The sequence below is a fragment of the Ensifer sp. R1-3 genome (assembly GCF_056739175.1).
Genome location: NZ_CP096515.1, coordinates 3,590,695 through 3,632,500 on the forward strand (window position 1 = coordinate 3,590,695; position 41,806 = coordinate 3,632,500).

A 41,806-nucleotide genomic window follows, 5' to 3' on the forward strand; every position below is an offset into this window, starting at 1 on the left:
CTTCTCGACGAAAAGGGCTGCCTTCTGGGGTCGATGAACGGACCGGCCGTATGGGACAGCGATGATGCGAAGAACCTGATCGAGGCGGCGTTGGCTCCGCCTGCGGGGAGTTGAGGGATCGCCGCAGGAGCCTTCCGCCTTGCCTGAAAGGTCAGCGCGTCGGTACGGGCACCTCGCCCCGGTAGTCGTAGAAGCCGCGGCCGGACTTGCGGCCGAGCCAACCGGCTTCGACATATTTTACGAGCAGCGGACAGGGGCGATACTTTGAATCCGCCAGGCCGTCATGCAGCACCTGCATGATCGACAGGCAGGTGTCGAGACCGATGAAGTCGGCGAGCTGCAACGGGCCCATCGGATGATTGGCGCCGAGCTTCATGGCCGTGTCGATGGCATCGACGGTGCCGACGCCTTCATAGAGCGTGTAGATCGCCTCGTTGATCATCGGCAGCAGGATGCGGTTGACGATGAAGGCCGGAAAATCTTCGGCGACGGTGACGGTCTTGTCGAGATGCGCGACGAATTCCTTTGCCGCCTTGAAGGTCTCTTCCTCCGTGGCGATACCGCGTACGAGCTCCACCAGCTTCATCACCGGGACCGGGTTCATGAAGTGGATGCCCATGAACCGTTCGGGACGATCGGTCGCGGAGGCGAGCCGGGTGATGGACAGGGACGATGTGTTGGTCGCCAGGATAGCGTCCGGCCTCATGACCGGGCAGACCTGACCGTAGATCTTGCGCTTGACGGTTTCGTCTTCGGTGACCGCCTCGATGACGAGATCGGCCTGCGCGAGGTCGTTGATGTCGCCTGAGCCCTTGATCAGGGAAAGCGCCCGCTTGCGGTCCTCGTCGCTCATCTTGCCGGAGGAGACCTGCCGGGCGAGATTGCCGTTGATGGTGGCAAGTCCCGCCTCGATGCGGTCCGCAGCGATATCGTAGAGCTGAACCTTATATCCGGCGGCTGCCGAAACATGGGCAATGCCGCAGCCCATCTGTCCTGCGCCGATAATTCCCACCGTCTTGATCATTGAAGCGAACACCCATGTTCAACAGGTTGCGGCAATGACGCTGCCGCAGATGCAAAAATACCGGACCGGCAGGGCCGGCCCGGTATGATTGTTAATGCCATGCCGGCACTTTTTCCAGCTTTTTCGTGCCGGTAGCCGGTGCGTCAAAGCGCCTTTTCGAGTTCCGGCAAGACTTCGAAGAGATCGGCGACGAGGCCGTAGTCGGCGACCTGGAAGATCGGCGCTTCCTCGTCCTTGTTGATGGCGACGATCACCTTGCTGTCCTTCATGCCGGCGAGGTGCTGGATCGCACCGGAAATGCCGCAGGCGATGTAGAGATCCGGGGCGACCACCTTGCCGGTCTGGCCGACCTGCCAGTCGTTCGGCGCATAGCCGGCATCGACGGCGGCGCGGGAGGCACCGACGGCGGCGCCGAGCTTGTCGGCAACCGGCAGGATGACTTCCTTGAACTTCTCCGAGGAGCCGAGCGCCCGACCGCCGGAGATGATGATCTTCGCCGAGGTCAGTTCCGGCCGGTCGGACGACGACAGGGCATCGGAAACATGGGCGGAAAGGCCCGGATTCGCCGCGGCGGCCACCGTCTCGACCGGTGCCGAGCCGCCTTCTTGAGCGGCGGCAAAGGAGGCGGTGCGCACGGTGATCACCTTCTTCGGCTCGCTCGTCTGCACCGTCTGGATGGCGTTGCCGGCATAGATCGGCCGCCGGTACGTGTCAGCCGAGACGACCTCGATGATCTCCGAAACCTGGGCGACATCGAGAAGGGCTGCGACCCGCGGCATGACGTTCTTGCCGACCGAGGTGGCGGCGGCAACGACGGTGTCGTAATTGCCGGCGAGCGAAACGATCAGGGCCGCCAGCGGCTCGGCGAGATTGTTGGCGAGCGAGGCGTCCTCGGCGACCAGCACCTTGGCGACGCCCGAGAGCTTGGAGGCTTGTTCGGCGATGCCTTTGACGTTCTGACCGGCAACCAGCACATGCACGTCGCCGCCGATCTTCGCTGCCGCCGTCAGTGCCTTCGCCGTCTGGTCGGAAAGGTGGCTGTTGTCGTGGTCAGCCAGAAGCAGAATGGCCATGGTAGAATTCTCCCTTTCGATTGAGCTCAACGATCCGTTCCGGATCGGAGCTCATGAGTCTGAAGTGGTTCATGCGTTTGTCCGGAAACCGGTATCCACTTTCCGGACGCATGAACTTAAAGCACGCCGGCTTCGGTCTTGAGCTTCTCGACGAGCTCGGCGACCGTCTTCACCTTGACGCCGGCCTTGCGGCCGGACGGCTCTTCCGTCTTCAAGACTTTCAGCCGCGGGCTGGTGTCGACGCCGAAGTCGGCCGGGGTCTTCTTGTCGAGCGGCTTCTTCTTCGCCTTCATGATGTTCGGCAGCGAGGCATAGCGCGGTTCGTTGAGCCTGAGATCGGTGGTGACCACCGCCGGCAGCTTCAGTTCGACCGTCTGCAGGCCGCCGTCGACCTCGCGGGTGACGTTGACCTTGCCGTCACCGATCTCGACCTTGGAGGCAAAGGTGCCCTGGGCCCAGCCGAGCAATGCCGACAGCATCTGGCCGGTCTGGTTGGAATCGTCGTCGATCGCCTGCTTGCCGACGATGATCAGCCCCGGCTGTTCGGCCTCGGCCACGCCCTTGACGATCTTGGCGACGGCGAGCGGCTCGACCTGGTCTTCCGTCTCGACCAGGATCGCCCGGTCGGCGCCCATGGCGAGCGCGGTCCTGAGCGTCTCTTCCGCCTTGGCCGGGCCGATCGACACGACCACCACTTCACTCGCCTTGCCGGCTTCCTTCAGCCGCAGCGCCTCTTCGACCGAGATCTCGTCGAACGGGTTCATCGACATCTTCACATTGGCAAGCTCGACGCCCGATCCATCCGCTTTGACCCGGATCTTGACGTTGTAGTCGACCACCCGTTTCACCGTCACAAGTATTTTCATGGATTCTTTCCCTCCAAGAACGTTCGCAGGAAAATGCGCCTTAACAAGGCGGCCTGATTGTCGGTTGGCGACATCGATACGCGTTTTTGCTCCATAGACAAGCCGTTCTTGACGCTAAATCGCGATGAACCAACGCCAATTCGATATGACCGCGCTTATTCGTACTTACGTTTACGTACAGGTAAAAAAATCCGCTGGCAAGCAGAGCCGCAAGGCCGGCTTCTCTCGGGTATCGCCGCCAACGAAGCGCGTGCAATCCATTGAAAACTTGACGTTAATTTCTCGACCTTGCCTCGAGTTCAAGTCGGTCGGCCCCAATGCGGAGCGGGCTTGGAAGCTCCGGCGGCCACAGGCGGTGTCTCTTCAGGCGTTCTCTCCCGGTGCTCGACGGCGCGTGGAGTGACGATTGTGCGATCGAACAGCGGCACACCGGGGCGTCGCAAAAGGACCACGAGCACAAGGCCCGCTACGATCCCGCCGACATGCGCGCTCCAGGAAACGCCGCCGCCGGGATCGGCCAGGAACATGAAAAACTGCTGGCCGATCCAGAAGGCGAGCGGAATGGCGGCGGGGAGCGGCAGGGGGATGCGGAAAAGCACGAGCACCCAGACCCGCACCTTCGGGTGCAGGAGGAAATAGGCGGCCACGACGCCGGATATGGCGCCGGAGGCGCCGATCAGCGGCGCCTCCGAGGCCGGCTCGAGGAGCCCATGGGCCAGCGCTCCGGCGGCCGCGCACAGAAGATAGAACACGAGAAAACGGAAATGCCCGAGCGCGTCCTCGACATTGTCGCCGAAGACCCAGAGGAAAAGCATGTTCATGGCGAGATGCATGAAATCGCCATGCAGAAAGGAGTAGGTGACGAAGGTGAATTCGTCCGGAACGATCACCAGCGAGGGATCGAGGTCGGCATAATCGAAGATGATCGCGGGGATATAGCCTAGCCCGAGGATCGCAGCATTGGCGAAATCCTCGGTTGCGACGGGCCCGATAGCGAGCCAGGCAACGAAATCGATGACGATCAGCGTGATCGTCACATACTGCATCCTTATGTGCTTCAGCTCGTTCCTGTCATGCAGCGGTATGAACATGTGATCCCCGAGACGACACGCGCCGAAACAAAAATACGTTATCTGTTGTTGCCGGGGACCCAAAGGACGTCGGCGCGCCCCTTGTCATTTGCCCAGCGGGCCGCGACGAACAGGAAATCCGAAAGGCGGTTGACATAGGCAATCGCCTCCGTGCTGACGGCCTCGCCTTCCATCGATGCGAGTGCGACCATTTGCCTTTCGGCGCGCCGCGCCACGGTACGGGCCACATGGAGGGCGGCCGAAGCGGCGCTGCCGGCCGGCAGGACGAAGGAGCGCAGCGGTTCGAGGTCGGCATTCAGCCGGTCGATCTCCCGTTCGAGGCGCTCGACCTGGGCAGCGACGATGCGAAGCGGCTCGTATTCGGGCTTCTCGCCCGTGTCCGGTGTGGCGAGATCGGCGCCGAGATCGAAGAGATCGTTCTGGACGCGCATGAGCATCGCGTCCAGATCCGGGATCGCATCCGTGTGCTGGCGGGCGAGGCCCACAAAGGCATTCGCCTCGTCTATCGCGCCGTAGGCCTCGACCCTGAGATCACTTTTCAGGCGCCGCGGGCCGGAGACGAGGCCGGTCGTGCCGTTGTCGCCGGTCCGGGTGTAGATCTTGTTCAATTTTACCATGATGCTGTCGCTTTACCTCAGCTCGGGCGGCCGCCGCCGGTCACCCAGAGCGTCAGCATGATCAGCACGATGGCGACGGCCTGGAACAGCACGCGGGCCTGCATGAGTTTGTTGGAGGTGTTGCCGCTGCCGCCCTTGGCCATGTTGAGCAGGCCGCGGATCAGCACGATCGCTACCAGGCCCATGACGAGCAGGGTCAGACCGGTAAGGAAGCTGTTCATGGCGTAAATCCTTGTGGGTTCGGTCAGCCGAGGCGACCGATGATGCGATAGAACAGTGCCGCCGGCAGGAGCTTTTTGAGAAGCGCTCCCTGCCTGGCCGGCCTTGTCACTATATAATGCGGCCTCGGACGGCGTGCCGTCAAAGCGTGTTTCAGTGCAGCGTAAACGGCGTCGGGGCCGAGCTTGCCGGGTGCCGGTTTGCTCTCGCCGCGCAGGCGCCGCATCTGCCGCTCGTATTCCGCACGATGGACGGAATTCTCAAGATCGATGAACCGCTCGATATAGGCGATCGCATTGGTCGTGAATTTCGAGGCGATCGGACCGGGCTCGATCAGGCTCACGCCGATGCCGCTGCCGGCGAGCTCCATCCTCAATGTGAGCGAGAGCGCCTCGAGCGCGAACTTCGAGGCATTGTAGGCACCGCGCCAGCGATAGGGCACGAGGCCGAGAATGGAGGAGCACTGGACGATGCGGCCATGCCCGCGGGCGCGCATCGCCGGGATGACGCGCCGCGTCAGGTCGTGCCAGCCGATGACGTTGGTTTCGAGCTGGAGCCGCAAGGCCTCCGTCGGCAGGTCCTCCACCGCGCCGGCCTGGCCGTAGGCGCCATTGTTGAAAAGCGCATCGATCCGTCCGCCGCTCAGCGCCATCACGGCTTCCACCAGCGCGGCAATCGTCTCCGGCCGGGTATAGTCCATGATGAAGGTCTCGATGCCTTCGGCCTCCAGCGGTGCCTGATCCTCCGGCCGGCGCACGGTCGCGAAGACCCGCCAGCCGTCCCGCTGCAGCGCCCGGGCGCAATAGGCCCCGATGCCTGAGGAGCAACCGGTGACGATGATGGTGGGGCGATCCGGCATCCACGCGATTCCTGTAGAAATCCAAGCCCCATTTCCCATATTCATCGTTGGGATACAATTGAATTGCAAAGGCGATGGCTGGGACCCGAACGTGACGTCAAGGCCGGTCGCAGGTGCCGCGCCGGCTGGTCCTCATCAGGAGCGGGATTGGTGAAAGAGTGGGAGACGGAATGCCGGCATTCGTTCGCATCATCTGGAAGGTCGTGTTCGATGCGCTCTGGCATTTCAGCGAGGACGATGGCTGGGCGATGGCCAGTCACGTAGCGCTTTCTTCCCTGATGGCCGTCTTTCCCTTTCTGATCTTCGGCACCGCGCTCGCCAGTTTCCTGGGCGCCGATCAGTTCGCGCAGACGGCAGTCCATCTGATCTTCGACACCTGGCCGGAATCGATCGCCAAGCCGGTCGCCGACGAAGTCGTGCGCGTATTGACCATCCCGCGCGGCAGCCTGCTTACGATCTCCGTTCTTGCTGCAGCCTATTTCGCCTCGAACGGTGTCGAAGCATTGAGGATCGCGCTCAATCGCGCCTACAGAGTTGCCGAAAGCCGCTACTGGTATGTGACGCGGCTCGCGAGCCTCGGCTTCGTGCTCGGCGCCGTGCTCATTCTGGCCGCCCTCAGCATTCTTCTGGTCGCGGTGCCTCTGGCGGTCCGCAATGCGGATCAGTGGTTCCCCTGGCTGGATGCGCTGATGGCGGCGGTGGACGATTGGGGCTTGCCGCTGACGCTGACCATGCTGACGGCAGGCTTGCTCGTCGCCCATCTGTGGCTGCCGGCCGGCCACCGCAACGTCGTAGACGTGCTGCCCGGCATCTTCCTCACGCTCGTGCTGTGGTCGGTGGGCGCCTACGCCTTCGCCTCCTATATCGCGAATTTTTCCAACTACGTGACGACCTATGCCGGGCTCGCTTCCATCATGATCGTCCTGGTCTTCCTCTACATGCTTGGCGCGATCTTCATCATCGGTGCGGAAATCAACGCCGCCATCCTGAAATACAAGGTGAAGCTCATGGTCAGGCGCAGTTTTCAGGGAGGCCGAGGAGAGTAAGGACGCGGATTCCTCTCCTCATCGCTCGCCAAGAACCATCGCCCTGACATCCGCAGGCCTGTGCCCGGCGGCTCGGAAGGCGGCAATGCCCGTGTCGCTGTCGCTCTTCGACAGTTTCCGGCCGTCCGGTCCGAGCACGAGCCGATGATGGTGATAGACCGGCTGCGGCAGATCGAGGAGCCTCTGCAGCAGGCGATGCACCGATGTCGCGTGGTAAAGGTCGCGGCCGCGCACGACGTGGGTGATGCCCTGCAGGGCATCGTCGACCACGACCGAGAGATGATAGCTCGACGGCGCATCCGAACGCGACAGGATGACATCGCCCCAGGCGGCCGGATCGGCGACGATCGACGCGGCTTCGCCCGATTGGCTCAACTCCGTTTCCCGCCACGTGAGTGGCCCGCCCGCGCACCGCACGGCCTCTCCCATGTCGAGACGCCAGGCATAGGGTCGGCCGCTCGCCAGGAGAGCCGCCTGCTCGTCCGGCGTGAAGCCGCGCTCGCGGCCGGGATAGAGCGGTGTTCCGTCCGGATCGCGCGGCCACGCTTGCCCCTTTGCCTCCGCCGCGGCCACCGCCGCCCGTATTTCACCGCGCGTCATCACGGCGGGATAGACGAGACCCATCGCTTTCAAGCGCTCGAGCGCAGCGGCATAGACGCCGAGATGTTCGGATTGGCGCCGCACCGGCTCTTCCCAATCGAGGCCGAGCCAGGCGAGGTCCTCGAAGATCGCGGCCTCGAATTCCGGCCGGCAGCGCGTCCGGTCGATATCCTCGATCCTCAACAGGAAACGGCCGCCCATGGCTGCCGCCATGTCGTGATTGAGGATCGCCGATAGGGCGTGGCCGAGATGCAGGAGACCGTTCGGACTCGGCGCGAAACGAAAAACCGGTTGTTCTGGTCGTGAAATCGGCATTCTTTTCCTTTGCCATGGAAGCGTTGTAAAGATCACCCGCTTTCTACAGGGCCGTGTGCGTGTCAGACGCAAGGGGACGCTGCAGCACTTTGGTTTTGCTGCAAGTGTCCTTCAATCGGCGGCGATTCAAGGACACTTTCAGTGGGAGGATGCATGCGGATTATCCGGACACACGAGGATATAGAGGCCGGTCTTGCCGGTCTGGTGATGCTCGATGCCCGGCTCGAACACGTCATCGACAAGGCGGGGCCGGTACCCTTGAGGCGCACCGACCCCGGTTATCGCGGCCTCGCCAACATAATCGTCTCCCAGATGGTTTCGAAGGCGAGCGCGGCGGCGATCTGGAACCGGATGGAGGCCTCGCTCGGCGAGATCACCGCAGACGCGGTGCTTGCGCTCGACGACGACGATTGCCGACGCTTCGGTTTGTCCCGGGCCAAGGCCGATACGCTGAGAAGGGTCGCCGCTGCCGCGACCGCGGGCGAGATCGATCTCGACGCCATCTGCAACGCGGAAGCGGTTAAGGCAATTCACGAACTGACGGCGATCAAGGGTATCGGCCGCTGGACCGCCGAAGTCTATCTGCTCTTCTGCGCCGGCCATCCGGATGTGTTCCCGGCCGGCGATGTCGCCCTGCAGAATGCCATCGGCCATGCGCTCGGGCTCGAACTGCGACCGACGGCAAGCGAGGTCGATTCGCTCGCGGGCGGCTGGTCGCCATGGCGCAGTGTCGCCGCGCGGCTATTTTGGGCCTATTATGCGCAGGAAATGCGCCGCGATGCGCTTCCCGTGACGCCCTGAAGAAAAAAGCGGATCCTTTACTCCCTTTTCTTTGTGGCTTCACAATCCTGTCGCAACGCGCCTAATATAGAAGAGGCAGATGCCGAATCGCTCAGGAGAATACGCTTGACGATTGCAGTCTCACCTCAGGCCCTGCCGGCGCTCGTGTTGAACGCCGACTATAGGCCGCTGAGTTATTATCCCTTGTCGCTCTGGTCCTGGCAGGACGCGATCAAGGCGGTCTTTCTCGACCGTGTGACAATCCTCGCCGAATACGAACACTCCGTCTCGTCGCCGAGTTTCTCGATGCGGCTGCCGAGCGTCGTCTGTCTCAAGAGCTATGTCCAGCCGTCACGCCACCCGGCCTTTACCCGGTTCAACGTTTTCCTGCGGGATAAATTCGAGTGCCAGTACTGCGGCTCACCGGACGACCTGACCTTCGACCACGTGGTCCCGCGTGCCCATGGCGGCCAGACCACCTGGGAAAACGTCGTCGCCGCCTGTTCTCCGTGCAATCTGCGCAAGGGCAGCAAGCTGCCGAAGCAGGCAGGCATGTTCCCGCATCAGAAGCCCTATCATCCGACGGTCCAGGATCTGCACAATAACGGCCGGCTTTTTCCGCCGAACCATCTGCACGACAGCTGGATGGACTATCTCTACTGGGATGTCGAGCTGCAGCCGTAAGGGCGTCGGTGCCGCTGCCGGCGCTGCGGGCTTACGCCTTCAAGGCACCACGCAAAGCGATCGCTGCAAGAACGAGGCTCGCGATAACGTTCCAGCCTGCGAAAGAAAGCCCGAGCACGCGCATTGCCGCGTCGCTGCAGGAAGGCGCGTGTTTGGCGTCGAGATCGCCGAGCAGGTCGCCGACGTCGGGAGAGATGCCCTGGGCCGTGGTGGCGCAGGTCGAGGGTCCTTCCCAGAAATGCCACTCCGCGCCGGCATGATAGACGCCGAGGCCGGCGCCGACCAGCATCAGGATGCCGACGGCGAGCAGCAGCGTGCGCGTGGTCCAGGCGGGCAGCTTCAGGACACTGGCGAGGATGGCGAGAACCCCGAGCGGTATGCCGTAATAATAGGGATCGCGCTGGAGCAGGCAGAGCGCGCAGGGTATGTAGCCACCGATGTGCTCGAAGCCGAGCGCCCCACCGACGGTCGCCACCATGCCGATGGTGACGAGCACGGCGCAAAGAAACTGCCGGCGCTGAGCAAACGAAGCCTCGATCATGCACACCTCTCGCCGCGCGCAGAGCGGCGAACATGTCGCCCGGGCGCCCGTTAAATCGAATTCCGGCTTCTTAGGCAGGATTGCTCCCTCTGTAAATCGCCTCGTGCGTTCAACCGCTTGCACGCTTTTGTGATCGGCCGGAGCGGGGCGGAGAAGAACGGAAGCGGGTTTGTGCGCTTGCGGTTCCCCGGGGCGACCGCTGCCGTTCGTGCCGCATCGGACCAAATTCATGCGATCGACGAAAATCGCAAACTTCGCGGTTGACCGGCGCGAAAACGATCGTGTAAATCCCAAGCGCTGATATCACGCAAGCCTCTAGCCCCATTGGCGGAATTGGTAGACGCGCTCGACTCAAAATCGAGTTCCGAAAGGAGTGCTGGTTCGACTCCGGCATGGGGCACCATCCTGCTACCGCGACCTTTGCGCGTCTGTACGGAGAACGGCACAGACTTCGTGGAAGTGCTCTAACGGCGCTTGCCCTTGAGCGACAACACCAGCGTCATGGGATGGTTGGGTGAGCACTGGAAGCCGTAATGTTCGTAAAAGGCTTTCGCCTCGCCCGAGATGGCATGCACGAGCAAGCCCCGTATTCCCATGATGTCGGCCGCCTGCGAGGACCGCAGGACGGCATCTTGCAATAGCGCCGCGCCCAACCCTTTGCCCTGCCAGTCGCGGTCGATAGCAAGGCGACCGAGCACCGCCATCGGGATGGGATCCGGCATGTTGCGCCGGACAGAGCTCGGCGCGTCGGCCAGATCGAGGGCACCGGATGCAAGGCAGTAATAGCCGACCACGCGCCATTCTTCAGCGATAACATAGGTGCGCGACGCGCCACTGGCCTGATTAGCGTGCGCACGGCGGCGCAGCCAGTCATCGAGCGTGTCGTTGCCGCTCTGGAAAAGATCGAAGTCGTGGGCTTCACCAAGAGGCGTCGGCGCCGACAGCATCAGGACTGCCAGGGTTTCGGCGCATTCATCAGGCGTTCGAAGCCGTCGCCACTTGGCGGCTGGTCAAGAATGTCTAGGTAGTGCCGATAGCTGTGCTCATCGACCCGCACCAGCGTCTGATCGAGCAGCGTGTCTTCGGCCGCGCGGTAGGCTGCGTCGATCATAAAATCGGAGCGGGTCTTGCCGCGAATGCTCGCGGCGCGATCGATCACCTTGCGTATATCCTCTCGGATTCGCAGGTTGACGGGCTTCGCGTGGGTGTCAGTCGACGATTTCGTGGCCATGAAGGACTCCTTCCACGGCGCATGATAGCATATCCAGATACACAATGTGTATCCGCCCCGGCGAATTTTCGTGCGGGACGCTTCTGAAGCGCAGTGGAATCGTGATGAGGCCTGCGTCTGCTCCGCTTCCCCGTCGGCTGCCCCATTGAATTCGCCCGCCCGCAAATGTTAGCTGCGTTGCAGCAATCTCAGTGCAGCAGGCCCATGCTCCCGAAGATCGAAGACTACGACGAACTCTATCGCGAATTCCGCTGGCGGATCCCTGAGAGGTTCAATATCGGCGTGGCCGTCAGCGACGCCTGGGCCGCGCGTGATCCGGAGCGCATCTGTCTTCAGCATTTCAGCCCGGACGGCGCGCATCTTGCGCTGACCTATGGCGACTTCGCCGCGCGTTCGTCCGCCTTTGCCGGCGGGCTTGCCGCGCATGACGTGAGCCCCGGCGAACGCGTCGCCATCCTGCTGCCGCAGGGTTTCGAGGCGGCGATCGCCCATGCGGCGATCTATAAACTGGGCGCCATCGCGCTGCCGCTGGCACTGCTCTTCGGCGTCGAGGCGCTTGCCTATCGGCTGAAGGATGCGGGCGCGGCAGCAGTCGTCACCAATCGCTTCGGCTATGAGCGGCTTGCGGCGATCCGCGGCGAGCTGCCGGAACTTCGTCTGGTCGTCCTGGCCGAGGAGGACGAGAAGCCCGGCACGGTTCGTTTCCGCGATATCGCGGCAGGGCAGGGCCGCTTCGACCCCGCGGAGACGAAGCCGGACGATCCGGCGCTGATGATCTACACCTCGGGAACGACCGGACCGCCGAAGGGGGCATTGCACGGGCACCGCGTGCTGCTCGGCCATCTGCCGGGATTTCAGTTCCATCATCATTTCCTGCCACAGCCGGGCGACCGCATGTGGACGCCCGCCGACTGGGCCTGGGCAGGCGGTCTCCTGAACGCTCTGCTGCCGTCGCTTTTCTTCGGTGTGCCCGTGGTTTCCTCGCCTGCGCAGAAATTCGATGCCCATACGGCGTTCCGGATCATCGAAGAGATGAAGGTGCGCAACGCCTTCATCCCGCCGACGGCGCTCAGGCTCCTCAAATCCGTCGAGCGGCCGCGCGATCGCTACGCGCTCAAGCTCCGCACCGTCGGTTCGGCGGGAGAGGCGCTCGGGCGGGAGACCTTCGAATGGGCCAGGGCGGCGCTCGGCGTCGAGGTGAGCGAATTCTACGGCCAGACGGAATGCAATATCGTCATCTCCTCTGCGACCGATCTCGGCGTGACGAAGGCCGGCTCGATGGGCAAGGCGGCACCGGGTCATCAGGTCGCGATCATCGACGGCGAGGGGCGGGTGCTGCCGCCCGGCACGGTCGGGCAGGTGGCGATCAGGCGTCCCGATCCGGTGATGTTCCTCGGCTATTGGCGCAACGAAGAGGCGACCGAGACCAAGTTTATCGGCGACTGGATGACCACCGGCGACCAGGGCGTCATGGACGAAGAGGGCTATTTCACCTTTTTCGGCCGTGACGACGACGTCATCACGTCGTCAGGCTATCGCATCGGTCCGGGCGAGATCGAGGATTGTCTCGCCGGGCACCCGGACGTCCAGCTCGCCGCGGCCGTCGGCAAACCGGACCCGCTCCGGACCGAGATCGTCAAGGCCTATGTCGTGCTGAAACCCGGCGTCGCTGCCGGCGACGAGACCGCGGCAGGGATCCGCGCCTGGGTGAAGAACAGGCTGTCGATGCATGAATATCCGCGCGAGATCGCTTTCGTCGACAGCCTGCCTTTGACCACCTCGGGCAAGGTGATCCGCCGGCTTCTGCGGGAGAAGGCGGCGGCAGAGGCGCGCGCCGCGTCCGGCGGCTGACGGCCGGCTGCAAGATCAGCGGCCTGCCAGCGCCCGGATCTTTTCACGCAGCAGCCGGGCCATGTTTCGGGTATTGCGATAAAGATGGAGCTGCGCGGCGACCTGGCGCACGTCGCGGTCGCGGTTCTGTGCCAGCCCGATCACGAGCGTGCCCATTTCCTCCCGCTCCTGCCACAGGCGGCTCATCACCGGATGATCGGGCACCGCGCAGGAGTCGGAGCGGATGATATTGGCATCGTCGAGATGCCACTCCGTGAGCTCCGCGACAAGCAGCTTGCCCGGGGAGTATTTTGCGTAGCGCTCGTCATAGGCGGTCTTCCAGGCAAAGGCTTCGCCGGCCATCAGCAGAACGATGACGGTCGCGATCGCCTTGCCGTCCAGGTCGAGCGTGTGAATGCGCACGCTGTCAGCCTCGGCGAGATTGTTTACCGCTTCCCTCGCGAAAGCAGCGCGGAACCGGTCCATGATCATGGCGCTGCGTTCGCGGCCTTTCCAGCCGGACGCTTCGAGGACCAGGAACTCCTCCATGCGCAGGCGGATCTCATCGGGTTGGCGCGCGACATTGTAAACAAGCGCCCCCTGCTTCGCGAGATTGTTCCACTGCCGCTTCAGCTCCCTCAGGTGCTGGGAGCTCACGGCCTCGCGCAAATAGGTGGGGCCGTCCAGCAGGCTTTCGAGCATCGGCCGGCTGAATGTATCGGTCACCGTCAGCGGCAGATTTTCGCCGATCGCAACGGCACGGGCAAGCTGCGCAAATTTGCCGTTCAACCTGATATCCGGAAGCACGAGCACCGGCGGCAGGCCGGCGGAAGGTGCGGCCAGCGCTTCATAAAGATTGCTGATCGTTTCGGCCGCGTCCTCCGCATCGAGGAGAGGCGTGCCCAGCGGCCCGAAGGGATTGGACCAGGCGCGAATAATGGTCGCGCCGATCGAAAAACCCGGCTTTTCTATCGAGAACGGCATGAGAAAGCGGAGGCGGCTTCTCTGCTCGCTTTGGTCGCGGATGACCGCAAGCCGGATCACCCGGTCCTCGAGGCGCGGCATGGCGGGCGCGAGAAAGCGCCCGGTAAAGAAGACGTTCTGCTCGATGGCGCGATTGGAGAGAAAGTCGAGCTCCCGCTGCAGGTCGTATCCGGCTCTCGCCGGATAGACCGCGAGGTGCCGTCCGGGCCTTCCGACCATCAATGTCCGTTCGGACTGCAACGTATCGGGACCGGATTGCGCGAGGCCGCCAAGCAGGCGGTTGGCGCTGCCGTTCACGTCTGCGGGAAGGACATTGCCGATCATGGCTCAAATCGCCTCGTTCTTGTTGTTCATGCGCCCCGCGCCGGCAACGGCCAGCAGGGGAAAGCCGAAAGTGCGCCTGACGGCGAAATGCAGGATGGCTGCCTCCACGAACATCGCGCCCGCAGTGGCGGCAGCTGCGCCCGTCAGGCCGAAGACCGGGATGAGTGTCACGTTCAAGGCGATGTTGGCTCCGAGTGCAGCCGCATAGAGCAGGACGCAGAGCTTTTGCCGCCCCGCCATCGTGAGCAGCGTTTCGGCCGGCCCGACAAATGCCTTGGCGAGAATTCCCGTCAGCAGGATCGCCATCAAGGGGGCGCCGGTGGTGAAGGCCGGGCCAAACAGCGAAAGCAGCATGTTGCCGGCTGCGAGTACGCAGCCGCCGATCACCAGGGACGGCCAGAAGGACCAGCGCGCGCTTTCGACAGCGATTTCCGCCAGCTGCCGGCGGTCGCCTGCGGCCATTGCCGCGGAGAAACGCGGACCTGCCGCTGCCTTGACGGCGAACATGACGAAATGGACGAGTGCCATGGTCTTGGCCGCCGCAAAATAAACCGCCACATCGTCGGGTTTCAGATAGAGGCCCACGATGACGACGTCGGAATTGGTGAGCAGGAACCCGAAACCGTCGACCAAAAAAATGGGAAGGGAGACGCTGAGCCACCGCCCGAGCTCGATCTTCATCGGTCCGCGCACGTAATGGCGGCCGAGCCGCCATGCCATCGTCACGAATTGTCCGAGCGTGGTGACATAGGCCGCCGCCAGCGCAGCGCCCATGGCTGTCGTCGCGTCGCGCGGAAGCCCGGCGGCGATCGCGATGACCATGAAACCGAGGATCAGCAGCGGCCGCACGAGATAGGTCGGGCTCATCGCGACGATGGGCCAGCTATGCGCCCGCGCGGTGCCGTCCAGTACATCGCCGAGCGCGATCATCGGCAAGGTGAACAGGCCGAGATAGAGGGGAATCACATAGTAGCTTTCGATGGCGGAGCCGAAGAGCCAGAGGCCGGCTCCGCCGACGGCGGCGAGCACGGTCGCGGAAAGCATCGCAAAGACGCGCGCCGTCGTGGTCAGGCCGCGGATATTCGCAAGCGCGGCGGTCGTATGGTATTCCGGCAGAAAGCGGATCACGGTCGCATGGAAGCCGAGGCAGGACAGGTTTCCGAAGAGGACGACCAGCACCCAAACGAAAATGAAGATGCCGTATTCGAACTCGCCGACGAGGCGCGCAAGGACGATTTGCGAGACGAAGGCGATGGCTGCGCTGACGATGCGGATCAGAAAGGCGATGAGCGCCACGCGCTGTGCACGGTTCCTGGGATCGTCCCCCGCAAGAAGCGGCGCGAGGCCGTGCAGGAGACGAGGCAGGCGATATCTCAGCGCCGACGGCAGCATTCGTCCGGCCGATTGACATACCGCCATGAACACGAGGACACCCTGACATTACGCAATACTGGGCTTCACTTCTGTCAGATCAGCGTTAACAAAGGGTTCAGCACCCTCGCTTGAGAGCGGGGAAGCCGGGCTCTTGCCCGACTTCCTCTTCAATCATGCCTGCGCATGCCTTCTGGAATGCAACTGCCGGCGCGCGATCAGCACGACAACGGCCATAATCGAGGCATAGACGACAAGCGGCCACGCGCTGTCGCCGGGCAGTCCGATCACGAGCAGTGTCCCCGCCGTCCCGACAATGAGGCTTTGGACGCAGAAATAGACTGCGACCGCCGAACCCGCCATGTCTCCAAAATCCTCGAGAGCGCCGTTTGCGGTCACCGATACGGTGAAGACGATGCCGACCGCCATCACCCACATCGGCATGACGAAGGTCCAGGACGAAGGGACGCCGAACGTTTCCCCGGCAATCAGGAGCGCTGCCCCGAGAAGCAACATGCACATGCCCCGCAGGAGGCTGCCCGAAGTTCCCCATCGGGAGACGAACCGCTCGGCAAAGCGCGCCGTGATGATCATCACGATTGCTACAGTTGCAAAGGCGAGGCTGAACTGCAGCTCCGAATATCCTGCCTTGTCGATCAGCACGCGCGGCGAGGTGGAAAAGAACACGAAGAACGTGCCCATGGCGGCGCTGAAGCCGAGGGTATAGGTCCAGAAGGCGAGGCTGCGGAAAAGGGGGCCGAATGCGTGCCGCGACAGCGCTGCCGCCGAAGGGCGGGATTCATGCCAGCGAGGCAGTGCCTGCAGCAGCGCGATTATGGCTAATGCACCCAGCGTAACGAAGATCCAGCGCCATCCGAACCTCTCCGCCAGCATGGCACCGGCTATCGGCCCCAAAGCGGGAACGAAAGCCAGAATGGAACTGAACAGGCTGTAGATGACCACGCTTTCCGGGCGGTCGGCATATACATCCCGGATCGTTGCAAAGGTGGCCACCAAAGCCGCAGATGCGCCAACCGCCTGCAGGAAGCGGAAGGCGACGAAAGGGATGGCGCTGGAGGAAGCCGCGAGGCAGAACGATGCCGCGGCGAACAGCATCGCTCCGCCGATCAGGACTGGCCGTCGTCCGATGCGGTCGGAGACGGGTCCGAAGACGATCTGGCCGAGGCCGAGCATAGCCATATAGAGGCTCAGCGTGAGCTGGACCACGGCAGGGCTGGTGCCGAGAATACCGGGCATCGCAGGAACGATCGGGAGATAAATATCCATGGCCAGAGAGGCGAGGATATCGAAGGGCGCCATCAGCAGCAGCGCTGCCGGCAGCGAATAGCGCCAGACATGGTTTTTTGTAGGCATGGAAAGACATCCGCTCAAATGAGGAACATTCGGCGGCGGTCTGCCTTCGGCACGGGGGTCGGCTCGACAGACGCCGCAACAACAAGGAAAGCGTTGTTGCGGCTTACTTGTCCGACGACTTTTGAGCTCCCATGCTACGGCTCCGTGCACATCTTGAGGTGAAGTTGCCTGCCATGTCAGTGGCAGACCGACAATCGTCCGCGCGCCCGACGGGACGCGCAGCGCCGTGCGGTCAGGCTTCGTAAATGCCGTGGCAATGCTTGTATTTCTTGCCCGAGCCGCAGGGGCAGGCTTCGTTGCGTGCGACCTTGCCCCAGGTGGAAGGGTCGGCCGGATCGCGGTTCGCAGGGGCGACCGCCAGCAGCGTCTCGCCGGCCTGCGCGAAGTCGTCCTCGCCTGTCAGGGGATCGATATGATGCGCCTGCATCGGCGGCAGCGGCTGCGGTTCCTCCGGTGCCTCGCGGACCAGTTCGACCCGCATCAGCTGCGCCGTGACCGCCTGGCGCAGATTGCCGAGGAGGGCCTGGAAGAGCTCGAAAGCCTCGGACTTGTATTCCTGCAGCGGATCGCGCTGGGCGTAGCCGCGGAAGCCGATGACCGACCGCAGGTGGTCGAGGTTGACGATATGCTCGCGCCAGAGATGGTCGAGCGTCTGGAGAACGACCGAGCGCTCGACATATTGCATGATTTCGGGGCCGAAACGCTCCGCGCGCTCGGCAGCCGCCTTGTCCACTGCGGCGGTGATGCGCTCGCGGATATCGTCCTCGGCGATGCCTTCTTCGGCGACCCATTCGGCGATTGGCAGGTCGAGATTGAAATACTGCTGGACGTCGGCCTTCAGCCCCTCGGCATCCCATTTTTCGGCATAGGCCCGCTCCGGGATGCGCTTGGCGACGATTTCCTCGATCACTTCGTTGCGCATGTCGGTCACCGTATCGGTGACGCTCTCCGCGTCCATCAGTTCGATGCGCTGCTCGAAGATGACCTTGCGCTGGTCGTTGAGCACATCGTCGTACTTGAGGAGATTCTTGCGGATGTCGAAGTTGCGCGCCTCGACCTTCTTCTGGGCGCGTTCGAGCGCCTTGTTGATCCAGGGATGGACGATCGCCTCGCCTTCCTTCAGGCCGAGCTTCTGCAGCATTCCGTCCATGCGGTCGGAGCCGAAGATGCGCATCAGATCGTCCTGAAGCGACAGGTAGAACTTCGAGCGGCCCGGGTCGCCCTGGCGGCCCGAGCGGCCACGCAGCTGGTTGTCGATGCGCCGGCTTTCGTGCCGTTCGGTGGCCAGGACGTAGAGCCCGCCGGCGGCAAGCGCCTTTTCCTTGAGTTTCTGGACCTCTTCGCGGATCGCCTTTTCGCGCGCCTCGCGCCCCGGCCCGGGCTCGACATCGGCCAGCTCCTGCTGGATGCGCATGTCGGGGTTGCCGCCGAGCTGGATGTCGGTGCCGCGGCCGGCCATGTTGGTGGCGATCGTGACCGCGCCGGGGACACCGGCCTGCGCGACGATATAGGCTTCCTGTTCGTGATAGCGGGCGTTCAGCACCTGGAACTTGGAGAAGCCGCTCTTCTTCAGCATATCGGCGAGAAGTTCTGACTTCTCGATGGAGGTGGTGCCGACGAGCATCGGCTGGCCGCGCTCATGGGCGGATTTGATCTCGTCGATGATCGCCTTGAATTTTTCGCCGACGGTGCGATAGACCTCGTCGTCCTCGTCGATGCGCTTGATCGGCAGGTTGGTCGGCACCTCGAGAACTTCGAGGCCGTAGATGTTGCCGAATTCCTCCGCTTCCGTCGCTGCCGTACCGGTCATGCCCGCAAGTTTGTCGTACATGCGGAAATAGTTCTGGAAGGTGATCGAGGCGAGCGTCTGGTTCTCGGGCTGGATCTGCACCTTTTCCTTGGCTTCGAGCGCCTGGTGCTGGCCTTCGGAATAGCGGCGGCCGGGCATCATGCGTCCGGTAAACTCGTCGATGATGACGATCTCGCCGTTGCGTACGATATAGTCCTTGTCGCGGGTGAAGAGTTTGTGGGCCTTCAAGGCGTTGTTGACGTGGTGAACGATCGCCACGTTCTCGATGTCGTAGAGCGATTCGCCCTTCAACAGGCCGGCCTCGCGCAGCATGTTTTCGAGCTTCTCGGTGCCTTCTTCCGAGAAGTTGGCCGAGCGCTGCTTCTCGTCGATTTCATAGTCTTCCGGCGACAGGAGCGGAATGAATTCGTTGATGGTGTTGTAGAGATCGGAGCGGTCGTCGAGCGGGCCGGAGATGATGAGCGGCGTGCGCGCCTCGTCCACCAGGATCGAGTCGACTTCGTCGACGATGGCGAAGAAGTGGCCGCGCTGGACCATCTGCCCGCGCTCGTACTTCATGTTGTCGCGGAGATAGTCGAAGCCGAGCTCGTTGTTCGTCGCATAGGTAACGTCGCAGGCATAGGCGTCGCGGCGTTGCTCGTCGGAAAGACCGTGGACGATGACGCCGGTGGTCATGCCCAGGAAGCCGTAGATGCGGCCCATCATGCCGGCGTCGCGCTGGGCGAGATAGTCGTTGACGGTGACGACATGCACGCCCTTGCCGGCGAGCGCATTGAGATAGACGGGAAGGGTTGCGACGAGCGTCTTGCCTTCACCGGTCTTCATTTCCGCGATGGCGCGCTCGTGCAGGATCATGCCGCCGATCAGCTGGACGTCGAAGGGGCGCAGCCCGAGGACGCGGAGCGCAGCCTCGCGAACGACCGCAAAGGCCGGCACGAGAATATCGTCCAGGGTCTTGCCATCGGCGAGCTCACGGCGAAATTCCGCCGTCTTCGCCGCCAAGGCCTCGTCGCTCAGCGCCTTCATTTCGGCTTCGAGAGCATTGATGGCGTCCACCCGTCCCTTGTAGCCGCGGACGCGGCGATCGTTGGCGGAACCAAACAACTTGCGGGCAAAGCCGCCGAGACTGACCATGCAAATGGTCCTTTCCTTATTTGTCGCCTGGGGTTTCAGGCGCGCGGTCGAAAAACCGCGTCACGCCGCGAAACGCCCGGAAACTGTTCTGGACGCGAGGTTGCGTGACAGATAAGAGGGGGGTCGGATTATGTCAACGCACTTGCACGGCCGGACGGCTACAGAACCGCCACATTCTGGTTGTTGTGCAGCCCCTCGGGGCCGGAGGCAATCGCGCTGGCGGCCAATGGTGAAAGGTTAGAAACATGTCTAGATACAAGACCCTTGCGGCCGCGGCACTGGTCGCGATGATCGCGGCGGGTGTCGCCCGCGCCGAAGGGACCGATCCGGTCATCGCGAAAGTCGGCGACCAGGAAATCCGCCAGTCGGAACTTGATCTCGCAATCACGAGCCTCGATCCGCAGCTCCAGCGGATGCCCGACGAACAGAAGCGCGCGGCAGCACTTTCGGCCGTCATCGACGTCAAGCTTCTTTTGAAGGACGCCGAGAAGGAAGGACTTCAGAACGACGAGGCGTTCAAGCAGCGCGTCGCCTTCCTGACCGAACGCGAATTGCACAACGCATTCTTCAAGAAGCACGTGGTCGATGCCGTAACTTCCGAAGAAGTGAAGGCGCGCTACGACAAGGAAGTCGCAGCGATTCCGCCGCAGGAAGAGGTCAAGGCCCGCCATATCCTCGTCAAGACCGAAGACGAGGCGAAGGACGTCATCAAGGAGCTCGATGCGGGCAAGAACTTCGCCGATCTTGCGAAGGCCAAGTCCACCGACCCGAACAAGGAAGAGGGCGGCGATCTCGGCTACTTCACCAAGGGCCGCATGGTGCCTGAATTCGAGACGGCCGCCTTCGCGCTCGAAAAGGGCGCCTATACGAAGACGCCGGTCAAGACGCAGTTCGGCTTCCATGTGATCCTCATCGAGGACAAGCGTCCCCAGGCTCCGCCGACGCTCGAACAGGTCGAGCCGCAGGTTCGCCAGCTCGTCATGCGTGACAAGTACCTCGAGCTTCTGAATTCCGCGAAGGAGAGCACTGCGGTCGAAATCTCCGATCCGGCGCTCAAGAAGGCCTATGACGAGGCCGGCAAGCCCCAGGAAACCAAGTAATTACGGTCGGGCGGCCCCTTCGTGAGGCGCGCCCCGAGCGGAGGCTGAGGTCGCTCGCATTTGCTCCGCTCTGCCTTCAAAGATCCGGATGCCCGACGGCTGAATGCCGTTCGGGCATTTCGCACAACATCCGAGGCTTCTGAAAAGCAGGTTCAATCCCATGTCCGGTTCCGTCTCTCCGCTTGCTCCGAAAACCTTTGCCGAAATGCCGGCCCTTCGCGGCGTACGCATGGCGACCGCTGCCGCAGGGATCAAGTATAAGAACCGGACCGACGTGCTGATGATGCTCTTCGACCGGCCGGCATCCGTGGCCGGCGTGTTCACGCGGTCGAAGTGCCCCTCCGCTCCGGTCGATCATTGCCGGCAGAACCTGCCGGGCGGCATTGCGCGCGCCGTCGTCGTCAACTCGGGCAATGCCAACGCGTTCACCGGCAAGAAGGGCAGGGAGGCGACCAGGCTCACGGCCGAGGCCGCGGCAAAGGCCGTCGGCTGCAGCGAGGCGGAGGTCTTCCTGGCGTCGACGGGCGTCATCGGCGAGCCGCTCGACGCCACCAAGTTCGCCGGTGTTCTCGACAAGCTTGCCGCGTCCGCCACCCAGGACTTCTGGTTCGAAGCGGCCAAAGCGATCATGACGACCGATACCTATCCGAAGGTTGCCACCCGCAGCGCCGAGATCGGCGGTGTCAAGGTCGCGATCAACGGGATCGCCAAGGGCGCCGGGATGATCGCGCCCGACATGGCGACCATGCTGTCCTTCGTCGTCACCGATGCGGACATTGCCCCGGCGGCGCTTCAGGCACTGCTTCAGGCAGGCGTCGAACCCACCTTCAATTCGGTGACGGTCGACAGCGACACGTCCACCTCCGACACGCTGATGCTGTTTGCGACCGGTGCGGCGGCAGGCGATGGCCAGGCGACGGTCGAGGACGCGGCCGACCCGCGTCTCGACGGGTTCCGCGCCGCGCTCGACGATCTGCTGCGTGATCTGGCGTTGCAGGTCGTGCGCGACGGCGAGGGCGCGCGCAAGATGGTCGAGGTGACGGTCGAGGGCGCGGAAAACGATGCCGCCGCCAAACGTATCGCACTTTCGATAGCCAATTCGCCGCTCGTCAAAACGGCGGTTGCGGGCGAGGACGCCAATTGGGGGCGCGTCGTCATGGCCGTCGGCAAGTCGGGAGAGATGGCCGAGCGCGACCGGCTGGCGATCTGGTTCGGCGATATCCGCGTCGCAGTCGAGGGCGAGCGCGATCCGGCCTATTCGGAAGCGGCCGCGACTGCGGTCATGCAGGGCGAGACCATTCCGATCCGCGTCGATATCGGTCTGGGTTCGGGCCGCGCCACGGTCTATACCTGCGACCTGACCAAGGAATATGTCGAAATCAACGGCGACTACAGAAGCTGATACGGTCGAGGAGTTGAGAGAGCGGGTTGCGGCCGGAAAGCCGCGCGCTCTTTCCGGCCCCGCAGCATTCAAGGCTATGGACATGACATCGAACGGCAGAGAGCCGCCCGGCGACGGGGCGGGGAACGGGGAAACGGTCGCGGTCGACCTACCGAGCGTGCGGCGGCTGGAAGCAGTGGGTTTTCGCGCCTGGCCGGCCTCGTCGGTGCAATATGACGGCAGCTGGCTTATCCGTCTGACGGCGGGGCACCCTTCCAAGCGCCTGAATTCCGTCAACCCGCTCGATCCGTCCGACTATCGCGACATAGCCATCCGGTTGGAGAAGGCGCGCAGGCTTTTTGCCGAATCGGGCCGCTCGCTCACGGTTCGCCAGACGCCGCTGACGCCGCCGAAGATGATCGACCATATGGATGGCGAGGGCTGGACGTCGTTCGCGCACAGTCTGGTTCTGGCGCTCGACCTGGCGGAGCGCGATTTCAGCGAAGGCATCGACCATCTGCCGATCAAGGATGTCGGCCGTTTCGTGGATGCCCGCATCCTGATCGGCAGGGATCCTCCGGAAGCCAAGCAGGCGCTGACCGGGATCATCAACGCCATCAAGCCCGAATGCGGCCTGTTCCTGTTCGAGGACCGAAAGATCGGGCCGACGGCGGTGTCGCTCGTCGTGCACGACAATGATCTTGCCGGCATCATGCAGTTCGCGGTTGCCGAAGCGGTTCGCCGGCGAGGGGTCGGCAGTGCGCTCCTCGACGCCTCGCTCCGTTGGGCACGTCTCAAGGGCGCAAAGAAGGCCTGGTTGCAGGTGGAGGCCGACAACGGGGCTGCGATCGAGCTTTATCGCAAGGCCGGTTTCACCGAGGTCTACCGCTATCTCTATCGAACGCCGAAGGTCTGACGGACATGGAGGGTAAGAAGATCGTGCTCGTTGCCGCCTGCGCGCTCGTCGATGCCGATGGACGCGTTCTGCTGGCGCAACGCCCGGAAGGCAAGCCTCTCGCGGGCCTGTGGGAGTTCCCGGGCGGCAAGGTCGAGAGCGGCGAGACCCCGGAGGAGACGTTGATCCGCGAGCTCGAAGAGGAGCTCGGCATCCGCACCAAAGTCGCCTGCCTCGCGCCGCTGACATTCGCGAGCCACGGCTACGACGACTTTCACCTCCTGATGCCGCTTTACATCTGCCGTCGCTACGAGGGGTTTGCCGAAGGCCGCGAAGGCCAGGCGATCAAGTGGGTGCGCCCGAAGGCGTTGCGCGACTACGCCATGCCGCCCGCCGACGAGCCGCTGATCCCGTTCCTGATGGATTTGCTTTAGGAGCACGTCCAGGAAAAGCGTATAACGTTTTTACGTGCGGAAGGGCTGTTTCAATGAATCAGTGAAACGCCTAACAGAGCGGTGAAGAACTTCGCCCTGGGCGCGCAATCCCGCTAAATTCGATAATTCGTTAATCGAACGTTTATCAACCTCGGGGCATGATGGGGTCAGTTCCGGCGCGCGTCACCTCGACGGCGCCGTTTTCGGGCAGTTGTGGTCAGGACGAGGCTTTGGGAAGGGTGCTTCGCCCGCCGCTCTTTACGTGTTTCATGAGGCTGGGATGGTGGACGAGGATTTCTGGAGGACGGTTCAGGACAAGGATCTGGTGACGAGCCAGTCCCGCCGGACAGGCGTGCTCAATCTGTCGCTGCTGTTCGGCACGGCGGTCATTGCGCTGACGCTCATCCTTACGCCGATGCTGTCGTCCAAAAGCGACAAGCGAATGCTTGCGAACACGCCGATCGACTATGACAACATCTCGACGGGCTCCATACCCTCGGGCGGTACGGCCAAGCGCTACACCGTTCGGCGCAGCGTGCTTCAGGAGATGCCGGGTGCCGTCTGCATCATCGATGCCGATGGCAGCAGGAGTGGATGCTGAGCGCAGCGGAGCGCCGAAAGGCGACGCTGAGCTTCAATCTTTTGAAACTACGCACGTCCTGAGCGGCTGGAGGACCAATGGAAACGCTGAGACGCCTGCTTCGAGACCACGACGGCGCTACGGCGGTGGAATACGGACTCCTGGCCGCGCTGATCTCGGTCGGCCTTCTCATCGGTCTGCAGAATTTCTCCGGCGCACTGCTCGGCATGCTGACCTTCGTCACCAACACGATCGAGGCAGCCTGGATCTAAGAGCCTGGATCACGGCTCGCCTTCATCCTTGAGCTTGTGCTCGCTCGCGCCAAGCGCGTCGGACAGTCTCTGCTTCGCCGAGCCGGGTTTGAGCGGCTTCTGCTGACTCTCGTGCGGCGCCCAGCCCGAAAGATAAATGATCGAGAAGGTCGCGCGGATGCGCCCGTCCGGATCGGAGAATCGCTGCGCGTAGATTTCTGCGGCTCTGAGAAAGAAGCGCCGCGGCATCGGCTTGCGATTGCGCGAAGCGAGCGGGTTCGTCATGCCCATTGCGCGCAAGTCGCGGATGAGGCCGAAAAGCGAATCGTAGCGGACGGTGTAGGTCTCGGTATCCGCCACCGGCAGCGCAAAGCCCGCCCGCTGCAGAAGGGCTCCCATGTCGCGCACGTCGGCGAAGGGGATCACCCGGGGGCTCGCCCCGCCCGTCAGTTCCGCCTCGGCTGCGAGAAGCGCCTCGCGCAGCTCCTGCAGCGTGCCGCTGCCGGGTATTGCGGCAAGGAACAATCCGTCGGGCTTCAGCACGCGGCGCGCCTGGATGAAGACGCCGGGCGTATCGTTGGTGAGATGGAGCGACAGGGGCGACACAAGGAGATTGAGCGACGCCGGTTCGGCCGGGATGCGCTCCAGAGGCGCCTCCGTCACCGGCTCGCCGGCCGAACCGAAGGCGCTGTCGGTTTCCACCCGCTCGATCGCGCCGACCTTGCCGGTCGTGGCAAGGCTGCGCGCGGCGGCACCCGTATAGCCGTGCAGCTCCATGGCCGTTTCGAACTGCCGTTCGACGACGCTTACGCGCTCGGCAAGTTCCTGTGCGACGATGTCGAGCAGGAAGCCTGCCTTCTCGTCGCCCTGGCGCAGCGCGCGCCGGCGGTGCGCCTCGACGAGGCTCTGGTCAAAGATGATTTCCACGACAGTCTCTCCGAAATCGCGGGGTGCGACAGAAACCCTGCAGCGCCGCGCGTCTTATCGGACGCGCAGAGGCCGCTGCAGCGCATTAAAACTTGCTGCACCCTCCGTCCTCTGCTCAGTTAGGGTCTAACGCGACAGACAGCAACACGAATTAAGTCAAGCGCATGAAACCGGGCGGGCAGGAAAACTGGGCGATGGATTGGGTGGGCATCCTCCGCCGGATTTCGGCCCAGGCGGTCGATCTCGTCTTTCCGCCAGTCTGCTCGGGATGCGGCCGGCTGACCGGATATGCCCATGCCGTCTGCGCTTCCTGCTGGGCAGGCATGCCGTTCATCGAGCGGCCCTATTGCGAGGTCCTGGGCTTGCCCTTCGCCTACGATCCGGGCGAGAGCGCGGTTTCGCCCGAGGCCATCGCCAATCCTCCGGTCTTCGACAGGCTGCGATCGGTGGCCGTTCACGAAGGGATCGTCCGCGACCTCGTGCATGGCCTGAAATACCGTGATCGCACCGACCTTGCACCCATGATGGCGGAGTGGATGATCCGCGCCGGCGACGGTGCCGTGGCAGCGGCGGACATGATCGTGCCGGTTCCGCTCCATGCGCTCCGCCTCTGGAGACGCAAGTTCAATCAGGCGGCGGAGCTTGCACGCGTCATTGCCGAGCGTTCCGCAAGAGCCTATCGGCCGGATGTCCTTCGCCGCATCAAGCGCACGAGCCGGCAGGTCGGACTCGGGGCCAGGGCACGCGAGGACAATGTCCGCGGCGCCTTCGCAGTACCCGAAGGCGCGAAGCGGGAACTCGCGGGCAAGCGCATCGTTCTCGTCGACGACGTCTATACGACCGGCGCGACCGTCGCCGCCGCGACCCGGGCGCTGAAGCGTGCGGGCGCCGGAGACGTCACGGTTTTGACCTTTGCAAGGGCCATGTCCGGTCCTATATGACAAGAAGATGTCCGGCGATCGATGCCGGTGAAGGAGCAGTTGGAGACCATGGCTTCGGTCGTCATTTATACGCGTCAGTTCTGCGGCTATTGCACGAGGGCGAAGAAACTTCTGGAAAGCAAGGGCGTCGACTTCACCGAGTATGACGCCACTTATGCACCTGAACTTCGCCAGGAGATGATCGAAAAATCCAGGGGCGGCAGGACCTTCCCGCAAATCATCATCAACGATGTTCCCGTCGGCGGCTGCGACGATCTGCATGCGCTCGATCGTGCCGGCAAGCTCGACGATCTGCTCGCGGCCTGAAGTGAAATGCCACGACTGGCCTTTCCATCCGAAAGAGATGAATGCTGCGATGCCGGATCGGTTTGATCCAAAGTTCCGCTTGGGAGAAAGAAGGCGATGACGTTCAAGGCTGCCGCCGTCCAGATGTGCTCCGGTGTCGATCCCGCAAGAAATGCGGAGACGATGGCGAAGCTGGTGCGCGAAGCGGCTTCGCGGGGCGCAACCTATGTCCAGACGCCGGAGATGACCGGAGCGGTTCAGCGCGACCGGACGGGTTTGCGGTCGGTGTTGAAGGATGGGGAGAACGACGTCGTCGTTCGCGAGGCATCCCGACTTGCCCGCGAGCTCGGGCTCCACCTGCATGTCGGCTCGACACCGATCGCGCGCGCGGATGGAAAGATTGCCAATCGCGGCTTCCTGTTCGGGCCTGACGGCGCGAAGATCTGTGATTACGACAAGATCCACATGTTCGACGTGGATCTGGAGAATGGCGAAAGCTGGCGCGAGAGCGCCGCTTATCATCCGGGTAATACCGCCCGTACTGCCGATCTTCCCTTCGGCAAGCTCGGTTTTTCGATCTGCTACGATGTGCGCTTCCCCGAGCTTTTCCGCCAGCAGGCCGTGGCGGGAGCCGAGATCATGTCGGTGCCGGCGGCGTTCACGCGCCAGACCGGCGAGGCGCATTGGGAAATCCTGCTGCGCGCCCGGGCCATCGAAAACGGGCTCTTCGTTATTGCCGCCGCCCAAGCGGGCACGCATGAGGATGGCCGGGAGACCTTCGGCCACTCGATGATCATCGATCCCTGGGGCAGGGTGCTGGCCGAAGCCGGACCGACCGGCGAGGAGATCATCGTCGCCGAGATCGATGTGGCGGCGGTGCACGCGGCGCGCGCCAAGGTTCCCAACCTCAGGAACGCGCGCAGCTTCGTGTTGGATGAGGTGGTTCCGGTGGGAAAAGGAGGCGCTGCAGCTTGATCCATTACAATCTTGCCTGTGACAAGGGCCACGCCTTCGAGGGCTGGTTCTCTTCGAGCGACGATTTCGACCGCCAGGTCGCCCGGCGCCTGGTCACCTGTCCCAGTTGCGGTTCCGATTCCGTCAGCAAGCAGCTGATGGCACCTGCCGTCTCCACGGCGCGCAAGAAGGAAGCACGCCGCGAACTGGTAATGGACCAGGCCCAGAAGGAAACGGTTGCCAAGCTCAAGGAGCTGGTGAAGTCGATTCGCGAAAACGCGGAAGACGTCGGCGAGCGCTTCCCGGACGAGGCGCGCAAGATTCATTACGGCGAAGCCGACCAGCGCGGGCTGATCGGCAAGGCGACCGCGGAAGAGGCGATTGCCCTCATCGAAGAGGGAATCGAGATCGCCCCGCTGCCGGTGCTGCCGGACGACACGAACTGACGACGACAGGGCTCAGATCGGCCGTTTCGCCACGATCATGTAATTGACGTCCATATCCCTCGACAGGTTCCACTGGTTGGCCAGCGGATTGAAGAAGACGCCGGTGCGGTCGGCAATCTCCATGCCGCTCGCCTCGAGCGGACTTTCCAACTCGTCCGGCCGAACCAGTTTGTCGTATTGGTGGGTGCCGCGGGGCAGCCAGCGCAGCACGTTTTCGGCCGCGAAGATCGCGAGTGCTGCGGCTTTCAGTGTGCGGTTGATTGTGGCGACGAACATCAGGCCGCCCGGGCGCACCATATGCGCACAGGTCGTCATGAAGAATTCGACGTCTGCGACATGCTCGACCACTTCCATGTTCAAAACGACGTCGAAGCTCTCGCCGGCTTCGGCAAGGGCCTCCGCCGTGACGGCGCGATAATCGACGCTGACGCCGCTGCCGGCCGCATGCGTTCTGGCGATGCCGATGTTCTTTTCCGAGGCGTCGGCCCCGACGACGTCCGCTCCCATCCGGGCCATCGGCTCGGAAAGGAGTCCGCCGCCGCAGCCGATATCAAGGACTCGCAGCCCCTCAAGCGGCTGCCGGCTCTTCGGATCGCGGCCGAAATGCTCCGAGACCTTGTCGCGGATATAGGTGAGGCGCACAGGATTGAATTTGTGCAGCGGGCGGAACTTGCCGGTCGGATCCCACCATTCGGCCGCCATGGCCGAGAAGCGGTCCACCTCGCTCTGGTCGATCGTCGTGCGCGCCGTCTCGCTCATCAGAGCCTCCTTGCCTCGTCCCTCAGCGCCACGCGTCTCGATCAGGGCGCAAAGAGCGCTGTACTCTTCATTCCGATTCTGAAGTCGGACGATCTAAGGGGGATGTCAAGGGCCTGAGGCTCGTCTGGCGGTTGACGGGTCCCGGTCGCTCACGCCGTTTCCGGCCGGTAATGCAGGATGACGACGCCGGACTTCAGAGGGCGGACATGAGTGAGATCAAGCTTCGTCCGCTCTGGAACGTTCTGAAAGAGGGGCGTGCCCTTGCCGAGCAGCACCGGATTGATGCCGAGACGGTATTCATCGACGAGTCCTTGAGCGATCAGCGCCGAAGCGAAATCGGCGCTGCCGAAGATGAAGATCGCGCCGCCTTCGCGTTCTTTCAGGCGCCTGACCTCGTCGGCGGCATCGCCGGAAACGAGGGTCGTGTTGTTCCAGTCGGCACTCCTGAGCGTCCTGGAGAAGACGTATTTCTCGACCCCGTTCATGAAGGCGGCGATATGATCCCGGGACGAGGGCCAATAGGCGGCCATGAGTTCGTAGGTGGTGCGGCCGAAGAGCAGTGTGCCGGCCTCGAACTGCGTCTCGCGGATATAGGCGTCGAGTTCCTCTTCAAAAACGAACCAGCCGATGTCATGCCCCGGAGCTTCGAAAAACCCGTCGACACTGACCATGTCCCACATGATGACTTTGCGCATTGTCCTTCCTCCTGTTCACAGAGGCTCACGCCCTCTCAGAGCGACAGAATGGCAAAACCGATGCGTATTTGCAATCGGTTTTATTTTGATATCAATCAGGAGGGGCGGTGAAGAAGCGCTCGGGGTCGTCGACCTCCAGCAGCCGCCGGTTCTCGATCAGCCAGAAGCGGTTGCCGACTGCGCGCACGAAACTTCGGTCGTGCGACACCAGGAGGCAACTCGCCTGCTGAGCCATCAACTCCGATTCCAATGCCTCCTGACCCTCGATATCGAGATGGTTGGTTGGCTCGTCGAGGAGATAAAAGTTCGGATTGGTGAGCCTCAGTACCAGCATTGCCAACCGGGACTTCTGCCCGCCGGAGAGAACTCCGACCGGGCGAGCCTGCAGGTTGACCCCGAGACCGGCCCCCGCAAGCAGGGCGCGCGCGCGTTGGTCGCCGACCTCGAAGCGCCGGATTATCGCAGCAAGCGGAGTCTCATCGTCCGCGAGCTCGGCAAGCGCCTGATCGCTATAGCCAAGCGCCAGTGACGGTGTCGCTTTGATCGATGCCGCCGACTTCTCCGGGTCCGCGATCGCAGTCCTGATCAGGTTGACGAGCCGCGACTTGCCGGCGCCGTTGCGACCGAGGAGAACGACCCGATCACCCTGGCAGACCCAGTGCTTGCCAGTCCGGAACAGCAGGGTGCCTTGCGGCGTTTCGACCGCCGCATCGTCGAGCGTGATCAGAACCTTGGCATGCGTGCCGCGATTGGCAAGACGGATCGCGCCGGACGATCGCTCCTGAAAGGCGGGGCGTGCAGCATCCTCCAGCCGTGCGGCTCTCTGGCGAATCTGCTTCGTCTTTATCGTCAGAAGATCGCTGCCGGAGTTGATGCCGATATTGTTAAGCTTGGCCGCCTGGCGGCGAAGCTGCTGCGCCGTCTTCATGTCCTTCTGGTAGCGTCGTTCGTCCGAAGCGTCGATCTCGTCCAGCGCCTTTCGCGCCGGCGAATAGGGCAGCGAAAACGTGCGCGACTGCTCCGCTCGCAGAAACAACGTCCGGTTCGTGGTCGCATCGAGAAACGCACGGTCATGGCTTGCGATCAGTACGGGCATCTCACGCGGAAGGCTTGCGAGCCACGTCTCCAGCCGCAAGATTTTTTCAAGATCCAGATGGTTCGTCGGCTCGTCCAACAGCAGCGCATCCGGATCGGTGACGAAGACGCGGACAAGCAGCGCCAATCTTTGCCAGCCGCCGCTCAACCTTCCGATCGGCAGCTGGCGCAGAACCGGCGGCACGTCGAGCGAGTCCAGGGCAACATCGATCCGCCAGGCCTCCGTTTCGGCTTGTTCGTCCGGCAATGCCTGCCGGACGGCGTCATGGAACGGAATGTCGGATCGGCCAGCCGGGACGGTCTGTTCGACATAGCCGACGCGCAGGCCTCGCGAGCGGCTGATGTCTCCGGCCGTCGCGTCAAGCGCTCCGGCGATGCATTTCAGCAGGGTGGATTTCCCCCTGCCATTGGCGGCGACGATGCCGATACGGTCGCCCGGCGAGACAGCAAGGTCGAGTTGCGAAAAGAGCGGCGCACCTAATGTGACACCGAGATTTCTGATGGTGATCAAGGCCATTGTCGTTCTCTGGACTGCCCGAGCGGCTCAGGCCCGACGCGGCGCGCGTCGTTCGGCCGTTGCTGCCGGGATTGGTGACGATATGCGATGCGCTCCAAACCCGTTGGGTTTAGCGCCGCATGACGACTGGGCAGACCAGGAAGAATAAAGAGGGATGTCTCTGGTCAGCCCTGCAAACGCATTTGCAGGGCGGAGACGGGGCCACGCTGGCGGTGGTGCCGGAAGTATGTCATCACGCGCAGCCCCCCTTTCATGCTGAATTGTACGAAACCGATAGCACTGAACGCTCGCCTTTGCAATCTAGGGGCGATCGCCACGCCGGATTGGCGCGCGGCCTGCCGTGGTCTTCATAGTGGAAAAGCGTGCCGGGTAAGGGAGAAGTCTTCCTGGCCCTCCCATTGCACGCGGCCCCCTGATCCGCTAAGAGACGCCGCGACTTTCCGCTCCCCGAGGCGGCGACTTGCTGATGTCCGAGAAGTCTCCTCAAGCTTTTTGATCGTCAGGCGCCGGCGGGGGCGTTTTCCTGTCGCGTCTACGGCGCCGCGCGTCTTTTTGGACGCTCCAAGGTCGCTGTGGCAGGCGCGCAAACATGTTGTTACGGTAGAGGCGAAATGGCACGCATCGTGATGAAATTCGGCGGGACCTCCGTCGCAGATTTGAACCGCATCCACAATGTCGCCCGCCATGTGAAACGCGAAGTCGATGCCGGCCATGAGGTTGCTGTCGTCGTTTCCGCCATGTCCGGCAAGACCAACGAGCTGGTCGGCTGGGTCGAAAACATGCCGAAGGTCGCGGGCTCGAACGCCCCCTTCTACGATGCGCGCGAATATGACGCGGTCGTCGCCTCAGGCGAACAGGTGACCTCCGGCCTGCTTGCGATCGCGCTGCAGTCGATGGGCATCAACGCCCGCTCGTGGCAGGGCTGGCAGTTGCCGATCAAGACCGACAACGCCCATGGTGCGGCCCGCATTCTCGAAATCGACGGCGCCGATGTCATCCGACGCATGGGCGAGGGTCAGGTGGCGGTCGTCGCCGGCTTCCAGGGTCTCGGTCCGGACAACCGCCTGGCGACGCTCGGCCGCGGCGGCTCGGACACCTCCGCCGTCGCAATCGCAGCCGCCGTCAAGGCCGATCGCTGCGACATCTACACCGACGTCGACGGCGTCTACACGACCGACCCGCGCATTGAGCCGAAGGCCCGGCGATTGAAGAAGATCGCCTTCGAGGAAATGCTGGAAATGGCGTCTCTCGGCGCCAAGGTGCTGCAGGTACGCTCGGTCGAGCTCGCCATGGTGCACAAGGTACGCACATTCGTGCGTTCTTCTTTCGAGGATCCCGATGCGCCGGGCATGGGTGATCTCATGAACCCGCCCGGAACGCTGATTTGTGATGAGGATGAGATCGTGGAACAGGAAGTCGTAACCGGCATCGCCTATGCCAAGGATGAAGCACAGATCTCGCTGCGCCGCCTGGCCGACCGGCCGGGCGTTTCCGCCGCGATCTTCGGGCCGCTTGCGGAAGCCCACATCAATGTCGACATGATCGTCCAGAACATTTCGGAAGACGGCTCGAAGACCGATATGACCTTCACCGTGCCGTCCGGCGACGTCGACAAGGCCCTCAGGGTTCTGGGCGATAACAAGGAAAAGATCGGCTATGACGTCATTCAGTCGGAGTCGGGCCTCGTCAAGGTCTCGGTGATCGGCATCGGAATGCGCAGCCATGCGGGCGTCGCCGCTTCCGCGTTCCGGGCACTTGCCGACAAGGGGATCAACATCAAGGCGATCACCACCTCCGAAATCAAGATCTCCATCCTGATCGACGGACCTTACGCCGAATTGGCCGTTCGCACTTTGCATTCCGTCTACGGTCTGGATAAGAGTTAAACGGCAGGCATTTGATTTGGGATTCGCGACCCGGCGCCGCGCGTCTGAAAAGACACGGAAGACGTCGCTGTAGTGATTGGAACTGCTGCATGGTCTTGTCCTCGGATCGATTTCGCTTCGAGGATGCATGCAGAGGCCGCGGCGTCCCGCATGGGCCCGACGTTTATTCTTATTCAGGAGACCCCACGCGATGAGAGACCTTTCCGCAGGTCCGCGCGTTCTCCTCAAGCGGTTGCGCGAGCTCATGGCGGAACCGCTCGAGCCGCAGGAGCGCCTTGACCGGATCGTTCGCCAGATTGCGCAGAACATGGTTGCGGAAGTGTGCTCGGTTTACGTGCTGCGCTCCGATGGCGTGCTCGAACTTTACGCGACCGAAGGTCTGAACAAGACGGCGGTGCACCTGGCGCAATTGAAGATGGGACAGGGTCTCGTCGGTACGATCGCCGCTTCGGCACGGCCGCTCAATCTCTCCGATGCCCAGTCGCACCCCGCCTTCACCTACCTGCCGGAGACGGGTGAAGAGATCTATCACTCTTTCCTTGGCGTTCCGATCCTGCGCACGGGACGCGCGCTCGGCGTCCTCGTCGTGCAGAACAAGGCGCAGCGCAACTATCGCGAGGACGAGGTCGAGGCGCTGGAAACGACCGCTATGGTGCTCGCCGAGATGGTCGCGACCGGCGAGCTCAAGAAGATCACCAAACCCGGGCTCGAGCTCGATCTGTCCCGCCCGGTGACGATCGAGGGCAACAGCTACGGCGAAGGCATCGGGCTCGGTTACGTCGTCCTGCATGAGCCGCGCATCGTCGTCACCAATCTGCTCAACGAGGACACGGAGCACGAACTGCAGCGGCTTGCGGAGGCGCTCGGCTCGCTGCGCATCTCCATCGACGACATGCTGTCGCGCCGCGACGTTTCGATGGAAGGCGAACACCGCGCGGTGCTCGAGACCTACCGCATGTTCGCCCATGACCGCGGCTGGGTGAGAAAGCTCGAGGAGGCGATCCGCAACGGCCTGACGGCGGAAGCGGCCGTGGAGCGGGTGCAGAGCGAGACCAAGGCGCGGATGATCCGGCTGACCGATCCGTATCTGCGCGAGCGGATGCACGATTTCGACGATCTTGCGAACCGGCTGTTGCGCCAGCTTTCGGGTTATGGCGCCAAGCTTTCGGCTGCCGATTTCCCGAATGACGCGATCGTCGTCGCGCGAGCCATGGGTGCCGCGGAGTTGCTCGACTATCCGCGCGAGAACGTGCGCGGCCTCGTGCTGGAGGAGGGGGCGGTCACCAGCCATGTGGTCATCGTCGCCCGCGCCATGGGCATTCCGGTGGTCGGCCAGGCGGCGGGGGCAGTGGCGCTCGCCGAAAACCGCGATGCGATCATCGTCGACGGCGACGATGCGAAGGTGCATCTGCGGCCGATGGCCGATCTGCAGCGCGCTTACGAGGAGAAAGTGCGCTTCCGTGCGCGCAGGCAGGCGCAGTTCCGCGCTCTCCGGGATGTCGAGCCGCTGACGAAGGACGGCAAGCGCATTACGTTGCAGATGAATGCCGGGCTGCTGGTCGACTTGCCCCATCTGAACGAGGCGGGTGCCGAAGGTATCGGTCTCTTCCGGACCGAACTGCAATTCATGATCGCTTCAACCATGCCCAAGGCCGAGGAGCAGGAAGCCTTTTATCGCAACGTCATGAAGCAGACGGCGGGGAAGCCGGTCACCTTCCGGACGCTGGATATCGGCGGCGACAAGGTCGTACCCTATTTCCGTGCCGCGGAAGAGGAGAACCCCGCCCTCGGCTGGCGCGCCATCAGGCTGTCGCTCGATCGGCCGGGTCTGCTGCGTACCCAGTTCCGGGCAATGCTGAGGGCGACGGCCGGCGCCGAACTCAAGATGATGCTGCCGATGGTGACGGAAGTCGCGGAGCTGAAGAGCGCGCGAGAACTCCTGCAGAAGGAGATTGAGCGCCAATCGAAGCTCGGCGAACAATTGCCGCGCAAGCTGCAGTTCGGGGCGATGCTGGAAGTGCCGGCGCTGCTTTGGCAGCTCGACGAACTGATGGCCGAAGTCGATTTCGTTTCGGTCGGCTCGAACGATCTCTTCCAGTTCGCCATGGCGGTCGACCGCGGCAATGCCCGTGTTTCCGAACGTTTCGACATTCTCGGCCGGCCGTTCCTGCGGATTCTCCGGGAGATCGTTCGGGCCGGCGAGCGCAACAATACGCCGGTGACGCTTTGCGGCGAGATGGCAAGCAAACCGCTTTCGGCCATGGCGTTGCTCGGGCTCGGCTTCCGGTCGGTTTCGATGTCGCCGACGGCTGTCGGACCGGTCAAGGCAATGCTCCTGGCGCTCGATGCCGGCAGGCTCAACGAACTCCTCGAGGCAGCGCTCGACGACGTCAAATCCGACACGTCGATCCGCCAGCTCCTGGTCGATTTCGCTGCGGCGAACGGCATACCGGTTTAGATTGAACAAGAGGGCTCTCGTCTCCGTCCGGACACGATCCGGGCGAGGCGATTGCATTTGGAGTGAGATTTGGCAAAGCTTCCCGTTGAAAAGATGCGCGAACTGGAGCGGCGGTTCGGCGAAATCGAGGCGCGCATGTCCGCCGGCCCGTCGGCCGACGTTTACGTGAAACTGGCCTCGGAATATTCCGAGCTGCAGCCGGTCGTCTCGAAGATTCGCGCCTATGAGAAGGCGACTGCCGAGCTCGCCGACATCGCAGCAATGCTTGCCGACCGGGCGACCGACAAGGACATGCGCGACCTCGCGGAGATGGAAAAGCCGGAGGTCGAAGAGAAGATTGAAGCGCTCGAGCAGGAAATCCAGATCCTGCTTCTGCCGAAGGATGCGGCCGACGAAAAGAGCGCGATCCTCGAAATCCGCGCCGGTACGGGTGGCTCGGAAGCGGCGCTCTTTGCCGGCGATCTCTTCCGCATGTACGAGAGATACGCCGCGAGCAAGGGCTGGCGCGTCGAAGTGCTGTCTGCGAGCGAGGGCGAGGCTGGCGGCTACAAGGAAATCATCGCAACGGTATCGGGCCGCGGTGTCTTCTCGCGGCTGAAATTCGAGTCCGGCGTCCACCGGGTGCAGCGCGTGCCGGAGACGGAAGCGAGCGGCCGGATCCATACCTCGGCGGCGACGGTCGCGGTGTTGCCGGAGGCCGAAGAGATCGACATCGACGTCCGCCCGGAGGACATCCGCGTCGACACGATGCGTTCCTCGGGAGCAGGCGGGCAGCACGTCAACACGACCGATTCGGCCGTGCGCATAACCCATATTCCGACCGGCATCGTCGTCACCAGTTCGGAGAAGTCGCAGCATCAGAACCGTGCCAAGGCGATGCAGGTGCTGCGCTCCCGGCTTTATGACATGGAACGGCAGCGCGCCGACAGCGAGCGTTCGGCCGACCGCAGGAGCCAGGTAGGTTCCGGCGATCGTTCCGAGCGCATACGCACCTACAATTTCCCGCAGGGACGCTTGACCGACCACCGTATCAATCTCACGCTCTACAAGCTCGACCGAATGATGGAAGGTGAGATCGACGACGTGGTGGATGCGCTGCTCGCCGACTATCAGGCAAGCCAGCTCGCGCTGCTCGGCGAAAGGCAGAACTGAGTTTCAATGGCCCAAACCCTCGACAGCCTCCTAGCCGAGAGCCGCGACAGGCTCAAGGCCGCCGGCCTCGAATCGGCGGGGCTCGATGCACGGCACCTGATCTCCGGCCTGCTCGACCTTGCGCTTGCCGCGCTCCTGACACGCGGAAGGGAATCCGTCAGCGACGAGGATGCCGCTCGAATTCGTGCCGCCGTCGAGCGCCGCGCGGCGCACGAGCCGGTCTACCGGATTCTCGGCGAGCGGGAATTCTTCGGCCTGAAGCTCAAGCTCTCCAAAGAGACGCTGGAACCGCGTCCGGACACCGAGACCCTGGTCGACTGCCTGATTCCCCATGCGCGGCGGATCGCCTCAAGCAAAGGGAGTTGTCGCATCGTCGACCTCGGAACGGGCACGGGTGCGATTTGTCTCGCTCTTCTCGCAGCGGTACTTGACGCGCGCGGTCTCGGTACCGATATATCCGAAGACGCCCTGGCGACGGCACTTGAAAATGCTCGCAGGAATGGCTTGGCGGAGCGCTTCGGAACCGTTCGAAGCAAGTGGTTCGAGGCGGTGGATGGACGGTTCGATATCATCGTCTCAAATCCGCCTTATATCCGGTCCAATGTAATACCGGAGCTTGAACCGGAAGTGAGATACCACGATCCGGTCGCCGCACTTGATGGCGGAGAGGATGGGCTTGATGCCTATCGTGCCATTGCTTCTCACGCTGGTCGCCATCTTGAAACAGACGGCGTAATAGGCTTGGAAATCGGTTTCGATCAAAAACGAGCGGTAACGGCGCTATTCGAAGCGCAGGGCTTTCGTTTGCTCTCTGCCGCAAAGGACCTCGGCGGCAACGATCGGGTCCTGGTGTTCCAGCAGGATATTGAGCGCAGCAATAACCGTTGAAAAAATGCTGCACTCGCACTTCTCTTTCCGGAAGAGCAAAGAAAGGGCTTGGAATCCCGAAGGAAGCGGGCTAGTTTCACCCCGCGCACTGGGCAGAAGGTCTTGGACCAAAGATTCGTTCCAGTATGACCTGGCCACGGGGATTGCTCTCAAGAAAGAGTTGCTAGGGTTCGACAGTGCCTTGTGCGGGTACCTGTTAATTTAACGTCGACCGGCGCCGAGATCGCGAAGAGGCGATCTGCCATGGCGCATGTTTTCTCGGGTGCGGACTTCCGCACCGAGAGCGGAACCACATGATCATCATTATCAAGAAAATTCAGGTGAATGGACTATGAGGCCAGGACAGCAAAACAAGCGCGGCCGTGGGCGGAATAACAACAACAGCGGAAACAACAACAACAACAATCGCAAGGGATCCAATCCCTTGACGCGGACCTACGATAGCTCCGGCCCGGATGTGAAGATTCGTGGTACCGCACAGCACATCGCCGAAAAATATGCGGCCCTTGCTCGCGACGCGCAGAGCTCCGGCGACCGCGTGATCGCTGAGAACTATCTGCAGCACGCCGAGCATTACAACCGCATCATCGCGGCTGCGCAGGCTCAGATGCAGGACCGGTTCCAGCGCGACGAACGCCAGGACTATCAGGATCGTGACTCTGCCGATCGCGATCAGGACGATCTGGATCAGGGCTATTCAGAGGAAATGCCGGTCGCTCCGTCGGCCGCAGCGGCTCCGGCCAACGAGCCTCAGCCGGTCATCGACGGTTCGGGTCCTCAGCCCGTGATCGAGGGCATGCCTGCCGAAGTCGCCATGGAAGAGGAGGCGCAGGGCTCGGCCGGTCGTTCGGCCTCCCGTCGCCGCAGCACGAGCCGGCCTCGCCGGCAGCCGCGCCGTGGCGCGCAGGAAGAGGCAGGGGGCGACGCGCAGCCCGAAACCGATGGCAATACCCCGGCGCTCGCCACCTCGGAATAACCCTTCCGCAGCAATTCTTTTAAAAGCCCAGCCCGTAACGGCTGGGCTTTTTGCTTTCGCGGAAGATCTCGACGCGTGCCGCATCCACCGCGCGATCGCATTCGCACGCGATTGTCTCTGCCGCCTCCATTTGCCGCTCTTTAATTCAGAAGTGCGCTGCCCCATATTTCGCTTCGAAGACCTGATCTCGCAATGCGAGGACGGGACAGGAACTCAAATTGTCAGCGCCTCCAAAGAGGCGCGCGGCGATGAATTAAACGGGCTTGCCGAATGCGGGAGCCCGATCCTGAAACACCGGCCAGTGCCACGTTGATGGGCTCGCCGGGCTATGGAGGTAAAGAATGGATATCGAAAAATATTCGGAACGCGTCCGCGGTTTCCTGCAGTCGGCCCAGACCTATGCGCTGGCCGAAGGGCACCAGCAATTTACGCCGGAGCACGTTCTCAAGGTATTGCTCGAGGACGATCAGGGCATGGCGGCTTCGCTTATCGAGCGCGCCGGCGGCAATGCGCGGGAAGCCAAGGTCGGTACGGCCGCAGCTTTGGCGAAGCTTCCGAAGGTGACCGGCGGCAACGGCTCGGTCTATCTGTCGCAGCCGCTCGCCAAGGTTTTCACCGCAGCCGAAGATGCGGCCAAGAAGGCCGGCGACAGCTTCGTAACCGTCGAACGCCTGCTCCTGGCGCTGGCGATCGAAAGCTCGGCCGCGACGGCGTCGATCCTCTCCAAGGCCGGCGTCACGCCGACGAAGCTCAACCAGGTCATCAACGAAATCCGCAAGGGCCGCACCGCCGACAGCGCCAATGCCGAACAAGGCTTCGATTCGCTCAAGAAATATGCGCGCGATCTGACCGCCGAGGCGAGGGAAGGCAAGCTCGATCCGGTGATCGGCCGCGACGACGAGATTCGCCGAACGATCCAGGTGCTCTCGCGCCGGACGAAGAACAATCCCGTGCTGATCGGCGAGCCGGGCGTCGGCAAGACCGCCATCGCGGAAGGCCTGGCGCTCAGGATCGTCAACGGCGATGTGCCTGAAAGCCTGAAGGACAAGCGCCTGATGGCGCTCGACATGGGCGCGCTGATCGCCGGTGCGAAGTTCCGCGGTGAATTCGAAGAGCGGCTCAAGGCCGTGCTGAACGAAGTGCGCTCGGAAGGTGGCGAGATCATCCTCTTCATCGATGAAATGCACACACTGGTCGGTGCAGGCAAGGCGGACGGGGCTATGGATGCCTCGAACCTCCTGAAGCCCGCGCTTGCCCGCGGCGAACTGCACTGCGTCGGCGCGACGACGCTCGACGAATACCGCAAGCATGTCGAGAAGGACGCAGCCCTTGCCCGCCGGTTCCAGCCGGTGATGGTCGAGGAACCGACGGTCGAGGATACGATCTCGATCCTGCGCGGCCTGAAGGAAAAATACGAGCAGCACCACAAGGTGCGGATCTCCGATTCCGCGCTGGTTGCGGCTGCGGCACTTTCCAACCGCTACATCACCGATCGTTTCCTTCCGGACAAGGCGATCGACCTCATGGACGAGGCAGCCTCGCGCCTCAGGATGCAGGTCGATTCGAAGCCGGAAGAACTCGACGAACTCGACAGGCGCGTCATTCAACTGAAGATCGAACGTGAGGCCTTGAAAAAGGAGACCGACGTTTCCTCCAAGGATCGCCTTGCCAAGCTCGAACTCGATCTGTCTTCGCTCGAAGAGGAGGCAGCCGCACTGACTGCGCGTTGGCAGGCCGAGAAGCAGAAGCTCGGGCAGGCCGCCGATCTCAAGAAACAGCTCGACGAAGCGCGAAACGAGTTGCAGATCGCGCAACGCAAGGGCGAATTCCAGCGGGCAGGGGAGCTTGCCTACGGGGTGATCCCGAATCTCGAAAAGGAACTGGCCGAAGCGGAAAGCCAGGATGGTGCCAGCGCCAACCCGATGGTGCAGGAGGTCGTGACCCCTGACAACATCGCCCATATCGTGTCACGCTGGACCGGCATTCCGGTCGACAAGATGCTGGAAGGCGAGCGCGACAAGCTGCTCAGGATGGAAGACGAGCTGGCGAAATGGGTCGTCGGTCAGGGTGATGCCGTGCAGGCCGTCTCGCGGGCGGTTCGCCGTTCGCGCGCAGGGCTTCAGGATCCGAACCGGCCGATCGGCTCCTTCATCTTCCTGGGTCCGACCGGCGTCGGCAAGACGGAGCTCACCAAGGCGCTTGCCCGCTTCCTCTTCGACGACGAAACCGCGCTGATGCGGATCGACATGTCCGAGTACATGGAGAAGCATTCGGTCGCCCGCCTGATCGGCGCGCCTCCCGGCTATGTCGGTTACGAGGAGGGTGGGGCGCTGACGGAATCGGTCCGCCGCCGGCCCTATCAGGTCGTGCTGTTCGACGAGATCGAGAAGGCGCATCCGGATGTCTTCAACGTGCTTCTGCAGGTGCTTGACGATGGGCGTCTGACCGATGGTCAGGGGCGCACGGTCGACTTCAAGAACACGATGATCATCATGACCTCCAACCTCGGTGCGGAATACCTGACCGCACTCGGCGAAAACGAGGACAGCGATGCGGTTCGCGATCAGGTCATGGAAGTGGTGAGAGCCGCTTTCCGTCCGGAATTTCTGAACCGCGTCGACGAGATCATACTGTTCCACCGGCTGCGCCGCTCGGAAATGGGCGCGATCGTCGACATTCAGCTCGAAAGGCTGCGCAAGCTCCTCTCGGATCGCAAGATCACGCTCGAGCTCGAGGACGATGCCCGCGTTTTCCTGGCGGACAGGGGCTACGATCCGGCCTACGGCGCTCGCCCCCTGAAGCGGGCGATCCAGAAATACGTTCAGGACCCGCTGGCCGAAAAAGTGCTGCAGGGCGAGTTCCCGGATGGCTCGGTGATCAAGGTCGTTGCCGGTTCCGACCGTCTGAACTTCAAGCGCGGGGCAGGGGCGAACAAGGAAGCCGCGTAAGCCTCGCATTCCGACAGCCACGAAGGCCGCCCTCAGGGCGGCCTTTTTGTTACGAGTTCGCGATACCGTTGCTGTGTGGCTACTTGCTTGCGACCTCGTTCGCATCGTCGCCGAGAAGCTCGTCGATGCGTTCGCGTTCCTTCTCGAACTTCGCCAGCGCCTCGCCGCCGAGCGATTTTCCTCCCGGCAGCCGGATACGCAAGGGATCCACCTTGTTGCCGTTGACGATCAACTCGTAGTGGAGGTGCGGGCCGGTCGAAAGGCCGGTCGTTCCGACCCAGCCGATCACCTGACCCTGGACGACCTTCGTTCCCGGCTTGACGCTTTTGGCGATCGCGCTTTGGTGGTTATAGGACGACACATAGCCGTTGGCGTGGCGGATCAGCGTCTGGTTGCCGTAGCCGCCGGAGTCCCAGCCGGCCTTCTGCACGACGCCGTTTCCGGCCGCGATGATCGGCGTGCCGC

The 41,806-nt window shown here is 62.9% G+C and carries 42 protein-coding genes and 1 tRNA gene (2 of these 43 running past the window's edge); 23 read left to right on the forward strand and 20 right to left on the reverse strand.

Annotation, left to right across the window (positions count from 1 at the left end):
* Positions 1–114, forward strand: the end of a protein-coding gene (gene tlpA, locus M1D43_RS16980) for a thiol:disulfide interchange protein TlpA (RefSeq protein WP_028010988.1). 561 nt of this gene lie to the left of the window's left edge; the window shows 114 of its 675 coding nt (coding positions 562–675); the start codon falls outside the window, past its left edge; its stop codon occupies positions 112–114.
* Positions 115–151: 37 nt separating this feature from the next.
* Here the strand turns inward: tlpA and M1D43_RS16985 are convergent, their stop codons facing one another.
* The 3 genes from M1D43_RS16985 to M1D43_RS16995 form a co-directional block, all read right to left on the reverse strand.
* Entirely contained in the window at positions 152–1,024 is an 873-nt protein-coding gene (locus tag M1D43_RS16985; protein WP_010970098.1) for a 3-hydroxybutyryl-CoA dehydrogenase, read from the reverse strand.
* A gap of 143 nt (positions 1,025–1,167) precedes the next feature.
* Positions 1,168–2,097 (reverse strand): electron transfer flavoprotein subunit alpha/FixB family protein, encoded by a 930-nt coding sequence (locus M1D43_RS16990; RefSeq protein ID WP_028010989.1) that lies wholly within the window; start codon positions 2,095–2,097, stop codon positions 1,168–1,170.
* Positions 2,098–2,213: 116 nt separating this feature from the next.
* Positions 2,214–2,963: an electron transfer flavoprotein subunit beta/FixA family protein gene (locus M1D43_RS16995; RefSeq protein ID WP_010970096.1), complete on the reverse strand. Its 750-nt coding sequence runs from the start codon at positions 2,961–2,963 to the stop codon at positions 2,214–2,216.
* Positions 2,964–3,020: 57 nt separating this feature from the next.
* Between M1D43_RS16995 and M1D43_RS17000 the strand changes: the two genes are divergently transcribed.
* Positions 3,021–3,227 (forward strand): hypothetical protein, encoded by a 207-nt coding sequence (locus M1D43_RS17000; RefSeq protein WP_127517538.1) that lies wholly within the window; start codon positions 3,021–3,023, stop codon positions 3,225–3,227.
* A 35-nt stretch (positions 3,228–3,262) separates the two neighbouring features.
* Here M1D43_RS17000 and M1D43_RS17005 read toward each other — a convergent pair whose 3' ends face one another.
* The 4 genes from M1D43_RS17005 to M1D43_RS17020 are packed head-to-tail and all read right to left on the reverse strand — an operon-like array spanning position 3,263 to position 5,749.
* Positions 3,263–4,054, reverse strand: a complete 792-nt coding sequence (locus M1D43_RS17005; protein WP_127598263.1) for a rhomboid family intramembrane serine protease — start codon at positions 4,052–4,054, stop codon at positions 3,263–3,265.
* Between the two features lie 38 nt (positions 4,055–4,092).
* A complete protein-coding gene (locus M1D43_RS17010) occupies positions 4,093–4,671 on the reverse strand; it encodes a cob(I)yrinic acid a,c-diamide adenosyltransferase (RefSeq protein ID WP_010970094.1) in 579 nt (192 codons plus the stop codon).
* Between the two features lie 17 nt (positions 4,672–4,688).
* Complete coding sequence (locus M1D43_RS17015) at positions 4,689–4,892, reverse strand: twin transmembrane helix small protein (protein WP_003533478.1); 204 nt, start codon at positions 4,890–4,892, stop codon at positions 4,689–4,691.
* Between the two features lie 23 nt (positions 4,893–4,915).
* Complete coding sequence (locus M1D43_RS17020; RefSeq protein WP_003533481.1) at positions 4,916–5,749, reverse strand: SDR family oxidoreductase; 834 nt, start codon at positions 5,747–5,749, stop codon at positions 4,916–4,918.
* 170 nt (positions 5,750–5,919) lie between these two features.
* On the opposite strand from M1D43_RS17020, the gene M1D43_RS17025 reads away from it, so the two are divergent.
* Complete coding sequence (locus M1D43_RS17025) at positions 5,920–6,795, forward strand: YihY/virulence factor BrkB family protein (RefSeq protein ID WP_010970093.1); 876 nt, start codon at positions 5,920–5,922, stop codon at positions 6,793–6,795.
* Between the two features lie 18 nt (positions 6,796–6,813).
* Here the strand turns inward: M1D43_RS17025 and gluQRS are convergent, their stop codons facing one another.
* On the reverse strand, positions 6,814–7,710 hold the full coding sequence (gluQRS, locus tag M1D43_RS17030; RefSeq protein ID WP_027990160.1) for a tRNA glutamyl-Q(34) synthetase GluQRS: 897 nt from the start codon (positions 7,708–7,710) through the stop codon (positions 6,814–6,816).
* Between the two features lie 153 nt (positions 7,711–7,863).
* Between gluQRS and M1D43_RS17035 the strand changes: the two genes are divergently transcribed.
* Both M1D43_RS17035 and M1D43_RS17040 read left to right on the forward strand, forming a co-directional pair.
* Entirely contained in the window at positions 7,864–8,511 is a 648-nt protein-coding gene (locus tag M1D43_RS17035) for a DNA-3-methyladenine glycosylase family protein (protein ID WP_027993538.1), read from the forward strand.
* A gap of 105 nt (positions 8,512–8,616) precedes the next feature.
* Complete coding sequence (locus M1D43_RS17040) at positions 8,617–9,174, forward strand: HNH endonuclease (protein WP_003533486.1); 558 nt, start codon at positions 8,617–8,619, stop codon at positions 9,172–9,174.
* Between the two features lie 31 nt (positions 9,175–9,205).
* Here M1D43_RS17040 and M1D43_RS17045 read toward each other — a convergent pair whose 3' ends face one another.
* Positions 9,206–9,715 carry a disulfide bond formation protein B gene (locus M1D43_RS17045; RefSeq protein ID WP_003533487.1) on the reverse strand — a complete coding sequence of 170 codons (510 nt, stop codon included), beginning with the start codon at positions 9,713–9,715 and terminating at the stop codon, positions 9,206–9,208.
* 318 nt (positions 9,716–10,033) lie between these two features.
* Here M1D43_RS17045 and M1D43_RS17050 point away from each other — a divergent pair.
* Positions 10,034–10,118: transfer RNA gene (locus tag M1D43_RS17050), tRNA-Leu, on the forward strand.
* Between the two features lie 61 nt (positions 10,119–10,179).
* Here the strand turns inward: M1D43_RS17050 and M1D43_RS17055 are convergent.
* The gene (locus M1D43_RS17055; RefSeq protein ID WP_003533488.1) at positions 10,180–10,662 is read right to left on the reverse strand and encodes a GNAT family N-acetyltransferase; all 483 of its coding nucleotides are present in this window, start codon (positions 10,660–10,662) and stop codon (positions 10,180–10,182) included.
* A complete protein-coding gene (locus M1D43_RS17060) occupies positions 10,662–10,946 on the reverse strand; it encodes a type II toxin-antitoxin system TacA family antitoxin (RefSeq protein ID WP_003533490.1) in 285 nt (94 codons plus the stop codon). Before M1D43_RS17060 ends, M1D43_RS17055 begins: the two co-directional genes overlap by 1 nt.
* A gap of 204 nt (positions 10,947–11,150) precedes the next feature.
* Between M1D43_RS17060 and M1D43_RS17065 the strand changes: the two genes are divergently transcribed.
* The gene (locus M1D43_RS17065; RefSeq protein ID WP_153314485.1) at positions 11,151–12,797 is read left to right on the forward strand and encodes an AMP-binding protein; all 1,647 of its coding nucleotides are present in this window, start codon (positions 11,151–11,153) and stop codon (positions 12,795–12,797) included.
* Positions 12,798–12,812: 15 nt separating this feature from the next.
* Here M1D43_RS17065 and M1D43_RS17070 read toward each other — a convergent pair whose 3' ends face one another.
* From M1D43_RS17070 to secA, 4 genes are all read right to left on the reverse strand, one after another.
* Positions 12,813–14,084 carry a GNAT family N-acetyltransferase gene (locus M1D43_RS17070; RefSeq protein WP_010970087.1) on the reverse strand — a complete coding sequence of 424 codons (1,272 nt, stop codon included), beginning with the start codon at positions 14,082–14,084 and terminating at the stop codon, positions 12,813–12,815.
* Positions 14,085–14,087: 3 nt separating this feature from the next.
* The gene (locus M1D43_RS17075) at positions 14,088–15,476 is read right to left on the reverse strand and encodes a lipopolysaccharide biosynthesis protein (protein ID WP_192923480.1); all 1,389 of its coding nucleotides are present in this window, start codon (positions 15,474–15,476) and stop codon (positions 14,088–14,090) included.
* Positions 15,477–15,629: 153 nt separating this feature from the next.
* Positions 15,630–16,829, reverse strand: coding sequence for a CmlA/FloR family chloramphenicol efflux MFS transporter (cml, locus tag M1D43_RS17080; RefSeq protein WP_153314489.1), 1,200 nt, complete (start codon positions 16,827–16,829; stop codon positions 15,630–15,632).
* Positions 16,830–17,061: 232 nt separating this feature from the next.
* Positions 17,062–19,773, reverse strand: a complete 2,712-nt coding sequence (gene secA / locus M1D43_RS17085; protein ID WP_153314491.1) for a preprotein translocase subunit SecA — start codon at positions 19,771–19,773, stop codon at positions 17,062–17,064.
* A 245-nt stretch (positions 19,774–20,018) separates the two neighbouring features.
* Between secA and M1D43_RS17090 the strand changes: the two genes are divergently transcribed.
* The 6 genes from M1D43_RS17090 to M1D43_RS17115 all read left to right on the forward strand — a co-directional run bounded on the left by M1D43_RS17090 (position 20,019) and on the right by M1D43_RS17115 (position 24,435).
* Positions 20,019–20,873, forward strand: a complete 855-nt coding sequence (locus tag M1D43_RS17090) for a peptidylprolyl isomerase (RefSeq protein WP_010970085.1) — start codon at positions 20,019–20,021, stop codon at positions 20,871–20,873.
* Between the two features lie 160 nt (positions 20,874–21,033).
* Positions 21,034–22,275, forward strand: coding sequence for a bifunctional glutamate N-acetyltransferase/amino-acid acetyltransferase ArgJ (gene argJ, locus M1D43_RS17095; RefSeq protein ID WP_015007936.1), 1,242 nt, complete (start codon positions 21,034–21,036; stop codon positions 22,273–22,275).
* A 76-nt stretch (positions 22,276–22,351) separates the two neighbouring features.
* Positions 22,352–23,170 carry a GNAT family N-acetyltransferase gene (locus M1D43_RS17100; RefSeq protein WP_003533502.1) on the forward strand — a complete coding sequence of 273 codons (819 nt, stop codon included), beginning with the start codon at positions 22,352–22,354 and terminating at the stop codon, positions 23,168–23,170.
* A gap of 5 nt (positions 23,171–23,175) precedes the next feature.
* Positions 23,176–23,583, forward strand: coding sequence for an 8-oxo-dGTP diphosphatase MutT (mutT, locus tag M1D43_RS17105; RefSeq protein WP_153314493.1), 408 nt, complete (start codon positions 23,176–23,178; stop codon positions 23,581–23,583).
* A 280-nt stretch (positions 23,584–23,863) separates the two neighbouring features.
* Positions 23,864–24,184 carry a hypothetical protein gene (locus tag M1D43_RS17110; RefSeq protein WP_003533504.1) on the forward strand — a complete coding sequence of 107 codons (321 nt, stop codon included), beginning with the start codon at positions 23,864–23,866 and terminating at the stop codon, positions 24,182–24,184.
* Positions 24,185–24,261: 77 nt separating this feature from the next.
* The gene (locus M1D43_RS17115; RefSeq protein ID WP_010970082.1) at positions 24,262–24,435 is read left to right on the forward strand and encodes a Flp family type IVb pilin; all 174 of its coding nucleotides are present in this window, start codon (positions 24,262–24,264) and stop codon (positions 24,433–24,435) included.
* A 9-nt stretch (positions 24,436–24,444) separates the two neighbouring features.
* Here M1D43_RS17115 and M1D43_RS17120 read toward each other — a convergent pair whose 3' ends face one another.
* Positions 24,445–25,341, reverse strand: coding sequence for a methyltransferase domain-containing protein (locus M1D43_RS17120; RefSeq protein WP_107608316.1), 897 nt, complete (start codon positions 25,339–25,341; stop codon positions 24,445–24,447).
* A gap of 194 nt (positions 25,342–25,535) precedes the next feature.
* Here M1D43_RS17120 and M1D43_RS17125 point away from each other — a divergent pair, with 194 nt between their 5' ends.
* The 4 genes from M1D43_RS17125 (at position 25,536) to M1D43_RS17140 (ending at position 27,967) form a co-directional block, all read left to right on the forward strand.
* Positions 25,536–26,282, forward strand: a complete 747-nt coding sequence (locus tag M1D43_RS17125; RefSeq protein ID WP_127598272.1) for a ComF family protein — start codon at positions 25,536–25,538, stop codon at positions 26,280–26,282.
* Between the two features lie 48 nt (positions 26,283–26,330).
* Complete coding sequence (gene grxC / locus M1D43_RS17130; protein WP_003533511.1) at positions 26,331–26,588, forward strand: glutaredoxin 3; 258 nt, start codon at positions 26,331–26,333, stop codon at positions 26,586–26,588.
* Between the two features lie 96 nt (positions 26,589–26,684).
* Positions 26,685–27,542 carry a carbon-nitrogen hydrolase family protein gene (locus M1D43_RS17135; RefSeq protein ID WP_153314495.1) on the forward strand — a complete coding sequence of 286 codons (858 nt, stop codon included), beginning with the start codon at positions 26,685–26,687 and terminating at the stop codon, positions 27,540–27,542.
* Positions 27,539–27,967: a DUF1178 family protein gene (locus M1D43_RS17140; protein WP_010970077.1), complete on the forward strand. Its 429-nt coding sequence runs from the start codon at positions 27,539–27,541 to the stop codon at positions 27,965–27,967. The genes M1D43_RS17135 and M1D43_RS17140 overlap by 4 nt, the downstream gene beginning before the upstream one ends.
* Before the next feature lie 12 nt (positions 27,968–27,979).
* Here M1D43_RS17140 and ubiG read toward each other — a convergent pair whose 3' ends face one another.
* The 3 genes from ubiG to M1D43_RS17155 form a co-directional block, all read right to left on the reverse strand.
* Positions 27,980–28,726: a bifunctional 2-polyprenyl-6-hydroxyphenol methylase/3-demethylubiquinol 3-O-methyltransferase UbiG gene (gene ubiG, locus M1D43_RS17145; protein ID WP_027993544.1), complete on the reverse strand. Its 747-nt coding sequence runs from the start codon at positions 28,724–28,726 to the stop codon at positions 27,980–27,982.
* Positions 28,727–28,875: 149 nt separating this feature from the next.
* A complete protein-coding gene (locus M1D43_RS17150) occupies positions 28,876–29,421 on the reverse strand; it encodes a dihydrofolate reductase family protein (RefSeq protein ID WP_153314497.1) in 546 nt (181 codons plus the stop codon).
* Between the two features lie 91 nt (positions 29,422–29,512).
* Positions 29,513–31,033: an ABC-F family ATP-binding cassette domain-containing protein gene (locus M1D43_RS17155; protein ID WP_153314499.1), complete on the reverse strand. Its 1,521-nt coding sequence runs from the start codon at positions 31,031–31,033 to the stop codon at positions 29,513–29,515.
* Positions 31,034–31,644: 611 nt separating this feature from the next.
* On the opposite strand from M1D43_RS17155, the gene M1D43_RS17160 reads away from it, so the two are divergent.
* From M1D43_RS17160 to clpB, 6 genes are all read left to right on the forward strand, one after another.
* The gene (locus M1D43_RS17160) at positions 31,645–32,919 is read left to right on the forward strand and encodes an aspartate kinase (RefSeq protein WP_003533520.1); all 1,275 of its coding nucleotides are present in this window, start codon (positions 31,645–31,647) and stop codon (positions 32,917–32,919) included.
* A gap of 190 nt (positions 32,920–33,109) precedes the next feature.
* Positions 33,110–35,377: a phosphoenolpyruvate--protein phosphotransferase gene (gene ptsP, locus M1D43_RS17165; RefSeq protein ID WP_003533522.1), complete on the forward strand. Its 2,268-nt coding sequence runs from the start codon at positions 33,110–33,112 to the stop codon at positions 35,375–35,377.
* Between the two features lie 69 nt (positions 35,378–35,446).
* Entirely contained in the window at positions 35,447–36,529 is a 1,083-nt protein-coding gene (gene prfA / locus M1D43_RS17170) for a peptide chain release factor 1 (protein ID WP_010970074.1), read from the forward strand.
* Between the two features lie 6 nt (positions 36,530–36,535).
* On the forward strand, positions 36,536–37,417 hold the full coding sequence (prmC, locus tag M1D43_RS17175) for a peptide chain release factor N(5)-glutamine methyltransferase (RefSeq protein WP_028004477.1): 882 nt from the start codon (positions 36,536–36,538) through the stop codon (positions 37,415–37,417).
* Positions 37,418–37,748: 331 nt separating this feature from the next.
* Positions 37,749–38,393: a DUF4167 domain-containing protein gene (locus tag M1D43_RS17180; RefSeq protein ID WP_003533528.1), complete on the forward strand. Its 645-nt coding sequence runs from the start codon at positions 37,749–37,751 to the stop codon at positions 38,391–38,393.
* A 341-nt stretch (positions 38,394–38,734) separates the two neighbouring features.
* On the forward strand, positions 38,735–41,341 hold the full coding sequence (gene clpB / locus M1D43_RS17185; protein ID WP_153314501.1) for an ATP-dependent chaperone ClpB: 2,607 nt from the start codon (positions 38,735–38,737) through the stop codon (positions 41,339–41,341).
* 79 nt (positions 41,342–41,420) lie between these two features.
* Here the strand turns inward: clpB and M1D43_RS17190 are convergent, their stop codons facing one another.
* On the reverse strand, positions 41,421–41,806 hold the end of the coding sequence (locus tag M1D43_RS17190; protein ID WP_153314503.1) for a M23 family metallopeptidase. 1,555 nt of this gene lie beyond the right edge of the window; the window shows 386 of its 1,941 coding nt (coding positions 1,556–1,941); its start codon lies beyond the right edge, outside the window; the stop codon is at positions 41,421–41,423.

Excerpts from the sequence above, each read along its gene's own strand:
- ptsP (WP_003533522.1), top strand. The coding sequence starts at position 33,110 with ATGAGAGACCTTTCCGCAGGTCCGCGCGTTCTCCTCAAGCGGTTGCGC.
- M1D43_RS17125 (WP_127598272.1), top strand. The coding sequence starts at position 25,536 with ATGGATTGGGTGGGCATCCTCCGCCGGATTTCGGCCCAGGCGGTCGAT.
- ubiG (WP_027993544.1), bottom strand. The coding sequence starts at position 28,726 with ATGAGCGAGACGGCGCGCACGACGATCGACCAGAGCGAGGTGGACCGC.
- M1D43_RS17005 (WP_127598263.1), bottom strand. The coding sequence starts at position 4,054 with ATGTTCATACCGCTGCATGACAGGAACGAGCTGAAGCACATAAGGATG.
- mutT (WP_153314493.1), top strand. The coding sequence starts at position 23,176 with ATGGAGGGTAAGAAGATCGTGCTCGTTGCCGCCTGCGCGCTCGTCGAT.
- M1D43_RS17015 (WP_003533478.1), bottom strand. The coding sequence starts at position 4,892 with ATGAACAGCTTCCTTACCGGTCTGACCCTGCTCGTCATGGGCCTGGTA.
- M1D43_RS17115 (WP_010970082.1), top strand. The coding sequence starts at position 24,262 with ATGGAAACGCTGAGACGCCTGCTTCGAGACCACGACGGCGCTACGGCG.
- M1D43_RS17060 (WP_003533490.1), bottom strand. The coding sequence starts at position 10,946 with ATGGCCACGAAATCGTCGACTGACACCCACGCGAAGCCCGTCAACCTG.
- cml (WP_153314489.1), bottom strand. The coding sequence starts at position 16,829 with ATGCCTACAAAAAACCATGTCTGGCGCTATTCGCTGCCGGCAGCGCTG.
- M1D43_RS17090 (WP_010970085.1), top strand. The coding sequence starts at position 20,019 with ATGTCTAGATACAAGACCCTTGCGGCCGCGGCACTGGTCGCGATGATC.
- M1D43_RS16985 (WP_010970098.1), bottom strand. The coding sequence starts at position 1,024 with ATGATCAAGACGGTGGGAATTATCGGCGCAGGACAGATGGGCTGCGGC.
- prmC (WP_028004477.1), top strand. The coding sequence starts at position 36,536 with ATGGCCCAAACCCTCGACAGCCTCCTAGCCGAGAGCCGCGACAGGCTC.
- M1D43_RS17150 (WP_153314497.1), bottom strand. The coding sequence starts at position 29,421 with ATGCGCAAAGTCATCATGTGGGACATGGTCAGTGTCGACGGGTTTTTC.
- clpB (WP_153314501.1), top strand. The coding sequence starts at position 38,735 with ATGGATATCGAAAAATATTCGGAACGCGTCCGCGGTTTCCTGCAGTCG.
- M1D43_RS17035 (WP_027993538.1), top strand. The coding sequence starts at position 7,864 with ATGCGGATTATCCGGACACACGAGGATATAGAGGCCGGTCTTGCCGGT.
- secA (WP_153314491.1), bottom strand. The coding sequence starts at position 19,773 with ATGGTCAGTCTCGGCGGCTTTGCCCGCAAGTTGTTTGGTTCCGCCAAC.
- argJ (WP_015007936.1), top strand. The coding sequence starts at position 21,034 with ATGTCCGGTTCCGTCTCTCCGCTTGCTCCGAAAACCTTTGCCGAAATG.
- M1D43_RS17100 (WP_003533502.1), top strand. The coding sequence starts at position 22,352 with ATGGACATGACATCGAACGGCAGAGAGCCGCCCGGCGACGGGGCGGGG.
- M1D43_RS17075 (WP_192923480.1), bottom strand. The coding sequence starts at position 15,476 with ATGCTGCCGTCGGCGCTGAGATATCGCCTGCCTCGTCTCCTGCACGGC.
- M1D43_RS17155 (WP_153314499.1), bottom strand. The coding sequence starts at position 31,033 with ATGGCCTTGATCACCATCAGAAATCTCGGTGTCACATTAGGTGCGCCG.
- M1D43_RS17020 (WP_003533481.1), bottom strand. The coding sequence starts at position 5,749 with ATGCCGGATCGCCCCACCATCATCGTCACCGGTTGCTCCTCAGGCATC.
- gluQRS (WP_027990160.1), bottom strand. The coding sequence starts at position 7,710 with ATGCCGATTTCACGACCAGAACAACCGGTTTTTCGTTTCGCGCCGAGT.
- grxC (WP_003533511.1), top strand. The coding sequence starts at position 26,331 with ATGGCTTCGGTCGTCATTTATACGCGTCAGTTCTGCGGCTATTGCACG.
- M1D43_RS17055 (WP_003533488.1), bottom strand. The coding sequence starts at position 10,662 with ATGCTGTCGGCGCCGACGCCTCTTGGTGAAGCCCACGACTTCGATCTT.
- M1D43_RS17180 (WP_003533528.1), top strand. The coding sequence starts at position 37,749 with ATGAGGCCAGGACAGCAAAACAAGCGCGGCCGTGGGCGGAATAACAAC.
- M1D43_RS17160 (WP_003533520.1), top strand. The coding sequence starts at position 31,645 with ATGGCACGCATCGTGATGAAATTCGGCGGGACCTCCGTCGCAGATTTG.
- M1D43_RS17045 (WP_003533487.1), bottom strand. The coding sequence starts at position 9,715 with ATGATCGAGGCTTCGTTTGCTCAGCGCCGGCAGTTTCTTTGCGCCGTG.
- M1D43_RS17065 (WP_153314485.1), top strand. The coding sequence starts at position 11,151 with ATGCTCCCGAAGATCGAAGACTACGACGAACTCTATCGCGAATTCCGC.
- M1D43_RS17110 (WP_003533504.1), top strand. The coding sequence starts at position 23,864 with ATGGTGGACGAGGATTTCTGGAGGACGGTTCAGGACAAGGATCTGGTG.
- M1D43_RS16995 (WP_010970096.1), bottom strand. The coding sequence starts at position 2,963 with ATGAAAATACTTGTGACGGTGAAACGGGTGGTCGACTACAACGTCAAG.
- M1D43_RS16990 (WP_028010989.1), bottom strand. The coding sequence starts at position 2,097 with ATGGCCATTCTGCTTCTGGCTGACCACGACAACAGCCACCTTTCCGAC.
- M1D43_RS17135 (WP_153314495.1), top strand. The coding sequence starts at position 26,685 with ATGACGTTCAAGGCTGCCGCCGTCCAGATGTGCTCCGGTGTCGATCCC.
- M1D43_RS17070 (WP_010970087.1), bottom strand. The coding sequence starts at position 14,084 with ATGATCGGCAATGTCCTTCCCGCAGACGTGAACGGCAGCGCCAACCGC.
- M1D43_RS17010 (WP_010970094.1), bottom strand. The coding sequence starts at position 4,671 with ATGGTAAAATTGAACAAGATCTACACCCGGACCGGCGACAACGGCACG.
- M1D43_RS17025 (WP_010970093.1), top strand. The coding sequence starts at position 5,920 with ATGCCGGCATTCGTTCGCATCATCTGGAAGGTCGTGTTCGATGCGCTC.